Origin of the sequence: Pseudoalteromonas sp. SR45-6 (genome assembly GCF_014163545.1) — a bacterium.
GTDB classification, from domain to species: domain Bacteria; phylum Pseudomonadota; class Gammaproteobacteria; order Enterobacterales; family Alteromonadaceae; genus Pseudoalteromonas; species Pseudoalteromonas rhizosphaerae.
Genome location: NZ_JACJDM010000009.1, coordinates 1 through 57,671, shown reverse-complemented (window position 1 = coordinate 57,671; position 57,671 = coordinate 1). Strand labels below are relative to the sequence as shown.

54 protein-coding genes (1 of these 54 running past the window's edge) are annotated in these 57,671 nt (G+C 40.0%); 22 read left to right on the top strand and 32 right to left on the bottom strand.

Annotation, left to right across the window (positions count from 1 at the left end; all coding sequences use genetic code 11):
- The 4 genes from rlmB to H5158_RS06535 form a co-directional block, all read right to left on the bottom strand.
- Positions 1-289: the 5' portion of a 23S rRNA (guanosine(2251)-2'-O)-methyltransferase RlmB gene (gene rlmB, locus H5158_RS06550; RefSeq protein ID WP_064667888.1), read on the bottom strand. Its footprint begins 458 nt before the window's first position; the window shows 289 of its 747 coding nt (coding positions 1-289); the start codon lies at positions 287-289; the stop codon falls past the left edge of the window.
- On the bottom strand, positions 286-2,781 hold the full coding sequence (rnr, locus tag H5158_RS06545) for a ribonuclease R (protein ID WP_182739698.1): 2,496 nt from the start codon (positions 2,779-2,781) through the stop codon (positions 286-288). Before rnr ends, rlmB begins: the two co-directional genes overlap by 4 nt.
- Positions 2,782-2,901: 120 nt before the next feature.
- Positions 2,902-3,516 (bottom strand): DNA-binding response regulator, encoded by a 615-nt coding sequence (locus H5158_RS06540; protein ID WP_182718062.1) that lies wholly within the window; start codon positions 3,514-3,516, stop codon positions 2,902-2,904.
- The gene (locus tag H5158_RS06535; protein ID WP_182739697.1) at positions 3,516-4,616 is read right to left on the bottom strand and encodes a sensor histidine kinase; all 1,101 of its coding nucleotides are present in this window, start codon (positions 4,614-4,616) and stop codon (positions 3,516-3,518) included. Before H5158_RS06535 ends, H5158_RS06540 begins: the two co-directional genes overlap by 1 nt.
- Positions 4,617-4,926: 310 nt before the next feature.
- Between H5158_RS06535 and H5158_RS06530 the strand changes: the two genes are divergently transcribed.
- From H5158_RS06530 to queG, 4 genes are all read left to right on the top strand, one after another.
- On the top strand, positions 4,927-5,793 hold the full coding sequence (locus H5158_RS06530) for a DMT family transporter (RefSeq protein WP_149980630.1): 867 nt from the start codon (positions 4,927-4,929) through the stop codon (positions 5,791-5,793).
- Positions 5,790-6,488: a glycerophosphodiester phosphodiesterase family protein gene (locus tag H5158_RS06525; RefSeq protein ID WP_145236954.1), complete on the top strand. Its 699-nt coding sequence runs from the start codon at positions 5,790-5,792 to the stop codon at positions 6,486-6,488. Before H5158_RS06530 ends, H5158_RS06525 begins: the two co-directional genes overlap by 4 nt.
- A gap of 95 nt (positions 6,489-6,583) precedes the next feature.
- On the top strand, positions 6,584-7,801 hold the full coding sequence (locus H5158_RS06520) for a methyl-accepting chemotaxis protein (RefSeq protein ID WP_149980629.1): 1,218 nt from the start codon (positions 6,584-6,586) through the stop codon (positions 7,799-7,801).
- A 70-nt stretch (positions 7,802-7,871) separates the two neighbouring features.
- A complete protein-coding gene (gene queG / locus H5158_RS06515) occupies positions 7,872-9,005 on the top strand; it encodes a tRNA epoxyqueuosine(34) reductase QueG (protein ID WP_182718059.1) in 1,134 nt (377 codons plus the stop codon).
- 25 nt (positions 9,006-9,030) lie between these two features.
- Here the strand turns inward: queG and H5158_RS06510 are convergent, their stop codons facing one another.
- The 3 genes from H5158_RS06510 to H5158_RS06500 form a co-directional block, all read right to left on the bottom strand.
- A complete protein-coding gene (locus tag H5158_RS06510; RefSeq protein WP_145236944.1) occupies positions 9,031-10,161 on the bottom strand; it encodes a PleD family two-component system response regulator in 1,131 nt (376 codons plus the stop codon).
- 77 nt (positions 10,162-10,238) lie between these two features.
- Entirely contained in the window at positions 10,239-12,221 is a 1,983-nt protein-coding gene (locus H5158_RS06505; RefSeq protein ID WP_182739696.1) for an ATP-binding protein, read from the bottom strand.
- 75 nt (positions 12,222-12,296) lie between these two features.
- On the bottom strand, positions 12,297-12,785 hold the full coding sequence (locus H5158_RS06500; protein WP_149980625.1) for a GNAT family N-acetyltransferase: 489 nt from the start codon (positions 12,783-12,785) through the stop codon (positions 12,297-12,299).
- A 124-nt stretch (positions 12,786-12,909) separates the two neighbouring features.
- Between H5158_RS06500 and H5158_RS06495 the strand changes: the two genes are divergently transcribed.
- From H5158_RS06495 to H5158_RS06470, 6 genes are all read left to right on the top strand, one after another.
- On the top strand, positions 12,910-13,482 hold the full coding sequence (locus H5158_RS06495) for a glutathione peroxidase (protein ID WP_145236935.1): 573 nt from the start codon (positions 12,910-12,912) through the stop codon (positions 13,480-13,482).
- A gap of 85 nt (positions 13,483-13,567) precedes the next feature.
- The gene (locus tag H5158_RS06490; protein WP_145236931.1) at positions 13,568-13,849 is read left to right on the top strand and encodes a peptidylprolyl isomerase; all 282 of its coding nucleotides are present in this window, start codon (positions 13,568-13,570) and stop codon (positions 13,847-13,849) included.
- A gap of 68 nt (positions 13,850-13,917) precedes the next feature.
- Positions 13,918-14,496, top strand: coding sequence for a glutathione S-transferase family protein (locus H5158_RS06485; protein ID WP_182718058.1), 579 nt, complete (start codon positions 13,918-13,920; stop codon positions 14,494-14,496).
- Between the two features lie 17 nt (positions 14,497-14,513).
- Positions 14,514-14,864 (top strand): DUF2750 domain-containing protein, encoded by a 351-nt coding sequence (locus H5158_RS06480; RefSeq protein WP_145236925.1) that lies wholly within the window; start codon positions 14,514-14,516, stop codon positions 14,862-14,864.
- A 77-nt stretch (positions 14,865-14,941) separates the two neighbouring features.
- Entirely contained in the window at positions 14,942-15,622 is a 681-nt protein-coding gene (locus H5158_RS06475; protein ID WP_145236922.1) for a hypothetical protein, read from the top strand.
- Positions 15,623-15,716: 94 nt separating this feature from the next.
- Entirely contained in the window at positions 15,717-18,287 is a 2,571-nt protein-coding gene (locus H5158_RS06470; RefSeq protein WP_182739695.1) for a M1 family metallopeptidase, read from the top strand.
- A 47-nt stretch (positions 18,288-18,334) separates the two neighbouring features.
- On the opposite strand, the gene H5158_RS06465 is transcribed toward H5158_RS06470, so the two are convergent.
- Both H5158_RS06465 and H5158_RS06460 read right to left on the bottom strand, forming a co-directional pair.
- Complete coding sequence (locus H5158_RS06465; protein WP_182739694.1) at positions 18,335-18,700, bottom strand: hypothetical protein; 366 nt, start codon at positions 18,698-18,700, stop codon at positions 18,335-18,337.
- A 77-nt stretch (positions 18,701-18,777) separates the two neighbouring features.
- Positions 18,778-19,647: a hypothetical protein gene (locus H5158_RS06460; protein WP_182739693.1), complete on the bottom strand. Its 870-nt coding sequence runs from the start codon at positions 19,645-19,647 to the stop codon at positions 18,778-18,780.
- A 137-nt stretch (positions 19,648-19,784) separates the two neighbouring features.
- On the opposite strand from H5158_RS06460, the gene H5158_RS06455 reads away from it, so the two are divergent.
- The 3 genes from H5158_RS06455 to yjjG all read left to right on the top strand — a co-directional run bounded on the left by H5158_RS06455 (position 19,785) and on the right by yjjG (position 21,971).
- Positions 19,785-20,684 carry a phosphoribulokinase gene (locus H5158_RS06455; RefSeq protein WP_145236910.1) on the top strand — a complete coding sequence of 300 codons (900 nt, stop codon included), beginning with the start codon at positions 19,785-19,787 and terminating at the stop codon, positions 20,682-20,684.
- Positions 20,685-20,751: 67 nt separating this feature from the next.
- A complete protein-coding gene (gene yjjX / locus H5158_RS06450) occupies positions 20,752-21,297 on the top strand; it encodes an inosine/xanthosine triphosphatase (protein ID WP_145236907.1) in 546 nt (181 codons plus the stop codon).
- A complete protein-coding gene (gene yjjG / locus H5158_RS06445) occupies positions 21,297-21,971 on the top strand; it encodes a pyrimidine 5'-nucleotidase (protein WP_182739692.1) in 675 nt (224 codons plus the stop codon). Before yjjX ends, yjjG begins: the two co-directional genes overlap by 1 nt.
- Positions 21,972-22,228: 257 nt before the next feature.
- Here yjjG and lpxC read toward each other — a convergent pair whose 3' ends face one another.
- The 16 genes from lpxC to mraZ form a co-directional block, all read right to left on the bottom strand.
- Positions 22,229-23,140 (bottom strand): UDP-3-O-acyl-N-acetylglucosamine deacetylase, encoded by a 912-nt coding sequence (gene lpxC, locus H5158_RS06440; RefSeq protein WP_182718054.1) that lies wholly within the window; start codon positions 23,138-23,140, stop codon positions 22,229-22,231.
- Positions 23,141-23,243: 103 nt separating this feature from the next.
- Entirely contained in the window at positions 23,244-24,488 is a 1,245-nt protein-coding gene (gene ftsZ, locus H5158_RS06435; RefSeq protein WP_149980617.1) for a cell division protein FtsZ, read from the bottom strand.
- A gap of 21 nt (positions 24,489-24,509) precedes the next feature.
- Positions 24,510-25,742 carry a cell division protein FtsA gene (gene ftsA, locus H5158_RS06430; RefSeq protein WP_145236894.1) on the bottom strand — a complete coding sequence of 411 codons (1,233 nt, stop codon included), beginning with the start codon at positions 25,740-25,742 and terminating at the stop codon, positions 24,510-24,512.
- The gene (locus tag H5158_RS06425) at positions 25,739-26,518 is read right to left on the bottom strand and encodes a cell division protein FtsQ/DivIB (protein ID WP_182739691.1); all 780 of its coding nucleotides are present in this window, start codon (positions 26,516-26,518) and stop codon (positions 25,739-25,741) included. Before H5158_RS06425 ends, ftsA begins: the two co-directional genes overlap by 4 nt.
- A gap of 1 nt (position 26,519) precedes the next feature.
- Positions 26,520-27,440 carry a D-alanine--D-alanine ligase gene (locus H5158_RS06420; RefSeq protein ID WP_145236888.1) on the bottom strand — a complete coding sequence of 307 codons (921 nt, stop codon included), beginning with the start codon at positions 27,438-27,440 and terminating at the stop codon, positions 26,520-26,522.
- Complete coding sequence (murC, locus tag H5158_RS06415; RefSeq protein WP_259398481.1) at positions 27,437-28,876, bottom strand: UDP-N-acetylmuramate--L-alanine ligase; 1,440 nt, start codon at positions 28,874-28,876, stop codon at positions 27,437-27,439. The genes H5158_RS06420 and murC overlap by 4 nt, the downstream gene beginning before the upstream one ends.
- 9 nt (positions 28,877-28,885) lie before the next feature.
- Complete coding sequence (gene murG, locus H5158_RS06410) at positions 28,886-29,995, bottom strand: undecaprenyldiphospho-muramoylpentapeptide beta-N-acetylglucosaminyltransferase (protein WP_145236881.1); 1,110 nt, start codon at positions 29,993-29,995, stop codon at positions 28,886-28,888.
- Complete coding sequence (ftsW, locus tag H5158_RS06405; protein WP_145236878.1) at positions 29,992-31,167, bottom strand: cell division protein FtsW; 1,176 nt, start codon at positions 31,165-31,167, stop codon at positions 29,992-29,994. Before ftsW ends, murG begins: the two co-directional genes overlap by 4 nt.
- Positions 31,164-32,489, bottom strand: coding sequence for a UDP-N-acetylmuramoyl-L-alanine--D-glutamate ligase (gene murD, locus H5158_RS06400; protein ID WP_182739690.1), 1,326 nt, complete (start codon positions 32,487-32,489; stop codon positions 31,164-31,166). The genes ftsW and murD overlap by 4 nt, the downstream gene beginning before the upstream one ends.
- Positions 32,490-33,572, bottom strand: a complete 1,083-nt coding sequence (mraY, locus tag H5158_RS06395) for a phospho-N-acetylmuramoyl-pentapeptide-transferase (RefSeq protein ID WP_145236872.1) — start codon at positions 33,570-33,572, stop codon at positions 32,490-32,492.
- Positions 33,566-34,954 carry a UDP-N-acetylmuramoyl-tripeptide--D-alanyl-D-alanine ligase gene (gene murF, locus H5158_RS06390; RefSeq protein ID WP_182718048.1) on the bottom strand — a complete coding sequence of 463 codons (1,389 nt, stop codon included), beginning with the start codon at positions 34,952-34,954 and terminating at the stop codon, positions 33,566-33,568. The genes mraY and murF overlap by 7 nt, the downstream gene beginning before the upstream one ends.
- Complete coding sequence (murE, locus tag H5158_RS06385; protein WP_182718105.1) at positions 34,951-36,456, bottom strand: UDP-N-acetylmuramoyl-L-alanyl-D-glutamate--2,6-diaminopimelate ligase; 1,506 nt, start codon at positions 36,454-36,456, stop codon at positions 34,951-34,953. The genes murF and murE overlap by 4 nt, the downstream gene beginning before the upstream one ends.
- Positions 36,449-38,266, bottom strand: a complete 1,818-nt coding sequence (locus H5158_RS06380; RefSeq protein WP_149980613.1) for a penicillin-binding transpeptidase domain-containing protein — start codon at positions 38,264-38,266, stop codon at positions 36,449-36,451. Before H5158_RS06380 ends, murE begins: the two co-directional genes overlap by 8 nt.
- Complete coding sequence (gene ftsL / locus H5158_RS06375; protein WP_145236863.1) at positions 38,263-38,589, bottom strand: cell division protein FtsL; 327 nt, start codon at positions 38,587-38,589, stop codon at positions 38,263-38,265. Before ftsL ends, H5158_RS06380 begins: the two co-directional genes overlap by 4 nt.
- Positions 38,586-39,524 (bottom strand): 16S rRNA (cytosine(1402)-N(4))-methyltransferase RsmH, encoded by a 939-nt coding sequence (rsmH, locus tag H5158_RS06370; RefSeq protein WP_145236860.1) that lies wholly within the window; start codon positions 39,522-39,524, stop codon positions 38,586-38,588. Before rsmH ends, ftsL begins: the two co-directional genes overlap by 4 nt.
- A gap of 29 nt (positions 39,525-39,553) precedes the next feature.
- On the bottom strand, positions 39,554-40,012 hold the full coding sequence (gene mraZ, locus H5158_RS06365; protein WP_145236856.1) for a division/cell wall cluster transcriptional repressor MraZ: 459 nt from the start codon (positions 40,010-40,012) through the stop codon (positions 39,554-39,556).
- Between the two features lie 505 nt (positions 40,013-40,517).
- On the opposite strand from mraZ, the gene H5158_RS06360 reads away from it, so the two are divergent.
- The 7 genes from H5158_RS06360 to H5158_RS06330 all read left to right on the top strand — a co-directional run bounded on the left by H5158_RS06360 (position 40,518) and on the right by H5158_RS06330 (position 47,968).
- Positions 40,518-40,862, top strand: a complete 345-nt coding sequence (locus tag H5158_RS06360) for a DUF883 domain-containing protein (protein ID WP_182718047.1) — start codon at positions 40,518-40,520, stop codon at positions 40,860-40,862.
- A gap of 6 nt (positions 40,863-40,868) precedes the next feature.
- Positions 40,869-41,318 carry a hypothetical protein gene (locus H5158_RS06355; RefSeq protein ID WP_145236851.1) on the top strand — a complete coding sequence of 150 codons (450 nt, stop codon included), beginning with the start codon at positions 40,869-40,871 and terminating at the stop codon, positions 41,316-41,318.
- Complete coding sequence (locus H5158_RS06350) at positions 41,318-41,575, top strand: hypothetical protein (protein WP_182718046.1); 258 nt, start codon at positions 41,318-41,320, stop codon at positions 41,573-41,575. Before H5158_RS06355 ends, H5158_RS06350 begins: the two co-directional genes overlap by 1 nt.
- 131 nt (positions 41,576-41,706) lie before the next feature.
- Positions 41,707-44,820 (top strand): EAL domain-containing protein, encoded by a 3,114-nt coding sequence (locus H5158_RS06345; protein ID WP_259399426.1) that lies wholly within the window; start codon positions 41,707-41,709, stop codon positions 44,818-44,820.
- 120 nt (positions 44,821-44,940) lie between these two features.
- Positions 44,941-45,609 (top strand): YoaK family protein, encoded by a 669-nt coding sequence (locus H5158_RS06340; protein WP_149980611.1) that lies wholly within the window; start codon positions 44,941-44,943, stop codon positions 45,607-45,609.
- Positions 45,610-45,762: 153 nt separating this feature from the next.
- Positions 45,763-46,392, top strand: coding sequence for a response regulator transcription factor (locus H5158_RS06335; RefSeq protein ID WP_182739689.1), 630 nt, complete (start codon positions 45,763-45,765; stop codon positions 46,390-46,392).
- A complete protein-coding gene (locus tag H5158_RS06330) occupies positions 46,379-47,968 on the top strand; it encodes an MASE1 domain-containing protein (protein WP_182739688.1) in 1,590 nt (529 codons plus the stop codon). The genes H5158_RS06335 and H5158_RS06330 overlap by 14 nt, the downstream gene beginning before the upstream one ends.
- On the opposite strand, the gene H5158_RS06325 is transcribed toward H5158_RS06330, so the two are convergent.
- Both H5158_RS06325 and H5158_RS06320 read right to left on the bottom strand, forming a co-directional pair.
- Complete coding sequence (locus H5158_RS06325) at positions 47,965-48,507, bottom strand: hypothetical protein (RefSeq protein ID WP_259399425.1); 543 nt, start codon at positions 48,505-48,507, stop codon at positions 47,965-47,967. The two genes, H5158_RS06330 and H5158_RS06325, sit on opposite strands and share 4 nt — an antisense overlap.
- A 410-nt stretch (positions 48,508-48,917) precedes the next feature.
- Positions 48,918-49,154 carry a hypothetical protein gene (locus H5158_RS06320; protein WP_182739687.1) on the bottom strand — a complete coding sequence of 79 codons (237 nt, stop codon included), beginning with the start codon at positions 49,152-49,154 and terminating at the stop codon, positions 48,918-48,920.
- Between the two features lie 453 nt (positions 49,155-49,607).
- On the opposite strand from H5158_RS06320, the gene H5158_RS06315 reads away from it, so the two are divergent.
- A complete protein-coding gene (locus H5158_RS06315) occupies positions 49,608-50,141 on the top strand; it encodes a hypothetical protein (protein ID WP_182739686.1) in 534 nt (177 codons plus the stop codon).
- Positions 50,141-51,490, top strand: coding sequence for a hypothetical protein (locus H5158_RS06310; protein ID WP_182739685.1), 1,350 nt, complete (start codon positions 50,141-50,143; stop codon positions 51,488-51,490). The genes H5158_RS06315 and H5158_RS06310 overlap by 1 nt, the downstream gene beginning before the upstream one ends.
- Before the next feature lie 327 nt (positions 51,491-51,817).
- Here the strand turns inward: H5158_RS06310 and H5158_RS06305 are convergent, their stop codons facing one another.
- The 5 genes from H5158_RS06305 to H5158_RS06285 all read right to left on the bottom strand — a co-directional run bounded on the left by H5158_RS06305 (position 51,818) and on the right by H5158_RS06285 (position 57,003).
- The gene (locus tag H5158_RS06305) at positions 51,818-52,210 is read right to left on the bottom strand and encodes a hypothetical protein (RefSeq protein WP_182739684.1); all 393 of its coding nucleotides are present in this window, start codon (positions 52,208-52,210) and stop codon (positions 51,818-51,820) included.
- 488 nt (positions 52,211-52,698) lie between these two features.
- Positions 52,699-53,421, bottom strand: a complete 723-nt coding sequence (locus H5158_RS06300) for a hypothetical protein (RefSeq protein WP_182739683.1) — start codon at positions 53,419-53,421, stop codon at positions 52,699-52,701.
- Positions 53,422-53,760: 339 nt separating this feature from the next.
- On the bottom strand, positions 53,761-54,468 hold the full coding sequence (locus H5158_RS06295) for an HNH endonuclease (RefSeq protein WP_182739682.1): 708 nt from the start codon (positions 54,466-54,468) through the stop codon (positions 53,761-53,763).
- 239 nt (positions 54,469-54,707) lie between these two features.
- A complete protein-coding gene (locus H5158_RS06290) occupies positions 54,708-54,998 on the bottom strand; it encodes a hypothetical protein (RefSeq protein WP_182739681.1) in 291 nt (96 codons plus the stop codon).
- A complete protein-coding gene (locus H5158_RS06285) occupies positions 54,979-57,003 on the bottom strand; it encodes a phosphotransferase (RefSeq protein ID WP_182739680.1) in 2,025 nt (674 codons plus the stop codon). Before H5158_RS06285 ends, H5158_RS06290 begins: the two co-directional genes overlap by 20 nt.
- Positions 57,004-57,671 lie beyond the last annotated feature (668 nt).

The following is a 57,671-nucleotide window of genomic DNA, read 5'->3' as shown; positions in this document are numbered from 1 at the left end:
ATGGCGTTTCTTCACGCGCAATGATTGCATCCAAATCTTTTTCATTGAAAGTCGGCGCCGCTATAACGTTTGCAATAATACCTTGATGCTGCTCACCCTTTGATTTGTTATCAAGAGCTTTGCGCTGCATAAACTGCACTGATATACCAAATTTACGCGCTTCTTCAATAATTGGAGATAAGCGTTTATCATCACGTCCTTTTAGGGCATAAATCTCAATAAAACGCTCAGGCTCACTTGCGAAAATTGCTTCAACAGAGTGAAAGCCAAAAATCAATTCATTACTCACGTATCACTTGCTCCTGAACTCTTACTTTTACGGGCATTTTTGCCGGGTCTTTTCGGCTTTTTCACGGCCTTTCTCTTTGGTTTTTTTGCAGTAGTTGTAGTGCCAGCATCCGCTGATTTTCCTGCAGGCTTCTTTTTGCCTCTACTGGCACTGTTTTTTTTTGGCTTTGGTTTTCCCTGATCAGAACGACCGCTAAGTTCACCTGACTCTTTCGCGTCAGCTTTTTTACCTGGTATTTTGCCACGTTTTAGCTGCGAACGAACACTTGCCGGCTGATGCCCTTTTGCATCACCACGACGACGGGCGTATCTATCTTGTGCAACATCGCCACTGAGCGTTAAATTGATGCGACGCTCATCTAAGCTTACCGATGCAACCTGAACCGTGACTTTATCGCCTAAACGATGAACTTTACGAGAATGCTCACCAATCAAGCAATGTTTAGCGCCATCATATTGAAAATACTCATCGCCTAAATTAGTGACATGGATAAGGCCATCAATTTGTAAATCAGCTAAGCGAATAAACAAACCAAAGTTAGTAACCGATGAGATCACTCCTTCAAATTCGTCGCCCACATGATCTTGCATGTATTCACATTTCAGCCAATCAGCTACTTCACGGGTTGCGTCATCTGCACGACGCTCCGTATTTGAACACTGCTCGCCCAATTGCGCGACTTCTTCGTCACTATAAACATACGCACCCGACGTAACCATACCTTGGGCTTTCAAAATGCCTTTAATCGCACGATGTACGACTAAATCTGGGTAACGACGAATTGGCGAGGTGAAATGTGCATATTCACCTAATGACAAACCAAAGTGACCGATGTTTTCAGCTTGATATACTGCCTGCTTCATCGAACGCAGTAGCATAGTTTGGATAAGTTCAGCATCAGGGCGGTCGCCAAGCTTGGCTAACACATGGGTAATTTCTTTTGGTGTTGGCTCATCACTGAGTGTTGATTCAATACCCAACTCTGATAAAAACTGTCTAAAGTTAGCCAGTTTTTCTCCATCTGGTTCAGCATGAACACGATAAAGCGCGCTGGCTTCGTGTTTTTCAAGCATTTTAGCCGCAGACACATTGGCTAAAATCATACATTCTTCAATCAGCTTGTGGGCGTCATTACGCAGCACCGGCACTATTGATTCAATCTTACGCTGAGCGTTAAATACAAAGCGTGTTTCAAGGGTTTCAAACTCAATCGCTCCGCGCTCTTGGCGGGCGGCTTTTAATGCCATATACATTTGCTGTAAATCAGTTAAATGTGGCACGACCGGTGCGTATTCAGTACGTAACTTCTCATCACCTTGTAAGATAGCGTTTACTTTGGTGTAGGTTAAGCGCGCATGCGAATTCATCACCGCTTCGTAAAAGCGATAGCCTGATAATTTACCTTCAGCCGATACCAGCATTTCTGCGACCATACATAAACGGTCAACTTTTGGATTTAATGAACACAAGCCATTGGACAATACTTTTGGCAGCATAGGAATAACTTGTTCAGGGAAATACACTGAGTTACCACGTTCGATTGCCTCGGCATTAAGTGGGGTATTCATTGCGACATAATGGGATACATCAGCAATCGCTACCCATAACCGCCAACCACCCGATTCAACAGGCTCACAATACACCGCATCATCAAAATCGCGAGCATCTTCACCATCAATCGTAACCAATGGTAAATCACGTAAATCGACTCGATTTTGCTTGTCACCTTCTTCGACAAACTCACCTAAGTGTTCAACCTGCTTTTCAACCGCTTCTGGCCATACATGCGGGATATCGTGATTACGCAGTGCCACTTCAATTTCCATACCTGGGGCTAAATGCTCACCCAGTACATCAATGATTTTCCCTACCGCATTCATATTACGGTTAGGGTTTTGGGTAATTTGCACTTGCACCATTTGGTTGTGACGTGCGCCGTTTTCACTGCCCGGCAAAATAATAATATCTTGGGTGATACGTGGATCTTCCGCCACCACCACTGCTATGCCATGCTCAACAAAATAGCGACCAACAATCGGTGCTCGCTCGCCAGCCAGCACTTTAATAATACGCGCATCGCACTTGCCGCCGGAGCCTCGTTTGGTGCCTTTAGCCAGCACTATGTCGCCATGCAGTACCGAACTCATTTGATGCTTGGCAATAAACCAGTCTTTACTTTCGCCTTCGACTTCTAAAAAGCCAAACCCGTCACGGTGACCGATTACTTTGCCTTTAACAAGCCCAGCTTCATCAATTAAGGCGTAGCATTTAAATTTATTAAAGAACAGTTGACCATCACGCTCCATGGCACGTAAACGACGCTTAAAAGCAATTTGACGCTCATCATCGTTTACCGCTAACTCCTCACATAATTGATGAAAATTAGCAGGCTTGGCACGGTCTTTTATATGAGTAAGTATAAACTCACGACTTGGGACAGGGTTTTCGTACTTTTCTTGTTCTCGACTGAGATTAGGATCTTGGTTTGACATTCACTATCTTGTTAATTGGTTATGATGTTATTTTAACCCATAACCGATCAATGAGACAGGCAAAAGCTATGAAACTTTTAAGAAAGCGCTTTTACTTGCTTTAAACAGCTTATTACGGCGTTATAACCAACCTTTTTGTTTGGCTATACGCGCTGCATCTACTCGGTTTATGGCATTTAATTTAGCAATAGCGTCTGATAAGTAATTACGTACCGTGCCCTCGCTTAAGTATAACCTTGCGGCAATATCGGCTGTTTTCAACCCTTCACTTGCGAGTTGTAATGCTTTTCGTTCTTTATCTGTCAGCGGATCAGTATCATCTAATGCGTTAATAGCAAGCTCAGGATCAATAACCTTTTGCCCGTGCATTACTTTTTTAAGCGCGCTAATTAATTCATCGCTCGGGGCTTCTTTTAAAATAAAGCCCTTAACGCCAGCACTTAAAGAACGCCTAATGTAACCCGCTCGCGAAAAGGTGGTCATAATAACTATTTTTATAGCAGGGTATTTTGATGCAATTTGCTCACTGAGTTCGATGCCGTTCATGCTAGGCATTTCGATATCGGTTAAAATAATATCAGGAAGAGAGTTACTGTCTAGCATGTTTATGGCTGTTAATGCATCTTGCCCGTTACTTGCTTGACCAATTACCTCAATATTAAAATCTAGACTTAATAATGCTGCGATTGCGTCGCGCACAAGCCCCTGATCTTCTACTAAATACACCTTGATCATTAGAACCCCTTCGCTGTTAAAGGCAGCATTACATTTAAACTAAAGTTATCCTCACAGGTAAATGTAGCCTTACCATCTAGCTGCTCTGCTCGTTCTTTAATGCCATTTAAGCCATTTCCAGGTTTTATTGAGCTACATGGTGCATGATCAATCACATTGATTATTAACTGCTGCTGATTTTGCGCTATGCTAACGATGCATTTCTTGGTGCTGCTATGGCGTAGTAAGTTAGTAACAGCTTCCTTAATAATAAGACTTGCGATACCTTCTACTTTTGCAGGTAACACATTTAACTTGACGTTAAAATCCGCCTCAAAACCTTGTTCGGTTAGCCTTTGTTTCAATTGGGAAATTTGACTCGCAAGATTGAGCTGTTTTAAATCACTGACAGCACTTCTCACATCACTCAATAGCTGCCTTGCAAGCTCTGCAACTTGGGCAATTTCAGTATTTGCTTGTGTGTAACGCTCACCTTGATTTAATTTATTAGCAAGCTCTGCTTTTAAAGCAATTGATGAAAGAGAGTGACCTAAAATATCATGTAAATCGCGAGCAATACGCTCGCGTTCAGCAATTGCTGCTAATTGCTCTAATTGCGTGGCGTTTTCTTGCTCGCGGATTTTATATTGCTGCTCTCTTTTTGCAGCTATACCGTAGCTAAATAAGGCCGCACATAAAATTAAAGATATAGCGAGAAAGTATTCTACTTTTGCAATATCGCCAATATATGCACTTAATAGAACAGTTAAAATGACCACTAACGCTGAAAAAATTCGTTGCAGTTTACTATATGCATAACCGACAATATAGGCAACGAAACCAAATAATGTCGGTGTGCCTGAGGTATAAAAAGTAGCACTAAAACAAACTAACAACATAGCAATAACTAACTTAGTAGTATCGGTATCTTGGCAATTTATTGCTTTTACATAGAGCATAATAAAAGCAATATATAAAGCTAAGGACATAAAAATGTTGTTTGCGGTTAAATTTGCAAAGTTAATCATAATTGGCAACAAATAAAAGCCAGTAAAAATTAAATGTCCATACTTCCAAAACCCTTTATCGATTTGCTCAGCAACCGTGTCAAGTGAACTCATACTAATACCCCAAGTGTATCGTTTTATTTATAATTATGTTTTTACTAAATAACACAAAAACACATAACAGCATAAAGTAACCGGCGTAAGTAATACTAAAACTATATATTTCAAAAAAATCGCTGATATATAAACTGATTAAAATTAAAGCATTCATAATTACCTCCAGTTGAATGTGATAACTATGCCAGCCGCTAAAAAAAATAAGAGTGTAAAATGTCATCAACTTTGCTGACATTTGTCATGTTTTAAAAATTTCACCTTATTATGAGCAGTGATAAGATAGTAAAAAATAGCAGAGCGAATTTACATGCAACCCCAACAACAAAGTTTAATTTATTTACATATTGCGGTATTACTTTTTGGTGGCACAGCACTATTTGCCAAATTAATAAATCTCAACGCATTAGATATCACAGTGTACCGCGCAGCCATCGCGGGTCTGGCTATTATGATATTGCTGTTATGGCAAAAAAAAGCAATTAAACTCAGCGGTGCTAAAGATTACTTAATTGCTTTGTTGTTAGGGGCTGCTGTAGGTATACATTGGGTCACCTACTTTGCTGGTATGCAAATGGCTGGGATTGCGGTTGGCATGATTGCATTTTTTACTTACCCTGTGATCACCGTATTTATTGAACCATTCTTTAATGGTAGTAAGCCCAAAGTAAACGATTTGCTCAGCGCAAGTGTAGTAATAACAGGGATCTATTTACTGACACCAAATGCAGATATGGGTAATGATGTCACCTTAGGCGTGGTAACCGGTGTTATTTCAGCATTTTTTTTCGCGTTTAGAAATATTGTTCATAAGCGATACTTTAGCCACTACGGTGGGCCACAAACTATGTTTTATCAAACATTAGTGGCTAGCTTGTTATTATGTGCTTTTATTGAAGTACCAGTGATTAATATATCGAACCAAGATCTAGGGTTATTGCTCGTCGCTGGCGTAATTTTTACTGCAACTCCGCACTCTTTATTTGCGGCAAGTTTACAGTATTTATCAGCATCAACAGCGGGACTTATTTCTTGTTTACAGCCTTTATATGGCACATTTTTAGCTTTTTTGCTGTTGCATGAACAACCTTCACTACAGACCCTGCTTGGCGGTGCTTTAGTGATTAGTGCAGCATTTTACGAAACATGGTCAGTTACTCGGAAACACACATTATGATAAAAGTTTTTGCTCATCGGGGCGCCAGTGGCACTTATCCAGAAAATACCCAGAGTGCGATAACCGCAGCAGTCGAAATTGAAGTCGATGGTATTGAAGTCGATGTACAAAGCTGTTTGGATGATTACATGATCATCCATGATACTTGGCTAGATCGCACCACCAGCGGCCGCGGCAAAATAAATAAACTTACCCGAGAGCAAATTCAATGTTTTGATGCCGGCAATGGCGAATTTGTCCCAACCCTACAGCAAACTATTGATTGGACAGCCAATAAAGTGCTCTTAAACCTTGAGTTAAAACACACTTTCTCGTTGGATAAATTTGTTGAGCTGATTGAGTTAAATATCGTTAATAACAAACTATCTCAGGATATGCTGTTAGTCTCTTCATTTGATCATCATCAATTAATGTGGCTTAAACAGAAACTACCTTGGCTAAAAATTGGCGCGTTAACGGGCTCCATTCCTATCAACTATGCCGAATTTGCCCAGCGCTTACAGGCGTTTAGTATTCATGTTGATAAAAACTTTATTAACCATGAGTTTGTCGCGGATGCCAAACAACGCGGCTTACAAGTTTATGCGTACACGGTTGATAAACAAGAAGATATTGAGTTAATGCTGAGTTTTGGTGTCGACGGAATTTTTACTAATTATCCATGCAACACGAAAATGATTTTAAACTCACTGTAGTTATCAAAAATAGCTGCCGTTCATCCTATATTCTTGAATTAAAGTGAATTTGAACGATACTGAGTAAAACAATACTACAGCCGAGCGGGCAATTGATGAGTGGGTATATGCGTATTTATAATTTTATAGAACAAAGCTTCTTTTTTACTTTAACCCGAAAGATTGTTGGCAACCTTAGCTTTGTATTTATTTTCCAAGCTATTACTTTGATTTGGTTATATAAAAGTCTAACTACGCAAGACGCAGACACTAGCCTATTTTGGTTACTCACGGTGATTATTATTGCCGGCTTTGCCTTTACACTCTTTTACATGCGCTTTCTGATCGTGCGCCCAGTTACGGCAATGCGCGATACATTAATAAAAATTAACCGCCAAGATGCAAACTTAGCAGCTAAACTCCCCCACTTTACCTATGATGAATTTCGTGAGATCAGCCAACAGTACAATACCTTTACTGATCATCTAAGCCAATTGCTCGCTACCACTTACCAAAGTTCGCAGGCCAGCGCACAAAGTAATAATCAAGTGACTGAGTCAATGCAACATACGGCGCAGCTAAGCGAACAACAAATTGATTTTAGCCAAACAATAACCGCAGCCAGTAATCAAATAACTGATAGTCTGCAAAGTATCGTTACCAATACCGATGATGTTCATCAAGTAAACGCAGAGCATTTAAACTTTGTTACACACTCTGCACAAGAACTCACAAAACTAGTCACTCAAGTTAAATCGATTAGTCATGTATTGAGCAGTTTTTCAGAAACGATTTCTGGCTTAAAACAAAACAGCGAGAATATTCGTAGCATCCTGAAAATGGTTGAAGAGTTTTCAGATCAAACTAATTTGTTGGCGCTCAATGCTGCAATAGAAGCCGCTCGTGCGGGTGAAGCAGGTCGTGGTTTTGCGGTTGTAGCAGATGAAGTAAGAACTTTATCGGTTAAAGTAAGTGATGCAACTCGCCAGATCAGCGATTTCATCAACCAAATGGATTCTTTAGTAAATCAAACAAATAAAGAATCTGAGCAACTTGTCAGTTATTCACATAATGCAGAAACAACCATTAGTAATACATCCCATGGATTTACCGATCGGCTTGTTGAATTTGAACACAATCAACAACAATTACAGCAAATTGTAAGCGCTGTGCACTTACTCGAACAGACACAAAATCAAACTCATCAATCAGTTGAACAAATCGTTGCGTTAGGCAGCCAAGCAAAAGCACAAATTGATGTAGCGCTAGGTGATTGTCAATTATCACAACAACTAAGTGAGCAAACTCTGCAGCAGTTAAAGCGTTTTGTCTAAGCGCAAGCGTTTTAACTGTGCTGTAAATATGTTAAATTGCGTCGTTATTTTTTCTTAATGATGTACCCATGTGAGTAGCTCAATATCCGATCACACGCAGTTAGCCCTTGATATAAAACAGTGGGGTAAAGAACTTGGCTTTGCTGAAGTTGGCATCACTGACATTGATCTAAGCAAACACGAAGCACAATTACAGCGCTGGCTTGATTTAGGCTATCACGGCGATATGGAATATATGGCCGCTCATGGTATGAAACGCGCTCGCCCTGCGGAGCTAGTCCCAGGTACTGTGCGGGTTATATCTGTAAAAATGAATTACCTGCCCCCTGATGCAAGCTTTGCTAAAACCCTCAAAAATACCGATAAAGCGTATATTAGTCGTTATGCGTTAGGGCGTGATTATCATAAACTGATGCGTAATCGATTAAAAAAATTAGGTCAAAAAATTGAGCTGCAAATCGCTCAATTAGGTTATCGGCCATTTGTTGATTCAGCACCAGTATTAGAACGTCAACTTGCTGAAAAAGCAGGTTTAGGCTGGCGTGGAAAACACAGCTTGCTAATCAATAAAGAAGCCGGTTCTTGGTTCTTTTTGGGTGAGTTATTTGTTGATATCCCTTTACCAATTGATAAGCCCAATGAGTTTGAGGGATGTGGAAAGTGCGTTGCCTGCATTACTTTATGCCCTACCGGCGCAATTGTAGAGCCTTACGTGGTGGATGCACGCAAGTGTATTTCTTATCTTACTATTGAGCTGCAAGGACCAATCCCTGAGCAATATCGCTCACTATTAGGTAATCGCGTTTACGGCTGTGATGATTGCCAATTAGTTTGCCCATGGAACCGCTACGGGCAAATTACCGATGAAGCCGACTTTCACCCACGAACACAACTAAAAGATAAAGATTTACTTGATTTATTTAGTTGGGATGAAGCCACCTTTTTAAAAAATACCGAAGGCAGTCCGATCCGTCGAATTGGTCATCAGCGCTGGCTACGAAATATTGCTGTAGGTTTAGGTAATGCGCAATTTAGCCAATCGATCGTTGACGCACTCAGTGCCAGCTATGATCAATCAACCGAGTTGGTAAAAGAACATATAGAGTGGGCGCTTAAGCAACAACACTCAAAACAAGATAAGTTGCTAAGAAAAACCGCCCGTTTGATACGTATCGTAGAAAAGGGCTTACCAAGAGATGCGTAGCTTCACACCCCTTGATTATTTACTGTTACTTTTTCAATAAGATAGACAGGTCTTGCTCAATTTCATGAAAAGCTGCTTTCACCCCCTGTACAGACTCTTCACGGGCAACTGATTTTTGAATTGCTTGATCTACCTTCTGATAAATAAACACTTCTTGATCTTCGTCTAGCCCCATTGATGGGATCCGCTCTTCTAACTCTTCTTGTAAACGCTTGAACACCGCTTCATTACTCTGACGGTTTTCATTTAACAGCTCAATTAAGCCATGAAACTTGCTATTAACCATAGTAATTGCATCATTTAGCTTTGTTTGCTGCGACTGTAAAGCTTCACGGGTCATGATTGCGCGTAGCTGTTGCTCCGTGACACTGACAATAAAGCACACATGATCTCGGATCCGGCCATGCTTATCAGGATCGTGATCTGGCATATTTAAAATCAATAAACTAATTAATTCATAATTAACTAAGATACGATGGGAAAATTCATGTAGCCGCCCCTTATTTTTGAGCATATCAAACAATTCAATTACAATCGGCGAACACGTTCCATTTAGGGCAAAGTGGTCAGGAGCATCAATATTAGCTCTAAACTCAACATTACTTTGTAAATCAAACGATCTTAAACAATGAACTAAGGCTTCACCCAGCGCTTTAGTATTGTTAATCATACCAATGCTCTCAATATAATTAACTATTTGCCCCATTTCACTACTGTTAGCCATGGCATTAAATGCAGTGGATGTGGCTTCTTCAACTTGCTGTTCTAACGATTCTTTTTCAATCAGTACTTGGTTAAGAATTTTCAGTTTCGATTTAAGTTCGTCCTGTCCAAATGGCTTAACAATATAATCTTCTGCACCGACTGCATACCCTTCCATCCGCTCTTCGACAGTGCCTCTGGCTGATACGAACATCACGATAATATTTGCAGTTCTGGGATTGGCCTTTAGTTTTCTACATACTTCATAACCATTCATTTGTGGCATACTCACGTCGAGTAAGATTACTTGCGGCGCAAACTCTTCCACTGTGCTGAGGCACTCAGGACCACTGCTAACCATCTTTAATTCAAAATCAAGATCCAACAATATCTCTTCTATAATTTCTAAATTAAAAGGCTCGTCATCAACAGCTAATATTCTCGTTAAAGGCATAATTATCATCCATTTCATAATTCATATTAATAGTTTAGTCATAAAAAAAACTCTTACCAGTCAAGCTAAGTAATTTCTTATTGAGTAGCAGAAATTTTTATTTCTAATGGCAGAGCTATACGAATCGTCGTGCCTCCTGAGCTGTTGTTATGAGCAGAAATAACACCTTTATGTAATGATACAAATTCACGACACAGAGCTAAGCCAAGCCCCGTTCCGCCAGCACCATTATTGGTTTTACTACTTTGTACAAATTTTGAGAACACATGTTCAAGCTCATCATCGGGGATCCCTATACCACTATCAATCACTTCAATAATTGCCTGCTCTTGCTGCTTAATTAAAACGACTTCAATACAGCTATGCGGATCACTAAACTTCAACGCATTGCCGAGGATATTGCGTAATAATTGATTTACTTGCTCTTCATCACAGTCAATTATAAGAGGCGGTTTTTGTGGTAAGTACTTCACTTCAATATCTTTTTCCATAGCAGTACCTGACACATCATCAATACTGGTTTTAATAATATTATTAAGATTGTGTGGGTGAGGATTAAAAGGGAATTTACCAACATCGAGTTTAGATAAGTCGAGTAAATTATTAAGTAATGAGAGCAGCCGCTCGCCACTACACTCAATACGAGATAAATATTTCTGTAGCTTTTCAACTGAAATATCATCTCTGCCGAGTTTATCTAAACCAAAGCGGGCAAAACTTAATATTGAATGCATTGGAGTGCGTAATTCATGGGACATGTTAGCAAGAAACTCTGATTTACTGTGATTTGCTGCCTCAGCGATATTTTTAGCGTCTTCAAGCTGTGATGTTCGGGCACGTACTTGCTCTTCAAGCATATCTTTTGCTTCGAGTAATAGCTCCTCTTTGAGCTTAAGGTGAGTAACGTTTTTAAAAATAACCGCAAGTGCAATATCACCATGATGATCTATCTCATTGAATGAACCAACTAATGGAATGGCATCTTCGCCTTCCATTGGCAGATACACGTCACAACTAAATTGACGATTTTTATTTAACGTCGCTATTTTTTCTTTGATTTGCTCAACAGACGTTGCATCCAATAAAGTAAATACTGAGCTGCTTTTCAGTGCTTTTGCCGATAACCGAAATAGTTTAGAGCAAGCATCGTTTGCTTCAATCACTTCACCATTGCGCTCAAATAACATAATCGCATCAGGTGTGTGCTTATAAATGACACGTAACAAGCTATCTTTTTCAATAAGTGCATCAACGGTATCTTGTAGGCGTTCAACTAATTCAGTGTTATGACGTTTTAATAACTCCGTTTGCCAAAGTTTATGCACCGATTGCAGTAACATATTTTCATTAATTGGTTTAACTAGTACGTCTTCCACCCCTTGGCGAATAGCTTCAATCATCGACACTTGATTTGGTTTTGAGGTAAATAGTAAACAACGACATTGCGGATATAATACTTTGAGGGCGGCAAATACTTCTAAACCAGATCCATCAGGCAAGCTAAAATCGCTCAATAGCAGATCAATTTCATGTCCTTGTGTTTGGCTAATCGCAGAGCTAATGCTATTAGCTGTAATCGTTTTAATATGAGCACCTAATAGACTATTTGCTATTTTTTCAAGCCGCTGCGGAATATGGTCAACCAACAATACCGTTGGTAATACTAAAACACTATCGGAGCCAAGCTCTAACACACTCTCTAATAAGGTGCTGATCTCTTTATTCGCGAAGAAGGGATAAATCACCAGAGCATTTGGCGCCAGTCGATTAAGCTCACTAAATAAAGATAGTTGTTCGCTGTTTTCAACTTTAGGTGCAAGCAGTAAAAAGCGCTCTTGACTGACCTGTGTTACTAAAAAACTTGCGGTAGCCACTGGAACACCATGTGCAATAGTCACTAAATCATAAGAACTAAACGCAGTACATTCCTGTAGCATTGAAAAGTGGATCAATTCAACTTCACAGCCAATCAATTCAAGCAATACTTTTATCCGCATCGCTAAAATACTATTGCTATCAACGATCAATATTTTCCGCACAGCTTTGACTCCGCTTTTCATCAACTTAACATGATAAAAGCGTAGTCTAAGTTTTCTGCATTAACACCATCTAAAGGATTATTTTTAGTCGTATATCTACCCTAAATGCTTACCTAAGATAGTTAAGCTGTAGTGATTGTCGTCCATAATAGCCACATTAGGTAACTTTCCCCATTGTTGATAACCAAAGCGCTCGAACAATTTAATACTCGGTATATTATGACTAAATATAAATGCTAGTAGCACTTTAATATTTAATGGCTTAGCTTGCTCTTGGGCAAAAGTAAGTAAGCGTTTGCCAAGCCCTTGGCCTTGTGCAAATGCGGTAATATAGATACTGATTTCTACCGTTCCATCATAGGCTGGACGACCATAAAAAGATTTATAACTAAGCCAAGCTATCACCTTCGAGTCTTGCTCATAAACGTAAATAGGCCGCTGCTCGGTATGGCTATTAAACCAACTTTGCTTGTCTGCTATGCTTACTTGTTCAGTGTCGGCTGTAACCATTCTACTTGCTATTGTTTCATTATAAATTGCAACTATGGCGGCTAAATCATTACTATTTGCTAATCGTATTGTCATTTTGTTTTTAGCGGTTGTTGATCACTTCATTGCATAGTAACGTATGAGTTAAAGTCACACTACTGCAAAATAAACGGTAGACTACCATCCAGGGTGATCAGCCACAACAAGTTAAGGAATCGGTATGTTTAAAAAATTATTATTATGCTGCGCAATACTCAGTTGTAGTGTTTATGCACAGCCAGAGCAAACAAGCCAACAGCAGGTTGAGGATACGTCATGTGATGATTTCACTAATGTTACTATGCGCAAACTTCGCTCAAAAGAGAGTATTAATTTATGTCAATTCAAGAATAAACCCTTATTGATCGTCAACACGGCAAGCAACTGCGGTTTTACGCCACAGTTTGAAGGTCTTGAAGCGCTATATCAAAAATACCAAGATCAAGGTTTAGTGATACTGGGATTTCCTTCTGATGATTTTTTCCAAGAAGAAGATGACGAAAAAGCCACAGCTAAAGTCTGTTTTGTAAATTACGGTGTGACCTTCCCGATGTTTGCCACCAGCGAAGTCAGAGGTAGTGATGCCAATGCTATATTCAAGCATTTAAATGCCCAAACGAGTTCGCCAAATTGGAACTTTTATAAATACCTTGTATCTGCAGATCGCAAACAGGTTGAACGTTTTAATAGCAAAACCAAGCCAGATTCAGACAAGTTAGTTAAAGCAATAGAACAAGCAATTTCAGATATTTAATTTTATACTGGTACAAGTAGTTATTATTGAACTAGAATAACGTAAGATTTGATTGAAAAAACACCACCTTGAAACGGGAGATTTTATGACAGTGGCAAGTGCAAGACACATATTAGTAGACAGCGAAGCGCAGTGCTTAGATTTAAAAACCAAGATTGAACAAGGCGAAGATTTTGCTGAGTTAGCTAAGGCACATTCAAACTGCCCTTCAGGTCAGGATGGCGGTGCATTAGGTGAGTTTGGTCCTGGTATGATGGTTCCTGAATTTGATAAAGTGGTTTTTTCAGCACCGATTAATCAAGTACAAGGTCCTGTGCAAACTCAGTTTGGCTACCACTTACTTGAAGTGACTAGTCGTACAGAATAACGTTGGTTTTATTACTAACCTAAAAGAAAGCCGCCTCTGCGGCTTTCTTTTTATCCTAAGGAAAGCACATGCAACTATTAGGCTCAACAACTTCGCCATTTGTACGCCGCATTCGTATTTGGGCACTGTTAAATCAATGCAGTCTTGAGTTTATCAACTTAGATATTTTTTCAGACACTGATCGTCAGCTAATGATACAAAATAATCCAGCCCGAAAAATTCCAGTACTAATCACTAAGCAGCAAACCTTGGCTGATTCAAATAACATCATCCGCTTTTTGCTCGAACAACACAGTCAAACTCGTCTGAATTGGCAACAAGAGCACCTACTAACAATCATTAATGCATGCAATGATTCGCTGGTTGAGCTATTACTTTGTCAGCGTTCAGGATTCGATACGCAAGATGATAAATTATTTTTTAATCTACAAAATGAACGCATTGCTGAAACATTAAGCTATTTAAATAACCATTTTGCAGATGCAGGATTTAAAAGCTGTGAATACCTGTGCATCAGTTTATACTGCTTACTTGATTGGATTTGCTTCCGCGAGTTAACGGATCTAACGGCACATACCGAGTTAATGAAGTTCTATTATTCATTTGCTCAGCAACAGGCAGTGCAGCAAACCGATCCACGTAATTAACATTTAAGGGTAAACACATGAGTGATATCGAAATTGAATCAGAACTAGTTAGTTTTGTTGAAAAAGTACGTCAAAGTGAACAAATCTGGGCGCTAGGTGCTGAAGATGGCGGTTTTGTGGTTTGTGACTCTAACCAATTTGAAAACACCGATGTACTACTATTGTGGGAAAGTGAAGCAACAGCAAAAGCCCAGTGTAAAGAAGAATGGGCCGATTACAGCCCACTGCAAATCACCTTGGATGAATTTTTAGATGACTGGGTTGAAGATCTAAAAGAAGATGACGCACTGGTTGGCCTAAACTGGAATGACGACCAAGTATGTGTTGAAATCGAGCCGGTTGGATTAGCACGCGCACTAAGCGAATAAGCATTATTTAACATTGCTTTACTGCGCTGGTTTATTTGCTATAAACTAGCGCAAATCTTTACTTTCAGGGTATTACGTTGAAGTCCCATCTTGGTCGCCGCCCTTTTTCCGCTATGGAATTACATACGCTTTACCATGGCTATATATATGGTGATCAACGCTTACCTCGCGAACAGCCGAAACACTGGCATTTTTGGCTCCCTTTAATCGCTTATTACAGTGGAGCTTACAGTGATGAAATTGGCCACTTACAACTGTGCGATATTGTTGAACATCAACAGATCCTTTGTTTTCATTTCCATACCCACGGCAAGATAAAAGCCCGTATTGTGCCTATCCATCAAGCACTTTTTGATGCTGGCTTAAACGAGTATATCGCAGCAGTTAAACAACAAGGACACAATCGCCTATTGTTTGACTTACCAGCTAAATCAGGTCGCTATAGCGAGAAAGTTCGCATTTGGTTCTCTGGTGAAGGAGAGCGTGCCGGCTACTTACAAAAGTGTGATATTCCCAATATCGATCAACTTGGTATGAAAACCGCTGTCAGCAGTCTCAGGCTCAATTTTGAGCAGCAAATCCGCATTTATGCAATTCAAGCAGGCAATAAAGATGCTTTTAATTATCTGCTGGGTTTTAATGAATATGAATTGACTGAATTTAGCGATGTAATCACCCTTAATCAGATCTGCCAACAAATACGCGTGATCAACCAGCACATTGATTGGCACCGCTTTAATCAGCGCCACACCATTTGACAAACTTTGTTACCAACTAGCTCATTACTCACTGCTTAAAAACTGTTAGGATAACTGTGCACAAAACTCTAACAAGAAAATATCAGGGATATCTATGTTTATTAAAAGCCTACTCACACTCAGTGTGGCCATTGCAGTAAGTTCAGCTCATGCTAATGAGTTTGTCCTAGAAAAGCTCGCAAAACCAAGTTCTCAACACGTATCTTTAACGCTTGATCCAGCTCAAGAAACCTTTAGCGGCATGACCGAAATCGCCCTTGAAGTACTTAAGCCAACTAACTATATCGAGCTTAATGGTGTTGCTTACGCAACCCAAATGGCCAAACTGCTTGGGGCAGAAAACTGTGACTTAAGTGCTGAAATGCTAAAAACAGGTAAAGTAAAATTTAGCTGCGATGAGCAAATTCAACCAGGTAAATACACGCTTAAAGTCGACTTCACTGCCCCCTATAATCGCCAAAGTGTTGGCCTGTATAAAACCTTAGATCAGGGTGTGCCGTATTTATTTACCCAATTTGAAATGAGCGATGCCCGCCGCGCATTCCCTGTATTTGATGAACCAAGTTATAAAATTCCATTCCAATTAACGATTACAGCACCTAGCTCTCAAAAAGTGTATGCCAATACACCTGAGTTAAAAACGACCGTTAATGGCGATATGACCACTCACTTTTTTGATAAAACACCGCCAATTCCTTCATACTTAGTGGCTATGGCTGTCGGTCCATTTGAGGAGCGTGAAGTCAAAGGCATGCCAATTCCAGGCCGTGTGATCACGCCACAAGGTAAAATTCACTTAGGTGAATATGCCGAGCAAGCAATGCCAAAAGTATTGGTCGCGCTTGAAGGCTACTTTGGTATTCCTTATGTTTATAAAAAACTAGATTCAGTCGCTGTTCCTGAGTTTCCATTCGGTGCCATGGAAAACGCAGGCTTAGTTACCTACCGTGAAGATATTTTGCTGCTTGATTTGGCTACAGCGACTCGCAATAAAAAACAACGCAATGTATCTATCATCGCTCATGAACTTGCTCACCAGTGGTACGGTAACTTAGTAACCATGAAATGGTGGAATGACTTATGGCTAAATGAAGCGTTTGCAAGCTGGATGGCTGCTAAAATCACAGCCCAGCTTAACCCTGAATTTGAATCACATTTAGACCTGCCGCAAAATAACGTTATGGCGTTAGATGCTCGTTTAAGTACTAAGCCAATTCGTAAACCAATCAAAACCGAAGCCGATATTATGGACGGCCTAGGCTTAGCTTATAGCAAAGGCAGCTCGGTATTAGCTATGGTTGAAAACTGGATTGGCGAAGAGGCTTTCCAGCAGGGTATTCGCGCTTATTTAAAAGAGTTCTCGTATAAAAACGCCGAAGCAGCCGACTTATGGCAAGCCCTTGGTAAAGCATCAAATAAAGATGTGGCAGCGGTTTTAAAATCGTTTATCGAACAATCTTCATTCCCACTGATCAAAGTAACTCAGCAAGGTAAAAAGATTACCATTAATCAAAGCCGCTTTACTAACGCGGGCGTTGATGCTCCTGCACAGCTTTGGAATGTGCCAGTTGCAATAAAATACGGTGCTGGCGATAAAGTTAAAACTGCCAATGTATTACTAACTAAAGCCAATCAAACTGTTGAACTTGAATTTGAACCTGAGTGGATTTATCCTGATCAAGGCGCTTTAGGTTATTACCGCTGGGTGATGGATGACAAACAATTTGCTGCATTGATTGATAACGCCGCGCAGTCATTGACAGTACGAGAACGTTTAGCGTTATTGTCTGCCGCTGATGCATTACTAGATGCTGGTGTTATTTCTGCTGCACATTTAATGCAAACACTAGAAGTTTTTGTAAGCGACAAACACCCACGCGTTGCTAATACCGCTTTGGGTTATTTAGCCGCACAAAAGCGTACCTTTGAAGATGAAAGCAACCAAGACCTGTGGCCTGAATTTATTCGTAAAAGCATCATGCCTGCAGCTAAACAGTATGGTTTAACTGCAAAAGTAAATGAAGATGCTGCAATCTCGCAATTACGTACTCAAGTAGTTGCACGTTTAGGTTTTGATGGTGAAGATCAAAGTGTGATCAATACCGCCAAGGCACAAGCCCGTGTTTACTTAAATAACCCAGAAAAAGTTGATCCGTACCTTGCGTCAATCTACTTAAACTTAGCCGCATTCCATGGTGATAAAAACCTACTCGATGCGTATATAAATACCTTTAAAACTACCAAAGATCCGCAAGTGCGTACAAAAATGCTAGCGGCTATGAGTTACTTTGGCACGCCAGAGCTACAAACTAAGGTATTAAATTACAGCTTAACTGACGATGTCACTGCATCTGACATGCGTACGATTATGTCAGGACAGGCTTACACGAAAGCCCGTGAAGCTTTGTTTATTGAATGGATATACGCGAATTACGATAAGGTAGTTGCAAACTTGCCACCTTTCTTCGTACCTAACCTGCCTAACTTTACCACCTCAGGTTGTAGCGCCAGCAGCTTAGCAAAAACGCAAACTTTCTTTATGAGCAAAATTGCTGATGAGCCAGGTTATGCCCGTACCTTAAGCAAGCTTGAAGAAAGCGTAAATAATTGTATTGCACTCAAAGAACGTGAACTAGCTTCAGTTAATAGTTTCTTAAAACGTTAATTTGTACGGCAAGCCATTGGCTTGCCGTTTTTTATCAACAGCGTTATTTATCCATTGATAATTTTTACTAGCTGAGAAATAAACTCTTTTGCTCCTTCAACGCTGGTCATTTTAAAACCAATTCCATAATGGATTGGATTCGTGCTTTTAAAAATACGCGTTGGAAACCGTGTCATTTCACTACTATGAAAAAAACCGCTAATGCGGTTAACGCCTGCTATTTTATTAAAATCATCACTAAAGACTTCCAGTGCAGGACGAAGCACAAGCTTAGCTTGGCCACTTTCTATATGCAGATAAATTGCTTCTTTGGACTTAGGTAACATATATTCAGTGATATTCTTAATTCTAAAATTACTACGGCACTCTAATGCAATAAGTTGCTCGTTGATTTGCTCTGGACTAGCTGACATGGATATCCTTGATTTTCATTAAGCTCTTAGCTGTAAACTACAGCACAGCCAAGAACCTGCAAAGTTTTATATTATAGTTATTTAACGCATACAAAAGCGAGTTGATCATTTAAGTAGCTAATACGGGTAATATTGGTGTCACAGAAAGGCGTTAAATCAAGCCATAGAGAGACCTGTTCAGGGCTATTTAGCTGGCGCTGGTAAACACGATTATCGACCGCATAAATGACCGTATTAGCGTCTTTAAATGCGTAATCTTGTACCGTCTGCGGTAAACGAAAGAGGTCAGTGACGGTATTTTCTTGCGGATCATAACTTGCTAACCAGTGCTGCTGCGCTTTGCTATAACTAAATGTATAGGCAGCTAATGCATGATTAAATGTCAACGTACGGCCAATATGCTCAGCAACCACTTTTGGCTTCGCTGCAGCAACCTGAGTATATTGTAAAGTATGTGGTTCGCCTAAAATAAACATCACCATATCATCTTTGGCGCCCCAGGCATGATAACCAACTGGCTCTATCCACTCAAAAATACGACTTGGTTTAACATTATCGTCAAACGGATATTGCCATAACTTTTGCTTACCATCCGCCTCGACTACGATAGCTGACAGTGCCTTACCATTAGGTGTTAAAGTCGGCGAGTATTCACTCACAGCAGTATTTGTTAAATTAGTTACTTGCTTATTGGTAAAATCATAAAAAGCTAGATCTGTTTGACTTTGCCCTTCACTTTGCACTTCTTGGGTAAAATAAATACCACCTTTGGTAAGTAAAGGCTGATTATTATAAACATCATTATTAGTGATACGGCTTACTTGTAACCCATATTCTGTGTTAAGTTTAGCAAGTAAAATTTCGCTTTTTGGCATCGCAGCTAAAACGCTATTAGGGGTAACTGCAAGGGTGGCAACAAAACTTAGCCAAGGTAAAGTCAATTTCATATCATTCTCTAATTATTTTTATCGCCCTTATAATAGCGCTATTTTATAGTTATTCCCAAGTCTGTTATTGATATGTCACTTGACCTACCCCCTTACTACGCCTTATAACTACAGAGCTACTTAAAACGAGAAAAATTATGTCAGCTAAACATCCTATTATTGCGATCACTGGTTCATCTGGTGCGGGTACTACCACCACGACAAGTGCTATTAAGCATATATTTCGTAGTCTTAATATTGAGGCCGCATTTATAGAGGGCGACAGTTTTCATCGCTATACTCGTCCTGAGATGGATAAAAAAGTTCGCGAAGCGCAGCAAGAAGGTAAACACATTAGTTACTTTGGTCGTGAAGCTAATGACTTTGCAGCCCTAGAAGGTTTGTTCAGCACCTATGGCGATACTGGAGCAGGTAAATTACGTCGTTATTTGCATACCTTTGACGAAGCCGTGCCATACAATCAACTACCAGGTACCTTTACTCCGTGGCAAGAACTGGAAAGTAGCACCGATATTTTATTCTACGAAGGACTGCATGGCGGTGTTGTCGATGAAGATCATGATGTAGCTAAGCATGTTGATTTACTAATTGGTATGGTGCCTATCATTAACCTTGAGTGGATCCAAAAGTTAATCCGCGACACCTCTGAACGTGGTCACTCTCGCGAAGCTGTTATGGGCTCAATTGTCCGCAGTATGGATGATTACATTAATCACATTACGCCACAGTTCTCACGAACTCACATAAACTTTCAGCGCGTGCCAACCGTTGACACCTCAAACCCATTTAGCGCAAAAGATATTCCGTCCCTTGATGAAAGCTTTGTAGTTATTCGTTTTAGAGGAATTGATGATGTTGATTTTCCGTATTACCTACGTATGATCGAAGGTAGCTTTATGTCGAGGATCAACACCTTAGTGGTCCCTGGTGGAAAAATGGGACTCGCTATGGAGTTAGTATTAACCCCACTTATCAAAGATATTATCCTTAAAAAGCGTGCGCTTGCCGAATTAGCCCCCGTTGATTTGCCTATTTAAGAAATACGCTTGCTGAAATATATAGCTTATGTAAACTGCTGACTTCATCATAAAAGGAGATGTCAGCATGACAGAGCCATTACGCATTCTCGTCGGTTCCAAAAATCCGGTAAAAATAAATGCTGCCCGCAGTATTTTCTCTCTCTATTACCCTAATATGACGATTGATTGTCAAGGAGTTGATGCACCTTCACAAGTACCTGATCAGCCAATAGGTGAAGATGAAACACGAATAGGCGCACAAAATCGTGTCTTGTATTGCCAACAGCATTACCAAGCTGATTTTTATGTTGCAATGGAAGGTGGTGCTGAGCAATTTAGCTACGGCCCCGCTACCTTTGCATTTGTAGTCGTTGCTGATAACCAACAACGTGCTATCGGTCGTAGTAGTAACCTTCCTTTACCCCCAAGCCTGTATAATGCGTTATTGCAAGGCAAAGAACTTGGCGATGTAATGGATAACGCATTTAATACTACCAATATCAAACAGCAAGGCGGTGCTATTGGTTTATTAACTAATCATCATGCCACCCGCGAAAGTACCTATACGCAAGCGCTGACACTCGCTATGGCGCCTTTTCTTCATCCCGCGCTTTACTCTAAGGAAGTTTAATGAAGTACACCCATGTTTTATTTGATGCCGACGAAACCTTATTTAGCTTTAATGCCTATGCAGGCTTAAAAAGAATGTTTGCAGTTTATGGCGTAGATTTTAATGACGCTGATCACAGTCATTATCAAGCAACAAATAAACCGTTGTGGCTTGAGTATCAAAACAATACTATTTCCGCTACTCACCTACAAGTCACTCGATTTAGTGAGTGGGCTAATAAGCTCAATGTTCCAGCTCAACAGCTTAATGATGATTTTTTAACTGCCATGGCTGAGATCTGCGAACCATTACCTGGCGCTATTGAACTGCTAAATAAACTAAAACCGCATGCTAAATTAGGCATTATCACTAATGGTTTTACCCAGCTGCAAGCACGTCGCTTAGAGCATACCGGATTAAAAGAGATGTTTGATTGTTTAGTTATCTCTGAGCAAGTGGGAATTGCAAAACCAGCCGCAGAAATTTTTTATCACACTTTTGAACTGTTAGGTAATCCACCAAAAGAACAGATCTTAATGGTCGGTGATACCGCAAGCAGTGATATCTTAGGTGGCCAAAATGCCGGGATTGATACCTGCTGGCTACAGCATCCCAACACAGTTCTGCCAGAAGGCATTGAACCAACATACCAAGTGACTGAGCTGGTACAGTTACAACAGTTGTTAGGATTGTAAAAAGGCTTAATACCAATCGACTTAAATATTTAACCATTCTAGCGAGCTAAATAAAGCGCTAACTGCGTTATAATTTTTTTAAGTAGAACAACTACATGTCAAAATTTACGCCTTGTTATCACTCCATTTATCTGTCGCTATAAATGGTCAGTAACTTAACACGATTGGTATAACATTAAAAAACTAAACCGCAATATTTAAACAAAAAAATGACGCTAGATAGCGTCATTTTTTATAACTGTTTTAAGCGTTTGCGATTAAGCTGTGGCTACTTCTAAACCAGGTGCTGGCATGTATACTGGGGTATCAAATGTTGCCCATTCCCATGCTGACTCAGTCGCCATAATTTTACGAAGTAACTTATTGTTAAGGTCATGGCCTGATTTATAAGCTGTAATTTTTCCTAAAATGTTGTGGCCTGTCATAAACATGTCACCAACACAGTCTAGAATCTTATGCTTAACAAACTCATCGCTATAACGCAGACCGTTAGGATTAAGTACTTTAAACTCATCCAATACCACGGCGTTATCCATGCTGCCACCTAAAGCTAGGTTATTAGCATGCATATATTCAATGTCTTTCATAAAGCCAAAAGTACGTGCACGGCTGATTTCTTCTGTAAAGCTTTGTGCCGTAATATCTAAACCGATACGTTGGCGGCTTTCATTGATTGCCGGATGATCGAAAGCAATTTCAAAGTCGATATGAAAACCATCATATGGTTCAATCTCGGCCCATTTATCACCTTCTTCAATACGTACTTTTTCTTTAATCCGAATAAAGCGCTTAGCCGCATTCTGCTCTGCAATGCCGCCTTTTTGTAACAAATAAATGAATGGTAATGCACTACCATCCATTATTGGTACTTCTGAGCTATCTAATTCAACGATCAAATTATCGATACCCATTGCCGCTACCGCAGCAATAAGGTGCTCAGTCGTAGATAAGCGAACGCCATCTTTGTTAGTTAAACAGGTACATAATTGCGTATCGCCAACGGCTTCAGGTGTTGTTTCAAAATCAACAACCGGATCAAGGTCGACACGACGAAATACTATCCCAGTATTTGCGCTCGCAGGTCGGAGAGTAATAGTGACCTTCTCACCTTTGTGAAGTCCAATTCCTATGGCTTTGACTATCTCTGCAATGGTACGCTGTTTAATCATAGCTTCGCTCACTTATAGTTACAGTTAGACCGCCGATTATATCACATATACGACCAGCTGCCAAATTCGTTCACTTTTTAAACAAAAACAATTACCTTTTTGCTTAATCTGCTTGTTTTCTTAAAAATGCAGGGATGTCGAAATAATCGCCACCTTCTGATTTATCAGACTTTTTACCGCTATCATTAGTTTTAGATAAACCACTATTGCTTTGCGTTGTCTTGCTCGATTCATGCTTTTCAATCGCTGGAGCAGCAGTCATTTCATCGCCACTACCTTGGCTTGCAAAGCTTGGTACATACATACTGCTAGTTTGGTTTGTTGAACTGCTAACATCAGAACCTGACGCTTTTTTAAAGCCGTTATCGACAATACCAAACTGTGGACGACGATCGCCGCCTAAACCTGTAGCGACTACAGTTACACGTAGTTCATCAGTCATTTCAGGGTCAATAACCGCACCAACCACCACAGTCGCATTTTCAGATGCTAATGCTTTAACGTGATTACCAACAATTTCAAACTCTTCAATTGCGATATCCATACCTGCAGTGATGTTAACTAGGATGCCTTTCGCGCCAGTTAAATCAACGTCTTCAAGTAGTGGGCTTGAGATTGCAGCCTCTGCAGCTTCTTGCGCACGATCAGGACCCGATGCAGACGCTGTGCCCATCATCGCAGTACCCATGGCTGACATTACTGTACGTACGTCGGCGAAATCCACGTTAATCAAACCAGAACGAGTAATTAGTTCCGCAATACCTTGCACGGCACCAAATAATACATCATTTGCTTTAGCGAATGCGTCTAACAGTGTAGTCCCTTTACCTAAAACTTTAAGCAATTTATTGTTAGGAATTGTAATAAGTGAATCTACAATTTCTGACAATTCGTTAATACCTTGTTCAGCCGCTGCTGCGCGCTTTTTGCCTTCAAAGTCAAACGGACGTGTCACTACAGCAACCGTTAAAATACCTAACTCTTTAGCAATTTTGGCAACCACAGGCGCAGCCCCTGTGCCAGTACCACCGCCCATACCCGCTGCGATAAATACCATATCAGCACCTTCAAGGCTGGCACGAATAGTATCGGCGTCTTCTTCTGCTGATTTACGACCTACATCAGGGTTTGCACCCGCACCTAGCCCAGACGTGATCTGAGTACCTAGTTGCACTGTAATATCTGCTGATGAGTTACGTAATGCCTGAGCATCCGTATTAGCGGCAATAAAACGCACGCCTTCAATTTGTTGCTTAACCATGTGCTCAACAGCGTTACCGCCGCCGCCGCCCACGCCTATTACTTTTATAACAGCTTCTTCGCTGTGTTGTTCCATTATATCAAACATGTTTACTCTCCGACTTGAGTATTAAAACTCGCCTTGAAACCACTTCGTTATGCGGTTCCACCAATTATTATCGCCTTCAGGTTTCGATTTTTGTGCATTCATCGATTGCATTGTGCGGCCATATTGTAATAAGCCAACCGCCGTTGCATATGAAGGGTCATCTACATAATCTGTCAAACCAACTATCCCTATAGGTTTGCCTATTCTCACTGGCATCTGGAAAATGTCTTCAGCCACTTCCATCGCGCCAGCCATTTTAGCACTACCGCCAGTAATGACGAGTCCTGCTGCAATTTGGTCTGCTAATCCTGAACGATGTATTTCTTCCATCGCTAATTCAAATAATTCTCTAAAACGTGGCTCAACCACCTCAGATAAGGTATGACGCGACATTAACCGCGCTGGTCGCCCGCCGACACTAGGCACTTCAATAGTTTCTTCGCTGCTGGCCATTTGGCTACTTGCACAGGCATATTGTACCTTGAGTGATTCAGCATGGGATATCGGTGTACGAAATATTTTTGCAATATCGCCAGTAACTTGGTTGCCCGCTACAGGAATAACTGCAGAGTGGCGCAACGCACCATTGATATAAATAGTGATATCCATCGTACCGCCACCGATATCAAGTACCGCAACACCGAGCTCTTTTTCGTCATCGGTTAATACCGAATAACACGACGCTAATGCGGTGAAAATCAGTTGGTCAACTTCAAGACCACAACGCTCAACACATTTTTCAATATTTTTCGCCATATCGTTTGAGCAAGTTATGATGTGAGCACGGGCTTCCATTCGTACACCACTCATACCACGCGGGTTTTTAATCCCTTCTTGCATATCGATACTATATTCTTGCGGCAGTGCATGCAGCATTTTACGTTCGGCTGAAATAGGCACAGAGCGCGCAATATGAATAACATTTTCAATGTCTTCATCAGTCACTTCAGTATTATTAATTGCCACAACACCACTTTCGTTTTGGCACTGAATATGTTTACCTGAGATCCCCAAATACACGGAGCTAATACGGCAATCAGCCATAAGTTCAGCTTCATCGATTGCACGACGAATAGACTCCGACACCAAGTTAAGGTCGTTTACGCCGCCTTTATCCATACCATGGGACACTTGGCTGCCAACCCCAACAATGCTGAGTTTGTTATCTGCGGTGATTTCACCAACCGTGGCCACCACTTTTGAGGTGCCAACGTCTAATCCAATCACTAGGTTTCTTTCTGCTGACTTAGTCATGCCTTACTCTTATTTTGTAATTGCGCTTCTTCCAGGAGCTTCCAGCTCACTGCAAGGCCGGTATCATACCGTAAATCCACTACATCTACTTGTGCATCTGCACGTTTTTCCATCCGCGGGTAAACATCTATAAACCGCTGTACCCGTTTAGCTTTTTCTTTACGCCCTAATTTAAGGCGAATACCGTTATCGAGCCATAACTGCCATGAAAATCGCTCTGACAATGCTAGGCTGGTTAACTTTAAATTATTAACCTTAAGCATTTCATCAAGCTGCTTGAAAGCTCCCCATGCTTCAAACTCACTGCCCTCAGGGCCATAAAGTTGTGGCAGCTCGTCACTGAGCTTCGCACTGCTAGCTTGAAACACTTCACCGCTTTGGTTAAGTAATAAATCACTGTTCCACACTGCGACAGCCTGATGCTCTACCACATACACTTGTAATGTATCTGGCCACTGCTTACGTACCGATGCAGTAGCCACCCAAGGTAAGTCTTGCACTAGACGTTGTATGTTTTTCACGTCTAAATCAAAAAAACTCGATAAGTCGGCTTTTTTAATCGCGCTAATAATCGCTTTTTCATCTGTGTATTGAGGTTTCCCCAACACAGCTAAATGCTTTATTTGCGCATCTTTATTTTCTACCAACCACTGTCTAACGCCGCTGGTGATTTGCACCAAACTGAAAACCACGATTAAAAAAAAGCTCACACCTAAAATTAGCGACCAATTTAGTTGCTGTTTTAATTGTTGCGCTTTTTCCAAAAAGGGATGCATATTAAAGCGTTTGCTCCAAAATGCGAACAACTAATTGCTCAAAGCTTGCACCATTTGCTTTAGCAGCCATTGGCACTAACGATTTTTCAGTCATTCCTGGTACTGTGTTTACTTCTAACAAATAAAAGTTACCGTCTGCATCTTGCATTGCATCAACACGGCCCCAACCACTGGCACCCACTAGCTCAAATGCCGCTAAAGCCATTGCTTGTAAATGCGTGGTATCGCTAGCTGATAAGTCTGCTGGGCAATGATATTGCGTGGTATTTGACTGATACTTTGCTTGGTAATCATAAAAACCATTTGGGGTGGTCATTTCAATTACTGGCTGTACCTCATCGCCTAGTACAGTGATTGTAAATTCGCGCCCTGTTATCCACTGCTCAACCAGTACTTGGCTGTCAAACTTAAACGCTTCGGCTAAAGCAGCTTCAAGCTCTTGCGCATTATTTGCTTGCGCCATACCAATGCTAGAACCTTCGTGCGACGGTTTTACCATCACTTTTTTCAGTTCATTCATTATCGCTGTCGCATCAAAACCACGTTTGCTATCCACCACCGCATAAGGCGCAGTGCTCAAGCCCGCAGATTTAAATAAATGCTTACAACGTATTTTATCCATCGCCAATGCTGAGCCTAATACGTTACTGCCAGTGTATGGCAACCCCATAAACTCAAGTGCACCTTGAATAGTACCGTCTTCACCACCGCGACCATGCAGGGCGATAAATACTCGTTCAATGCCGAGTTCTTTTAATTGCCATAACGGTTGCTCTTTTGGATCAAAGCCAATGGCATCAACGCCCGCATTTTGTAATGCGTTCAATACCGCTTGGCCTGATTTTAGTGATACTTCGCGCTCAGCTGAGTGTCCACCAAACAACACTGCCACTTTGCCAAACTGTGTGTTTAATTGCGTCATACCTTTACCTGCTTAAGTTGCTCAATCGACAGCGATGTCGCCGCGAGTGTTTTTACTAATTGACCAATATTACCAGCACCTTGGGTTATAACTAAATCATTATCTTGTAACGTATCAGCTAATACTCCAGCTAGTTCAGAGCTACTTGCAACATGCAGTGGTTCTTTACCGCGTTGACGTAAGCTACGACATAAACTTTTACTGTCTGCGCCAATAATTGGCTCTTCACCAGCGCCGTATACATCAAGCAATAATAACTGATCAACATCGGCTAACACTTTTACAAAGTCTTCATATAAATCACGAGTACGAGTAAAGCGATGTGGTTGATAAATCATTACTAAGCGTTTATCAGGCCAGCCTTGGCGAATTGCCGCTATAGTCGCTGCAACTTCTGAAGGGTGATGACCATAATCATCCACCAGCATTACTTTGCCACGTTCGTTTTCAAAATCGCCATAATGCTGAAAACGACGTCCGATACCTTCAAACTGTTGCAATGCTTCTAAAATCGCGTGATCAGCTATTTGTTGATCTTTTGCAACAGCAATCGCTGCAGTGGCGTTCAATGCATTATGTTTACCTGGCATATTTAAATGCACAGTTAATTCATCACCTTGCTTAGTGCGCACTTTAAACTGACTGGTATTTGCCGTTTGGCTAAAATCAGTCATGCGGTAATCGGCGTCGCTTGATTCACCATAAGTGATCACAGGACGGCCAAATCGCGGAATAAGCTCAGCTGCCACTTCTGAATCGATACACACCACAGCAAGGCCATAAAAAGGCAGGTTATGAATGAAGTCCACATAAGTATCTTTCATTTTTTCTAAGCTACCGCCGTAGGTATCCATGTGATCTTCTTCAATATTAGTGATCACCGATACCATAGGTTGCAAATGCAAGAATGACGCATCACTCTCATCAGCTTCAGCAATTAAAAAATCACTTTTACCGACTTTTGCGTTACTACCCGCACTATTAAGTAAACCACCAATAATAAAGGTTGGATCCAGCCCAGCTTGAGCATAAATACTCGCGATCAAACTAGTGGTGGTGGTTTTACCATGAGTACCAGCGATAGCAATACCGTGGCGAAAGCGCATTAGCTCGGCCAACATTTCTGCACGGCGCACAACCGGAATACGTGCCGCCTTAGCAGCAATAATCTCAGGATTAGCTTCATCAATTGCACTTGAAACCACCACTACATTGGCATCTTTAACATTACTTTGATGATGGCCAATAAACACTTCAGCGCCAGCTTGGATCAAACGTTCGGTCATTGCACTATGGGCAATATCAGAGCCAGTAATACGATATCCTTCAAATGCGAGTACTTCGGCAATACCGCCCATTCCTGCGCCACCAATACCAATAAAGTGGATAGTGCTAATTCGGCGCATTGCCGGGCGAGTGCTCTTGTGTGTTGACATTTGTTTCACTTAATTATCTCTTTTTTCTGTTACTTGCAGCGCTGACAAGGGGACACCTGCGGCATCCATACAATGCCATGCGACATTGGCAGTAGCTTCTAGTGTCGCCAATTGCTTAGCATTGCTTGCAAGTTCACTGATTAATGCTGGTTTGGCTAAATACGGGCGTAATAGTTCAACAATACTGTGTTGATTGAACTGCCCCTGTGGCATTAATAATGCCGCATTGCCATCAACTAAAAATTTTGCATTCGCAGTTTGATGATCGTCAACCGCATGCGGAAACGGCACAAACACGGCCATTTTTCCTGCAGCAGCAATCTCACTTACGGTTAACGCCCCCGCGCGGCAAATTACAATATCTGCCCAGCCATAAGCGGTATCCATATCATCAATAAACTCAGCCACCTTAGCTTGTTCAGCACTAAAACCTTGCTGCTGATATGCCTGTGTTACTGAGCCTAAATGACCTTTACCGGTTTGATGCCATGTATTGATCTGAAACTCTTCACTGAGCTGTTTAAATGCTGCTGGCAAAGTTTGGTTTAGCACCTGCGCACCTAACGAGCCACCAACGACCAACACGTTAACCGGACTTGATACTTCCCGCATTGCCACATTTGCTACGCTGGCTCGTACCGGATTACCAACCACGTCACTGTATCCAGAGGCAAATGCTTGCGGAAATGCAGCCAACACTTTATTGGCAAACTTGGCTAAGTACTTATTACTCATACCGGCAACCGCATTTTGCTCATGGATCACCAGTGGTATACCTAAGCTTTTTGCGGCAATGCCAGTCGGCCCAGTAACATAGCCGCCCATTGCTAACACAACATCAGGTTGTTGTTTTTTCAATACTTTGCGTGCTTGTAATATGGCATTAATCACCATAAAAGGGGCTTTTACTAAACGTGCAAGGCCATTGCCACGTACACCTTTAACATTAATAAAATCAATCTCAATATTATGCTTTGGTACAACCTGCGCTTCCATTCGATCAGCAGTGCCAATCCAACTCACTTGCCAACCTTGTTGCCTTAAGTGATCAGCCACAGCTATGCCGGGAAAAATATGCCCGCCAGTACCACCAGCAACAACGACTAATTTTTTATTCATCGCTTGCCTCCACCGGATGTTGCTTGTTTAGTGGCCATTTTGGTTTCAAAATCCACGCGTAATAAAATACCTGCCGCAATAGTCATGATAAGTAAACTTGAGCCACCATAAGATACAAACGGCAAGGTTAAACCTTTGGTTGGCAAAATACCGGCACTCGCCCCCACATTAACCATGGTTTGAAATGCAAACCAAATACCTATTGCGAATGCAAAGTAACCTTCATATTCTTTGCCACATTTAAGTGCTTGCTGACCAATTAACAGTGCTCTAAACACCAAAGTACCAAACACCATTAAAATACTGACGATACCGATAAAACCTAACTCTTCGCCAATCACCGCAAAAATAAAGTCATTATGGGCTTCAGGTAAATATTGCAATTTTTGCACACTATTACCTAAACCTTGGCCAAACCAACCACCTTGGCTATATGCCATCAGCGATTGTACTAACTGGTAGCCTTTACCAAATGGGTCATCCCATGGCTCTAGAAAACCGACCACCCGCGCCATCCGATATGGCTCAACAATAATGAGCAATACGACTAAGCCTACGCCTGTTAATATCAAGGCAAAAAACTGCCATAACTTAGCCCCAGCTAAGAACAATAAGCCTACGGTAGTTACAAACATCACCACCACAGTGCCTAAATCGGGCTGTAATAAAATCAACAATGCGTAAACTGCAAACACTGCGATTGGCTTAGCAAAGCCTTTGATGTTTTCTTGAACTTCCTCGCGTTTACGCACTAAGTAACCGGCGATATAACTGAAAAAGAATAATTTAGCCGCTTCAGCAACCTGAAAGCCCACTGGACCTACTGGGATCCAACGTTTTGCGCCATTCACTTCACGTCCAACGATTAACACCACTATCAGTAGCGCCATGCCAAACAGTAATAAGTAAGGATTCGAGCGTTTCCACCAGGTCATTGGTACACAGCAGGTGATCCAAAACAGCACAAAGCCCATCGCCAAAAACATGCTGTGGCGAATAATAATATGATAGGGATTGTTAAATAAGCGATCAGCGGTCGGCATCGACGCACTCGTCACCATCACAAACCCCAAGCCAATTAGCATGATCACACAATATAACAGTGGCACATCGTATAACTGCGCCGATGGCTTAGGAGTTAAAGAGTCGCGGATATCAGCAAATGCGATCATACTGCCTCCGCTAAAACACATTGGCTAAAGTGATCGCCACGTTGCATATAATTGTTATACATATCGATACTGGCACATGCAGGTGCAAGCAACACAATATCGCCCGCAGTGGCAAGTTGCTTGGCAAGCATCACCGCTTGCTGCATATTTTCTGTTAAGTGGCCTTTGTCAGTCAACGCAACCAGTGCTTTGCCATCTTTACCAAAACAAATAAGCGCTTTAACTTGCTGTTGTAAATACGGCTTTAAGCTATCGAGATCAGCGCCTTTGGCATCGCCTCCGGCAATCACCACTAGTTGCTTGGCCTGATCGGCTAAACTTTCTATCGCCGCAATGGTGGCCCCGACATTCGTAGCTTTAGAGTCATTAAAATATTTAACCCCCGCTTGCTCGGCAACAAACTGACAACGATGCGCCAAGCCAGTAAATTGGCTAAAAGCTTGTGCAAACTGACTAGCACTGATATCAAATGGGCTCAATAATGCCATAACCGCTAACGCATTTAGCTGATTATGACGACCAACTACGGCCAAGCTACTAACAGGCAATAGAGCTTTGCCTTGATAACTAAAGTAACTGTCACCTTGATACGTCATTAAACAATAATCCGCATTTTCTAAGCCAAAGCTTAATTGCGGCATTGTTTGTGTATACGTTGCTGGGTCAGTCTTATTTACTACAGCCAGCGCGGCATTAGCATAAATCGTTTGTTTTGAATCAATATAGGCTTGGTAGCTCGGGTAACGATCTAAATGATCTTCCGACACATTAAGTACCGTAGCGCTAACCGGCTTTAAGCTGTGCATCGTATCGAGCTGAAAACTCGATAGCTCTAATACGTAAACATCAAAATCATCAGCTAATAAATCCAGTGCGGCAGTACCAATATTTCCGCCAAGTCCGACCTTATAACCAGCCATTTTCAATACTTCATAAGCCAACGTAACGACAGTCGATTTACCGTTAGAGCCTGTTACAGCCACCACCGGCTTGTCTGTTAAACGGGCAAATAACTCAATATCACCAATCACTTCAACACCCGCTTGCATTGCTTGTGCAACTGCTGGAAGTGTTAAACTTAAACCAGGGCTGATGATGATCATATCGGCGCTTTCAAGCTGTGCAGTTGCTAAATCACCAAACTGCGTCGTTAAATTTGGCGCATGTTGTTGCAACCAATCACAACCGGGCGGTGATTGGCGACTATCAACTACATTAGGCGTTAAACCTTGAGATAATAAAAAACGCACAATGCCCAGACCGGTTACACCGAGTCCGAGCACTGTAATATGTTTGTTTTTCATCTCGTTTAAATACGTCATTTACCTGATCTTTAATGTTACTAGGCCAGCTAACACTAGCACGATAGAAATTATCCAAAAACGCACGATAACTCGTGGCTCAGGCCAGCCTTTTAACTCGTAATGATGGTGGATTGGTGCCATTCTAAAAATCCGTTGGCCACGTAATTTATAAGAGCCAACTTGCAAGATAACCGACAGTGCTTCCATCACAAATACACCGCCCATAATGATTAAAATTAACTCTTGGCGAACTAATACAGCAATAATACCCAATGCTCCACCAAGCGCTAATGAACCAACATCACCCATAAATACTTGTGCTGGGTAAGTGTTAAACCATAAAAAGCCTAATCCGGCACCAACAATGGCGGTACATACTACAACCAACTCACTGGCCAATGGTAAATGTGGAATATGCAAGTAAGCAGAGAAATTCACGTTACCTGTTAAGTAAGCAATAATAGCCAGTGCTGCTGCCACTAAAATAGTCGGTACAATGGCCAAACCATCCAAGCCATCGGTCAGATTCACAGCATTTGACGTCCCCACCACGACAAAGTAAGTCATAACTATGTAAAACAAACCTAGCTGCGGTAATACATCTTTAAAAAACGGCACTACTAATGATGTTTCGTTGGCATGATTAGCAGTAAAAAATAATGCGCAGGCAACCACTAAGGCAATCACTGACTGCCAAAAATACTTCCATTTCGCAATCAACCCTTTTGGATCTTTGCGGATCACTTTACGGTAATCATCAACAAAGCCCACAATTCCCAATGAGCCGATCACAAACAAGGTAGCCCATACATATTTATTCGCTAAATCAGCCCACAGCAAAGTACTGGTAAAAATAGACGCTAAAATTAACAAGCCTCCCATGGTTGGGGTGCCTTTTTTCGATAAATGCGACTCCGGGCCATCGTTACGAACCACTTGACCAATTTGCATTCTTTGCAATGCTCGGATCAACTTAGGGCCAAAATATAAAGAAATTAATAGTGCCGTTAAAATACCAAATACAGCGCGAACGGTTAAATACGAGAACACATTAAATGCACTGTAATATTGTGTTAAATACTCGGCCAGCCAAACTAACATTGAGATACTCCATTGCGGCCAGTTTGCTGGCTGTTAACTAAATCTTGTACTAATAATTCCATGCGAGAACTGCGCGATCCCTTCACGACTATGGTGGTTTTTTGTGCTGAGTCAGTTAACTGTGCTTGTAATTGTTGCAACAGTTCCTCGCGGCTTGAAAAATGCCGCTGTGGTTTAGCAAATTCATCACTGGCGTATTGACTCAGTACACCTAAGCTATACAACTCATCAATACCTTGTTGTTTGGCATAGGCGCCAACTTGTTGGTGATAAAGCGCGGCTTCTTCACCAAGTTCTCCCATATCACCTAACGCTAAAATACGCTGACCTTGGAGGTCGCGTAATAAATCAATTGCAGCCTTAACCGATTGCACATTGGCATTATAAGTGTCATCAATCACGGTTAGTGTTTCATTGACTTGAATAATGTTTACTCGGCCTTTTACTTCAGCCATGGTTGCGAGTGCCGTTGCCACAGCCTCAAGACTAACGCCAAATTCACAGGTTAATGCAGCTGCTATAAGGGCGTTTGTAACATTGTGACGACCTGGCAATGCAAGCTTAACGGGTACTCGATGCTGCTTGGTACAAATATAAAAAGACGCCTGAGCTTGCTCATCGAGGCTGACTTCTTCTGCCCAAATATCTAGTTTTTCAGTGCTTGAAAAACGTTTTACATTGCGCCCTTGTAACTTAGTAAGCCAACCATCACTAAATTCGCTGTCACAGTTAACTAGCGCAATGCCATGCTCTTTCAAACCATCGTAAATTTCACTTTTAGCCGTTGCCACACCCGCAAGAGAGCCAAAACCCTCAATATGCGCAGCTGCCACATTACAAACAACGGCAACATCTGGCTTAGTCATCGCCGTGGTATAGGCAATTTCACCAATATGGTTAGCGCCAAGCTCAATCACCGCATATTTGTGCTGCGGTTCTAGGCGTAACAAGGTTAATGGCACGCCAATGTCATTATTAAAATTACCTTTAGTCGACAGTACTTCACCGTGAGGAGCTAAAATAGCTGCGCACATTTCTTTTACTGTGGTTTTACCGACACTGCCTGTAATTGCGATAGTTTTTGGTGCCACACTGGCCATTACCGCAGCACCAATTTCGCCTAGCGCAATACGCGTATCCGTAACTAAAAACTGTGGAATATCAACGGCAACTTTTTGACTAACAATAGCGGCTATTGCGCCTTTGTCTTTCGCTTGTTGTAAAAACTGATGGCCATCAAAATTAGGGCCTTGTAGCGCTAAAAATACTTCTCCTTCGCATACGGTGCGAGTATCTGTATTAATATTTTTTACTGTTTGATTATCACCTTGATAATCAGTTGCTAGCACATTTGCTAGCCAATCAAAATCCATTGGGATCATAACTGCGATCCTCTTATTTGTTGTTCTTGTGGGTCTAGCTTTTGCTTTTGTTGTAAGTGCTGCTGGACAAATTTACGATCGCAAAAATCTATCCGTTGCGTACCAATTATTTGATAATCTTCATGGCCTTTACCTGCAATAAGCACTACGTCATTGGCATTTGCGTTATCTATTGCAAAGGCAATAGCATGAGCACGGTCAGCTTCTAAGTGCGCACGGTCAGGCTGGCTTAAACCAGCAGCAACATCTTTAATGATCTGCCATGGATCTTCGCTACGCGGGTTATCACTGGTAATAATTACTTTATCAGCATTTTGCTCAGCCGCTTGGGCCATCATTGGTCGCTTGCCTTTATCACGGTCTCCACCGCAACCAAATACACAACTTACGCCACCGGGCACATGTTGTTGCAATGCTTGCAATGCTAAAGCTAACGCATCTGGCGTGTGAGCATAATCAACAATACAGGTTGGTTGGTTTGGCGCGCTAAATGCTTGCATGCGTCCAGCAACTGGTTGCAAGCTTGCACAACCCGCTGCCAGTTGATCTAATGGGTAACCTAAACCAAGTAAAGTTGCGATTGCAGCCGCTAAATTATATAAATTAAATTCGCCAAACAGCGGACAGGTAATAGCAATATCACCCCAACTTGTCGTCAACTGTGCCGATATACCGGTTTTATGGTAAGAAACATCAGTGAAGTATACAAACTTAGCACCTTTTGGCTGCAAGTTTTTATGGCCATAACACACTAAGTTATTAAAATCGTATTGTTCTAACCATTGCTCTACTTGGTTATCATCTTGATTTAGTACCACCAGCTGCGCGTCAAAATCTCGCATTAGCATTAACTTTGCATCGGCATAACTGGCCATATCACCGTGGTAATCTAAATGATCACGCGATAAATTGGTAAACACAGCAGCTTTAAAGTGCGTTTTCGCAACACGCTGCTGTACCAAACCATGTGATGACACTTCCATCGCCACCAGTTTGTTATTGTCAGTGGCAAGTTGCGCTAATATTCTTTGTAAATCAACACAAGACGGTGTGGTATTAATTAACTCAGTTAAACTTTCTGGTTGCCCATACCCAAGCGTACCGATAATCGCTGATTGGGTGTCGCAAAACTTAGCTAAATGAGCAATCATCGCAGTGGTAGTTGATTTACCATTGGTGCCAGTAACACCCACCACATCTAATTGTTTACTTGGTTGCTGATAAAAATGACTCGCTAATGCGGGCAATTTCTTATTCAAATCGGAAATTAAATAAAGCGGTTCAAAATCACATTCAAACTCACATAAACGATCAGCAATTACTGCAACTGCACCATTTGCAATCGCTTTATCAATAAATTGTCCGCCATCTAATTGATGACCTTTAATTGCTACAAAGACATCCCCAGGGGTGACATCTCGACTATCCAAACGCAAGTGCTTTACTAGTAAGCTTGTTGCTGCTACTTCTATTTGTTGTAAAATTATTTTTAAATCACGCATCATCATCTATGCCCTTCACGTAGGCAACCGAGCCTTTGTCTGGTGCCACGTTTAAAATTCTTAACGCATTGGAGATTATTTCTGCAAACACTGGTCCTGCAGTTGCACCGCCATAATAAACATCTCCACCGGGCTCATTGATCATTACAACAACAGCTAAACGTGGATTACTCGCAGGTGCTATACCAGTAAAGTAACCAACATACTCATCACCATAACCACCTGCAGCGGCTTTTTTAGAGGTACCCGTTTTACCCGCAGCACGATAACCATCAACTTTTATGCGGCTCGCTGTTCCACCTTCTTCAAAAACGCTTTCCATCATATGCACAACCGCTTCAACATCTTTTTGTTGAAAAATACGCTCGCCTTCAGGGATTGAATCTTGCTTGAGGATGGTCAACGGTCTATTGATCCCGCCGGCACCTAACATGGCATAAAAACGCGCCATTTGTGCGGTGCTTACAGCAACGTTATAACCAAAAGAAAGTGCTGCAATTTCATGGTCAGACCAACGTCGATTCGGATAAAACAAGCCACTACTTTCACCAACCATGCCGGTGCCTGTATCAGAACCAAAGCCAACTTTTTGGAACAAGCCAACAAAGTAATCCTTCGGTACATCTTGCGTTATTTTTGTCACACCCATGTTACTGGAGTACTTTAAAATCTCACGTAAGGTCATTTCACCATGGTTACGCGAGTCTGTAACTAACGTACCACCGATGCGCATCCAGCCTGGGTAAGTATCAATTTTATCATCCGGTTGGATTGAGCCGTAGTCTAACCCAGCTAATATGGCTAGAGGCTTAACGGTTGAACCTGGTTCGAACAAATCCGTGATCGCTCGGTTACGGCGTTTATGCGGCGCTGCATCATTTAAATTATTTGGATTAAAAGACGGGCTGTTAACCATCGCTAACACTTCACCAGTTCTCACATCGACCACCATCGCAGAGCCAGACGTTGCTTTGTAGGTCAGCACGGCTGATTTAACCGCTTTATAGGCTATCGCTTGAATACGCTGATCAATACTAAGCTGGATGTTTTCGGGTTCAATCCGTTCACGTTCATCAAGCACTTCAACTTCACGCCCCTGTGCATCTTTACGAATTGTGCGACGACCTTCAACGCCAGTTAATGCGTTTTCGTAAAGCTTCTCTATGCCTTCGATACCTTTACCATCAATATTGGTAAAACCAAGCACATGTGCGGTGACTTCTCCGGCAGGGTAATAGCGTTTTGATTCATCTAATAAATGAATACCAGGCAGACGTAAATCGCCAATATAATTGGCAACGGCAGGGGTTACTTGGCGTTTTAGATAAACAAAGCGGCGACTGGCATCATCCCGCAAGCGACCATTAATTTTTTTCGGTTCAATACGCAGTACATCGGCAAGCTCACGCCAACGTAAATCATTTTTGTAGTACAGCGCAATACGTTGTTCAAGTAGCGCGGTATTTTCTGCAAGGGCATTCTCATCTTCGCCATTTTTGCGCGCCTGTTTGAGCACTTTAGCACGCAGTGATTTATGTAATGCTTTAGGATCCGCATATACACTTACAACGGGCACACTAACAGCAAGTTCTTTGCCATTACGGTCAAAAATCATCCCGCGTTGCACATGCAACTTTTCCACGCGCACGGTACGTTTATTACTTTCTGAACGAGCTTTATCAGGCTCGATAACTTGCAAATAAGCAGCACGAGATACTAAAGTCACAAAAACCAGCAGCACCACAGAGCACACCAGCATAAAACGCCATGTGATCAAACTATTTACTGGTTTTTTTCCTCTACTTCTCATGGCAGTACTATCACCTGTTCGTCTTGGCTTGTGGACCGTTTCATTTGCAGTTGCTCAATAGCAATTTCTTCAATGCGCGCATGTTGCGAATAAAACTCTTCTTCAACTAATAGATAACGCCATTCTAAATCGAGTTCATCTCGCTGTTGTAACAGCTGATCTTGTTCAATCAGCTCTTGGCGAGCAAAGTGAGTGACCTGCACCACACTCAAACTAGATGCGAATATCACAACCAGTAAGGCCGAGGTTAACTTGTTTGCTCCTAGGCCTTTGATTATTTCTAAAAATAAATTGGGTTGTCGATGATTCGCTTTTGGCTTCATCCCAATCTCTGTGCCACCCTAAGTACTGAACTGCGTGAACGTGGGTTACGGTCAACTTCAGCTTGGCTTGGCTTAATAGCTTTACCCACTGCTTTTAACGTCAGATTTTGATTTATTTGTGCATCAGTTAAAGGCAGACCTCTGGGTAACGCCGCTCCCTTACTCTGTTTTTTAATAAACTGTTTAACAATACGGTCTTCTAGTGAATGAAACGAAATCACCACTAATCGGCCACCGGGCTTTAATACACCCAACGCAGCTTGTAATGCCGTTTGAATCTCTTCCAATTCGCTGTTGATATAAATACGAATAGCTTGGAAAGTACGCGTCGCAGGGTGTTTGAACTTATCCTTTACTGGCACTGCTTCGTCAACTAAATCAGCAAGTTGCTTAGTTGTTGTAATCGGCGTATGAGCGCGCACTTCAAGTACTTTATGTGCAATACGACGACCAAACTTTTCTTCACCATAAGTTTTGATCACATGAACAATGTCTTCCAGCTCAGCTTCGGCTAACCACTGCGCAGCACTGCGGCCGCTAGTAGGATCCATACGCATATCAAGCGGGCCATCTTTCATAAAACTAAAACCACGTTCAGCATCGTCTAGTTGTGGTGATGACACACCGATATCTAATAAAATACCATCTACTTTTCCTAATAGATCGTTTTGCTCTGCTACTTCGTATAGGTTAGAAAAGCGAGTATGGGCAATGGCAAAACGGCTATCGTCGGCAAACTTTTCGGCAGACTTGATCGCTTGTGGATCTTGATCAATGGCCTGTAATCGGCCATGTTCACCAAGGCGCGCCAAGATTTGTCCAGAATGTCCGCCACGGCCAAATGTACCATCCATATAAATACCGTCTGGCTTAATTGCTAGACCTTCGATGGTTTCGTCCATTAGTACGGAAATATGTTCAAATTGCGCTGTCATTAGCTATTGTTTGCCTTTTTATTGTGTGATCAGAGCGAAAAATTATCTAAGTCTGGGGTTGATTCAAACTCACCGAGTCGTTCAATTTCGGTATCTTGGCGCATTTGTTCATGCCAACGTTCTTCATCCCAGATCTCAAATTTATTCATCAAACCGACCAACATGATTTTTTTGCCTAAATCAGCATGAGACCGTAACGACGGTGCCAGCAATATTCGGCCATTTTTATCTAATTGGTATTCTGTTGCATTACCTAACAACATCCGTTGCATGCGTCGAGCGCGTGGATTCATATTGGAAATTTTAGCTAAGCGATCTTCTATATCCTGCCATTGCGCCAGTGGATACAACCACAAGCAAGGCTCGTTCAGTGCGACAGTACAGATCACCGTCCCCTGATCTTCAGACAACAGCGAGTCTCGGTACTTAGTCGGTACCGCAAATCGTCCTTTGTCATCCAAACTCAGTGAACTCGCACCACGGAACATAAAAAGCCTACTTTAAAAGTTTGTAATTAATCTGTTTTGATTAATTTGATCCAATTTGATCCACTAAATACCACTTTTTACCACAGTGCTCCAGTTTAGGGCTTGACAAGCTATTTTGTCAAGTCAGCAGAAACCTATAATGGTGTGTTAAAGCCAGAAAAAATAAGGCCTAGCGCGAAGCTACTGAATTACGTGGGAAAAAGTGGATAACATCAAAAAAAATATTTTATTCTGAGATAAAACAAAATAAATAGACTTAAATGATTAATGAATAATCAATGAACAGTTACAAAATATTAGTAGCGAATTGCTGCTTAATAGATCTTGTAAAATTTACGCGATCTTTTTGCAATAGTTACTTTAAACGCTGTTATTTCAAACAAAGCGATTCACAAGATAAAAAACAAACCATTGATTTTTAAGAATTTAAATAAGATCGTAGAAGTGGTACGAAGGCTGCAACAAGTATTACACAATCTAGTTTTATATTTAAGGAACGATTACTATGACTACTTCAACATCAAGTTCAAATTCAGCTGCAAAAACCAGTAAAAAAGTTGATGATATTGCTGCTCACACTGAATCACCATTAACAGACAAAGCAACCTCAGCGGCTCATCTTGCTGTTGATTCGCTGTCTTCAAAGGCTGCAACAGCAGAACAAAGTATTCGTCATGGTGCTTCAAGTTCAGCTGAAACACTCACTGAAAAGCAAAAAATTGCGCGTGAAAAACTGTCTGAATACAGTGGTAAAACTCGTCAATTAGCCTCTGAAAACCCGCTTGCTACAGCTGGTCTTGCGTTTGCTGCTGGTATGCTAGTGACAGCACTATTTCGCCGTAGCAAGTAAGCAATTATGCAACCACATACCGATCCTAAAGATAAACAGCATCAAGCCGCTGATCCTGCACCGCAAAGTGCTGATCAGTGGCAAGATCATCTTGCTAAATTATCTCAATATGGTGAGCAACTTTATCAAGACTATCGCCAACAGGCTGGTATTTGCAAAGAATTAGCGAGTGCCGAGTGGCGACTATCAACTCGCTCTTTGGCATTGACTATTATTTTGCTGGTAAGTTTTGCCGGTGGTTTAGTATTGTTGTGGGCCGGTTTGCTGATCACACTTGGCTTTGCGGTTTTTGCCTTTAGTCAATCAATATGGCTCAGTGCTGTATGTCTAATTGGCTTACAATTGCTTTGTTTAATGTGGCTGTGGAAAAATATTGGTTATATCAGCAGCAAAATTGGCTTTGATAAAACTGCGCACAGCATTAAACAATTACTCAATATAAATAGGGGTGAATAATGCTAATTGATTATTTTATTAAGAAACCAAATCATAAAGTTCGTCACTTAAGTCAAAAAATGAATAGCATCAATGCGTTAAAACAGCAACATCATCAAGCTTTCAACTACCGACTTAAACGCTTTGCAGTATCGAATGTCGGTATTGCCAGTGCCTTTACGGCAGGTGCAGGCTATCAAGCGCTAAATGGTCATAGCCAAAATTCAGCCAATAAAATAAAACTAAGTCAATTTAGCTGGTTGTTACGTTTGCTATAAATCCTCATAGATACTGAGCTTTGCTCAGCACAATCTTACTCTTCAGAGCTATTACTTTGGTCTTTATTAGATAAACCGCAATTAACCTTATATTATATATGGTTATTTTCAACTTAATTGGCTACAATTTTATGCCAAAGCCCAGTATGAAGAGTATTGTTATTTTTTCCTCATCGTTACAACATCGACTTTATCGGTTATTTATATTACTGAGCTTACCCGGCATTTTGGTGATCTTATTTAGCCTTTGGCATGCCAAAGAAACCGCACGCCAAGAAAGTCGGCTGCAGGCATTAACGGTTGCCGAACAGCTTGTTGAGCAGCAGACTGAGCTACTCAAAAAAATTAAGACATTTACCACTCAACTTGCTGACTTAAAAGATTTTGCCGCGCCACTACAAACCGGCTGCCCTTATTACTTAGCTAAAATACAAAAACTTCAACCTGAAATTGCAAATATTGGTATCGTCAACATGCAAGGCGATGCGGTGTGTTTATCGCAAGGACGCAAAGAAAATATTAATATTGCCGATCGTGAATACTTTAAAAATGCTGTGGCAACTAAAAGCTTTGCCATTGGCTATTTTCAAAAAGATCGCAGTATCAATTCCCTCAGTTTCAATTTTGCTTATCCACTTATTGATCAGCAGCAACAAGTATATGGGGCAGTAGTAACGGTTGTCACATTAGATTGGTGGAGCCAGATACTTGCCAACTCTCACTTACCCGAAGATGCCATTGCTGTTATAACCGACAACAACGGTCGCATTATTGCAAATTACCCTAACGATCCATCGCTGTTTGGCGAAAATATTAACGCCTATGGATTTAGCTCTGAACTACCTATGCTCAATAGCACAATTGAATTGCAAGGTATTAATCACATTTTACACAGTAAAACCATGTATACCGATGAAACTAAAAATAGCCTAAATGTCTATGTTGTCATGCCATTTAATAACGCAATTCAAGCTGCCAACCAACTATTTTTTATCACATTAGCTGCATTTACATTGATGATTATTGGCCTGTCTATATTTGCTCATAACCAATTAAAGCGCAACGTATTAACGCCCATAGCACAACTCACTCTGACGATTAAAGAGCTTGCGCAAGGGTTATTACCAAAACAGTTTTCTTTAAATAGCCCAGAGCTGAATACTCTCTATCAACATTTTAAAGCGATGGCGCAAACACGTCTGACGGCAGAAGCGAGTGTCAAACGCCAACATGACGAATTAAGTAGTTTATTAAACGCTTTGCCTGATACCTACATTCGGATCAATGTTCACGGTGATGTACTGAACTTAGGTGGGCAAATTTCACAGTTAAATTTACCTGTGTATACACGTTCAAAGTTACACCTTCGCGAGCTACTTGGTGAAGAAAAAAGTAAACAGTTACTTCAGCATTTGCCCTGCAAAAATAAAACTAGCCAATTTGAATTAACAATCAATAACAGCGAAGTCGAGCAAGTATTTGAAGCGCGGATCAGTGCCAAGCATAATAGCAACGAGTACACTATTGTATTGCAAGATATCAGCCAGCGAAAAAACGCTGAAAAAGCGTCTCATCTGGCCTCATTGGTCTACTCAAATAGCAGTGAAGGAATGGCCATTACCGATCCAAACGGCATTATCTTAGATGTTAACCCGGCTTTTTGTGAAGTAACCCAATACAGTAAAAATGAAATCCTGGGCAATACCACCGCTATCTTAGCTTCAGGCAAGCACAGTAAGGTGTTCTATCAAGAAATGTGGCTGCAATTACAAGAGACTGGCCGTTGGCAAGGTGAAATAATTAACCGTCGTAAAGATGGCGAGTTATTCACAGAGTGGCTTACTATCGATACTGTATACAATGAGCATTCTGAAGCGCAGCGCAGAGTCGCGATTTTTACCGATATTACCGCTAAGAAAGCAGCCGAAGATCTGATATGGCATCAAACTCACTTTGATCATTTAACCAATCTACCTAATCGAATTGAGCTTAAAGAGCGCTTAAATCAGCGCCTCAACAACGCCTTAAATCCTAATGAGCCACTGGTGATCATGCTACTTGATCTTGATCATTTCAAAGACATAAATGACACCTTAGGCCATTTTTATGGTGACGAATTACTTAAGTTGATCGCAATTCGTTTGCAACAAGAAATTGTTGATATTGAGTTTATTGCACGTATTGGTGGCGACGAATTTGTCATTGTGCATGCCAAGCTAGTCACTGAAGAACACATTAAAAAAGTAGCCAACGATATCCTCAATGCCATGACAAAAGCATTTATACTCGAAGGCGAAGAACTACACATAGCAACCAGCATCGGCATCGCTATTGCACCAATCGATGGCGATAGCTCAGAGCTGTTATTAAAAGCCGCAGACCAAGCCATGTATAAAGCTAAACAAAGTGGTCGTAACTGTTTTGAGTTTTTCAATCACAACTTACGCGAGCAAGCACAAGCGCGTATGGATTTACTCAAAAATATGCGCTATGGCATTGAACAAAAACAATTTGATCTTTATTACCAAGCAATCGTTAACCTAGATTCTGGGCACATTCATAAAGCAGAAGCACTATTGCGCTGGCGCCACCCGACACGCGGCGTAATTAGTCCCGCAGAGTTTATACCTTTAGCCGAAGAGTCTAGATATATCAACCCATTAGGACAATTTGTATTTACTCGCGCATTACAAACGCTAACAGTTTTACGAGCCCAGGTTGATGCCAACTTTCAACTTAGTATTAATGTCTCGCCAGTGCAATTTAGTTGCCTTGATAGCGGTATTGATCAGTGGCCAGCCTTGCTAAAAGCCGCCAATTTACCACCGAGTGCAATTGTTAGCGAGATCACCGAAGGGTTAATGATCGCACCAGAGCAACTCACTCAACAACGCCTGAAAGCGCTGGTAAAATCCGGTATGGAACTCGCTTTAGATGACTTTGGCACCGGCTATTCATCGCTTGCCTACTTGCAACAAATGGACGCAGATTATTTAAAAATTGATAAATGTTTTGTTGATAACATTCAAGCCGACAATCAAGATCTGGCGTTATGCAAAGCAATTATCACTATGGCACATCAATTTGGTTTAAAAGTGATTGCCGAAGGCATTGAAACACCAGAGCAGCAGCAATTATTACTTGGTATAGGGTGTGATTATGGCCAAGGCTATTTGTTTGCAAAGCCATTACCCGAACAGGAATTTTTAGCGCTAGTAAGCAATCAATCCACAACAACGACCTAAATACGAAAGACTAAATACAGATCCAGCACAAACTATGCACTGAAAACTTAGCTAACTATTGTTTAATAAATAACGAACTGATAGGTTACCAAACAGATTTTATTAAATTAACTGTTAGCCGTGATTTCAAAATTGCCTCGTTGGGTAGAATATGGATCGTTTTTACTTGCGCTTGTTGCTGGGCTTGTTAATTCGATAGGGTTACTAGGGTTCAAACATCAATCAATTTCACATCTATCAGGCACTGCAACACTCCTTGGCACAAGCCTTGTTACCTCCCCCGTTACTGATGTATTACACTTAGCTCTTATCCTACTGAGTTTTTTAGTTGGTGCAGCGATCTCCGGCGCTTTTTTGCAAAGTGGTGCATTAAAACTCGGCCATAACTACAGCAGCTTGCTGTTATTTGAAGCCATGCTGTTAGCAAGCTCAGTGTATTTTTTATCGAATGACTCTGTAAACGGGCACTATTTAGCATCTGCAGCCTGCGGCTTACAAAACGCGTTAGCCACCACTTACAGCGGCGCAGTTATTCGCACCACCCATGTTACCGGTATCTTTACTGATCTAGGGCTAATGCTTGGCGCTAAATTAAGAGGCGAACCCTTTGATAAACGCAAAGCACTGTTGTTTTTACTGATAATCTCAGGATTCATTTGCGGTGGCACATTAGGTGCTTATGCATTCCAGTTTTATAAATTTAATGCCCTCTTTATCCCCGCCACCATCTGCCTAGTATTAGCCGTTAGCTACTCAGTGTTTAAAGCTATCAATAGTAACAAGACTTAGCCCTTTGCACGGTTAACACCACTTTTGCAGTACATCATTGCTACAAACCTACATTAACGTTCATCTTAAGAATCGATAGGTAATTTCACTAGGAATAATTCTTAGACATAATAAATTGATTTAGATGTATAATTCCTGAAAATGGAGGGATTTATGCGGATTGGTATCATTGAAGATCATCAGTTAGTTCGAGATAGTTTTAAAAAACTACTTGAGCTCGAGTTAAACTGGCAAGTAATAATTGAAGCTTGCTCAGTGAACGAAGCAAAGTTAGCAGTAAATATTGACCAGCCAGATGTCTTTATCGTTGATATTTCAATGCACGAAGGTGAGACTGGCCTGACTTTTCTATCATACTTAAATGAGCATTACCCAGAAATAAAAACCATTGTAGCTTCTATGCATGACCATGAACCGTACGTCAGTAATGCAATACAACTCGGGGCGCTTGGTTATGTGTCAAAGCGCTCAGCTTCAGACGCTATGATTGATGCGGTAAAAACAGTAATGCGCGGCCATCGCTACATCAGTGAAGACGTTAACTTCAACTACACCTGTGTTTCTGATAAAAAAGACCTTTTAACAAATAGAGAAATTGAGGCTCTACCACTTTTTGCCAAAGGCTTAAATGCCAAACAGGTTGCTCAACAGCTCGGCATGATGCCGAAAACCGCTCACGTACATAAAACAAATATTTGTAATAAACTAAACGCAACAACTTCATTTGAACTATTAAAAGTTGCCATTGATATCGGGGTTATTCAACTTAATGAGTTGGCCTAGGCTTATCACTGCCACACCTTCCACTACAAACATATTACTAGGGGCAGCTAAGCAATGCGCGGTTTGCGTTGCTTACTTAATCGCGCTGTGTGCCTCTACATGGGTTAGTAACCATCTAGAAACCGTCCCACAAAGTAGTGCTATATTTCTCCCTGCAGGTATTAAACTGGCTTTTGTTATTATGTTCCCAACACGCTATTGGCCAATAATATGGTTAGCATCACGACTCTATGCAGCGTATTTAGGTTCTTTTTATACCCAGCAATGGCATTTAAATTTATTGCATGGTGCGTGGCAAGAGGCTATCTATTTAGCCATTGTCTTCGCTTTTAAGCATAGCCGTTGGCCACCAACGATAAAAGATAGTAAAGGTGTGCTTTCGCTTATTTTACTAGCAAGCTTAGCGGCAGCATCAAAATGGTTTTTGTTTGCCAGCTCTTTTGAGTTCACAACTTGGTTAGAAGGTAAACAACTACTGCAATATCAGTTAAATATGACTTTAGGTGATTTGACTGGCAGCTTGTTTATCGCACCTTTTATTATTTTGTGTGCTAACAGTTATCGCCGAGCCTTTAGCCTAGAGGGCGGAGTTAAACTAATTATCACAGTCACTGTCTTTACCCTATTAATGCTGTCGATTTATCTGCTGCGCCCTGATATCTACTCACTATTACGCTTGGCTTCCCTACTACCAATTATTTGGTTTTCATATCACTTTGGTATTACAGGCGCTATATTTGGCGCAGCAGCAGCAAATGGCTTAATAATATTAGAAGCAAGCATCACACAAGATGCAACTAATACTTATATTAGCCAATTGTTTATTCTGACCAATGCCGCAACGAGTTTATTACTCGGTGCGGCAGCTGCAGAGCTGCGACAAAAAAATAATATGCTAACACTGACAAACATTGAACTTAGAACGCAATTAGAAAAAAACCAACAACTGGCTATCAAAATGGTGAATGTACAAGAAAGTGAGAGAAAGCATTTATCACAAGAGCTTCATGATGAATTAGGGCAAAACCTGACTGCATTTAAAACCGATCTTGCCGTTTTAACCAGTATGACGGATCAAAGCGTCAGCGCGATTGTGACTACGTTAAAACAAAATGCTAATTCAATGTATGATTCAGTCTATCACCTGATGCATTATCTGCGTCCGCGTGAGCTTGATGAATTAGGCTTGGTAAAAGCACTTTCACAAGGGAAGTTTAAAAGCTTGATGCATAAAGAAAAAGTTAGATATATAACACATTTATGCTTAAACGAAGCAATTAGAGATGAACATCAAATTGCGATCTATCGAATTTGCCAAGAAGCAATCACCAATTGCATCAAGCACAGCTGCGCATCTGAGTTGGTAATTAGTTTAGATTCCAACTCGGATCTGATCACGTTAATTATTCAGGATAATGGCAATGTCGCGACAACCGCATCACACTCTGGTGGTTATGGTCTCGCTTTCATTGATGAACGCGTGACTGCTCTTGGCGGCCAATGCTCATTCTCAAACGAGCAAGGCTTCACCATTAATGCAACATTCCCCATATCAGCTGATGAACAAGTCCGCTAGCGAATATAAACTTGCTTGGAATAAAACTTTTTCCTTACCTGTATCGCCTCATTATAGTTAGCAGGTACTTGCACTTCAGCTTGATTACCGACTAACTGTAATAGCAATCCTTGAGCAATTTCCTTATCCCCGACTTTTGATTTTATAACCACTTTTTTGCCAATAGCACCTTGCAGCCGAGGCTTAGGAAAAGTGACTTTATTGATTGGCTTTAAGCCTTCATAATTAGTGAAAAGATTAACGCAGTGCTGTTTTGCCGCAAGTATCAAATCGTCTTTAGACTTCACAATATCGACATTATTCAAAAAGTGAATAAGTGCACTATTACGCCGATCAAACTCACTGGACACATCCTGTATATTAAGCGCTGATGCCCATTTACGGAGCACTAAATATTTTCCTAGTTTGAGCCGCGTCAAGCTGGTTGATGCCCCCGTCATCTTGCTATACCACTCGATGCGGTAGCATGATGAACCTAAACTATGTAATAGCACCGTTGTATTGCCAAACTCCCTTGTACTGCCCTGGATCACGCTCATTCTAATTCCCTAAACTAGCAATAAAGCAATAGGTTAGGCGCTAATGAAAGAGGTTAATATCATCGTTTTTCTTATTACGACTAAGAAAATGGCTTATAGCATTTGTGAAATGCTTTGAACGCTTTTTAATAGTGAAATAACAACTGTTCCTACCAAATTGCTTAATCAAATTCAGTGTTCTAGTACGACTACCTTTCTCTTTGCATAACCACTAACTTATCAGCCATTAAAGCAGATAGTACTGCATTACGAATATTGATAATTGAAGCTGGTATAGTAAATTGACCTAATGTAACTTTTCAGTTCTAAGTGACTTACCTTTTAAGCTTGGTTCTATATGCGGGAGCTTGAGTACATTAAACTTTTCGAGTTCATGCTGCTCAATTAAATTCATTAAAAAATGGTCTTAGCTATGGCTCTAATGACTGAAAGGTAAGTTGAATGATTATGGCTGATTTATTATTGAGTACTAAGCTTTGTTTAAGCGTTGAAAGCTGCTCAAAGCTGAGTTTATAGAGGAGTAAAACGGCTAATTTCTCATTCAACAATAAAGTGCCTTTAACACTTTTTAGCAATGAGATAACAGCTTTTCTACCTGTTGGGGCTAAGTTATTTAAGTAGCATTCTGTAGGTGTGTAATTAGACATAATAGATACTTTTTATATGTAAAAATATAATCGATATACATGACTAACTACTTAACAGCAGCGCTGTTTTTGACAGTTTATGACGAAATAGATTATCCATAAACGTGAATACTTAATTAAATCATATAAAATTATGAGTGAAAATTTGGGGGTTATTAGCCCCCATGAAGACCTCCGTGAAAGCAACCAAAAAACAATACTAAAGAATTACTATAAAAACAAAGAACAGTTATTTTTCAAAAAAATTAAACAATTTTTTAAAAGTGTAATACTATTATCTTAAGATAGATCTTCGATTTCAAGCTATGAATATAGAACAATTGCATAAATTTTTATTGTTATCCTCCTCACTATATTATCTTACTAGAACATCGGTAGCTCAAAGTTCGATTTATTGATGATTGAAATTAAACTCACTTCACTTTTTTTATAACAAATATTGGAATGTCATACATGAGCAAGAAATTAATTTACGGTAGTTTTGATTCATTAGTCCCTGTGGAAAAAGTATTAAACGAAGCAAGCCAAGCAATCGAAAATAAAACTAGAACTACTTCGGATAAATCAGATATTAAAGAGGCATTAGCTGCCGCCGGTGGAATAGGAACCGGTGCAGGTATAGGGTTTGCTGGGTTATATTTTGGTGGGACAGCTGGCCTTTCAGCTGCTGGGATTACTTCTGGTTTAGCTGCTGCAGGTAGTATTATCGGAGGTGGTATGGTGGCAGGTATTGCAGTCTTAGCCGCGCCAGCAGCTCTATTAGGAGTAGGCACTTATGCATTCGTCTCAAAAAGAAACCAACGAAAGCTATATGAGAGAAAAGAGCTTCTACTTCAAGAAGCTATGAGAAAGCAAAATTCAATTATCTCAGAGCTTAAACAAAAAAGCCAAGAGACTGATGGAAGAATTAGCTATCTAGAGAAGTTAAACATTCTATTACAAGAAATAATTAATGATTTAGAGATGGATATTAAGGTAGCTGCCTAATGAGTAAAGCATACTTAGATAAGGGCATACTAGTTGCTAATTTTCATAAAAAAAAATCTGATGAAATCTCCAGTACCCTAAAAAAGAACAAAGCCACTCTGGATGCATCAATTCTAAGTAGCGAAGATATTATACTTAAATATAAAAAAAGGCTCCCCTCAAGTAAAGAAGATATAACCTCTACCACTAAAACCGAGCTCAATACTAAGAGCTGGGAGGAGATTGTGGAGGATGCTAATTTGGATTCACCAGAAAATTTAACTATCGAAAATTTACTATCCGACAAAGAAATTGAACTAATATCAGCCAAACATGAAAAGATAGGAGCTGATCTTTCTTGGTTTAATTCAATTGATAAATATGATGCTTCTATATCAGTCGTTGCTGGCTTATTATCAGGTTTAATTGATGTCTTTTTGGTACAAGTACCTGCACACGCGGGATTTTTAGGTAGCGAAGCTTCAGAGGGTGGTTGGTTATCTAATAAAGTAAAAGAAAAATTCGGTGAGATACTACCCGAAGATAAAATTAAAGAGCTTGAGAAACTATATACTGTCTCATATGATCCATCAACAAGCGCTAAATTAGACATTAAAGTTGACGGATTAGGGCCTAGAACTCACAGATATCAATCTATTGGACATGATCCTATCCTTGGGTTTATATTTGGCATCAAAGATCTACTGAGGGGAGAATTTACAGCAATCGATAAATTTGGCAAAGTTATAATCCAATCTACGACTGCACCTATACTTGAAGGTGAAAATTTAATCATTCGACTTATTGAATCGTTAAAAACTGTGGCCGGTCACTTAGCTTCTGACGTAGCTACTACATCTGGATTACCAGCGCCATTAATGCCTCTACTATCTTTCCTACAATTCGGCTCTATTGGTGATAAGAATTACACAATAGCTGAAATTGCCAGACTAATGTACAGAAGCGGTTATGACTTCAGACACTTCATAGCATCATCTTTACCATTAGCAATAAGCGAGTTTATTGTAAGGCTTGGTTTTACTATCAAAAGATTACATCGAGGCTACTCACTTAAAGACTCAATTCCAAATGCTTCAAATACAACATTAAGACGCCAGCTTCTTATTTGCCATGCAACATCAGGATTAATCAATGCTGGAAAAGTTTACATTACCAAAAATCCTTTAAGTATTAGCTGGCCTTTAATTCTCTTGTTACTCAGGTATTCATATCCTGAATTAAAGTATTTATTTTTTGGGGAGGAGGCAATCAGATCCTCATTAGTCGAGAAAGACATTCTTGATGGTTATAAATCTCTAAATTCAGAATTAGATCAATACTTCACAAGTGATTCACGAATAAAAATTTAATTAAAGTAAGTAGACTTAATTAAAAAGTGCATAAATCAAAATTAAGCCTTAATATTTATACGAGTTTAAAATTGATCAACTAACGTTAATATGTATTAACGTTAGTTGGTTAATACGAAAAAGGAGGTAGTAAGATGTACCAGTTCAAGATTTTTATTTACTGAGTTGATTAAGTCTTAACTTTATCTGCCAAATTTGACAATGAATAACCGGTTTTGCCATGATCAGACATTAATAACGCTTTGCTGAGCTACAAAAATTTTTGTGGAAAGTGGACTTTAGAGCTTGCTCCCCATCTCAGTCTGGGTTGTTATATAACTTGAAGTCTTAGCCTAGATTACCCTTTACACAGTTATCGAATTGTAAACTCCAAATTTTTTCACTTGTATTTCCTTGTAAGCTTATTGCTTTGCTAACCGAGTCTATTTGAAGCCCTTTAACGAGCTTTAAAGTAGTTTTCTCCGCAACATCTTTAGTGACTTTTTGATGGTTTTTAATGGCAATAACCATAGGTGAAAAATCTTTAGAAGTTACTTTATTTAGTTCCTCTATTGATGCTGCAACAGCTATCGATTTCTTAAGGAGTGTTAGCTCATTTAAAGGTAATTCAGATAACTTCCGAATAGAATCTATTTGGGCTTGGCACCATTGGTATTCATCAACATCGGCTATTGAACTAAAACTTAAAAAAACTTGGATTAATACAAATAAAGATTTCAATTAATTCCTCCTTGATAAAATCAATGTACCACTACACACATAATAATTTATCGATTACGATTCGGTAGTCTATAGCTGACCAAAATAACGTATATTAAATACTCTGATGATTTCACCAATAATTACCTTTGTAAACGAGTAATTAAAATAGCTAAAATTAAGCTTGTTGTTTCGCATCAAAACAAGAGCAAATTTAACTTAAATCAGTCTGTACCTTTCGTTTTTTGTCGAGCTCGCAAATGTGCCGGTGAAGGTCTGATAAGCGAAGCGCTATCCGTCACAGTAAAATACCTTGCCAACTATTATCAACATTTTATGTGTCGGGTGGCTGGAGGCCTCAATAAGTGGGCGGTGATGCCTCAGCTTTAAGCCATGAGCAACGCTTGCACTAATATTAAACTATTGTGCTATAAACAATCAAACTCGACGACTTAAACTAAGAATGCCGAACGTTGCAGAATCCGTCTTAGATTATTTTTTTTAGGTAATTACACACTTTTTAAGATTCTTTCACCATCCAATGAGAATAGGATAAATAATAAGAACGCTATAGCTTTAAAACTATTCACTCTATTTACATAGCCCGTATGAATCCCATGTAAAACCCCGTGGCGATTAGGCAAATGCAAGTTGTTTTCATCTATCTTATTGGTATCTTTAACTAAATCACCGTCAGTTTTTGATAAAATCTCATTATAAGTTTCATTGAACATGCGTCTAAGTATACTTCCATCTTTATAATGCTGAGCCAAAAGCTCTAATGAATCACTACTAATAAACTCATTTATTTCGACGCCAAATTTACTTTTAGCTACAGAAAACCTACTTCCGTAAAGGCCTGTACCAAATTTATCAAAAAACAAACCGTCAGCCTGACTAAAACAAAGGTGGATTGAAGCACCATACAAACCTAGCATATGTGCTTTTTTAATTTCCTCAAACAAATGCGCTCTAGCTGGTTGATATTCTGCCAAAGCTTTCCAATAGAAATCCCAGTCTTCTTCGATTAACACAATAACTGCATCATCGAATTGTTCGTATTCAGTAATTGAATGATGAAGCCCAAAAATAAAAACTTCATTCAAATACCAACCTTTTTCATATGCATAGTTAGTCAAAAATTTCATGTCCTCAGATTTTTCTGAAGGCCAAGTTTTAGCTAGCTCTGAAGCTTTAATGATAATACTTTGTAATTGTTCTTTTAGACTCATTCTTCCCTCTTGCATATAACAACTTTACCAAAGAACACTCTACCTGTTTTAGCGTGAAAACATCGCTATTTCATGAGGTTATAGTGTTACTAAACAATATGACTTACTGCTAGCTATATATTATTTACTATAGGTTATTTTATCGTATAAAAAGAGAGAGATTTCTCTTACTATGACTTAACCAATAACTAATTTCGTAAATGACCGCTTTTCGCTCATAGTTACCTGTCAGATGAAGTCCAAACTTATTCATCGAAACTGAGACTATATGAGCTGAGCTACTACAACTGAGTGTTTGATAAAACCAATCTATGAGCAACCTCACTTTACTCGTAATTATCACGCGCCTTTAAAAACATTTTTCCTATGAAAGTCCATATATGGTTGATGCTGAGAAGAAAGTTTTATAATCATTAAAGAACTAACCCCTAAATTAATTTCATTTTCAAACTGGGTTGAAATAATGATTTCTCCAGCTAAATTAAAAGTTATATATCCCTTATCAAATGCACGATCTAAATTTGGAGTGAGTAATAAACCATTATAGTGATCAAGACGTTCTATATTGTTACTTTTAGACCACGGTTTTATGTGTGATGCAACCAACATGTCTGTATTAGAAATACCAGTTATGCAACAAGACTTATCCCAAAATTTTAATAACGCCTTTCTAAACTTTCCTTGACCAACTCGTGCTGTAATTAACTGCGATTTTTCTGTCGCACCTATCGTTCCATCAGAAATAATATCATCTATATCTTCTTCAACGCTTTGAATTGCAGCTTTCTCTAAGAACTCAGAATACTTATTCAAAGCACTGCTATACATATTGTGACCAGTATTATTACGTTCTTTAAAAATGTTTAGTTGGACTACTCTTTCAACTAATGCATCAAATTTAGATTTACTAGTTATTTGTAAAATACTACCTTCGATAAGCCCCGAATCAACAGCCCACTCTGAAAGTACACCATCAACTGCACCATTGTACTTATGTACAGAGGACTCTGATAAACCAGTTGAAAACATCCATTTGCTAAAATTCATTGAAATTCCCTAAGTTATTTTAAGCGATACAAAGTAGAACATCTAAGCTCACTGTTAGTATAATTGATACTATTTAGAAAAATAAAAAATGTCTTAGTACAAAAACAGCGCGTTAATGAACTCACTTTTGTATCATGAGAGGACAAATTAACTATGCCACTACAATACGTTTTTGTTTATCAAGTCAGTGTCAATGACACAGGGCCAAAGTATATTTAGGCTCTTATATAAATTGGTTTCTATACCTTATATTTCTCATATTCATCTAGATATAAATTTTCAGATTCATCGCAAAACTGTTGTCGTCTTTCATGTAGGTCAACTAATTTTTCACTAATACTTTTATATATAATTTGATGGGCTTGATTCTTTAGCAGTGAATCATCGTATGTATCTATCTCAAAATCATCCCCTAATGCTGAGTTAACTAATCTGAGTAAAACACTTTTATCTAGCTTATCTATTGGTTCGTAGGTTGATTCTTTTGTCAAAAAAAAGCCTTGGTTTTGTTCAATTTTTAATACTTTCATATCCACTTTTCCTTTCAAAATATGCTTCTTCGCCAGCTTCTAATGAATCTATTGTTGCTCTAAAGTTATCTATTTTCTTACCATCTAATGACTGAAGCTCTTTGGCTGATGGGTATCCAGAATACCTGCGATAAACAATCTCTTGCCCCTCAACCTCTTTTGATGTGTATACAATGTAGTCCGCATTAATTGATGCTCCTACGGTGCTATTATGAGTGACAACTACGACCGGCATCGTTCTCGAAATTTCTTTTAATATTTCGTTTACTTCACCTTTTAGAAATATATTGTCAAATGAAGACTCTGGCTCGTCTATTAACAGGTAGTCGTAATTTTGGGCATCTTTTATTTCTTGAAGAAGCCTAAATTCTGATCTTTCTCCACCTGAAACTTTAAATCCATCCTTGTTTAAGATTTGATACTCAATGCAGGCAAAATATTTATAAAACTCTGACGGTGTTAATGCTTCAATGTTTTTTAATCCAACAAGATATTTATATGGTGAGTCGTAATCGTTAAAAACGTCCGAAAATGCAACTTTTTTTCCGCTTATAGCTTTTACCTCACCAGCTCCACTAAAAGCACGTTGCTTGCAGATTACTTTAAAACCCTGCACATTTTCTTCATAAATATTTCTCTCAGATTGTAATTCTTTAGCAATCAAATTGAACTTTAAGATTTTTCTGTGATCTATCAATATGCTATATAAATCGATATCTTTAATTTGAGTGGCAGCAGATCTTAACTTCAGCTTACTTTTAATATCTTTTACGATATCATTGACTACTGATTTTTTATTTCTTAATAATGTCTTAGCCCATAGTAATTCAATTAACTCACAAGCTAGCGACTCCAATGCTTCGTTTGCTATGTGTTTACTAATTATTTCTTCAAACTCTATATTTTCTATTAGTAAACGAACGGCGTTTATAAGTTCATTTAATCCTTTTCCATCACTCTTCTCGAATAGTGTTTCATTAAATAACGTAGCTTTTGAAAAAGCATCACGCTTATTTGCTTCATCTGCTAACTTTAGTAGTGTTTCTAAGTATTCTTCAACTTTACGGCTATTTGCTATGAGGTCAATATTTACAACATCATCTATTATGGATTTAAAAGAGCTTAAGTGTTTATCAGCAAAGTTACTTTTTTTCCGGGCCACACCGTCATTAAATTCTTTTTCATAGCTAACGTCATCTCTTTGTACAAGAGAGAATTGAGGTATATATTTTACATTTTCACACTCTTCATTAATCCGATTTAATGTAATAGTCTTACCTGATGACCTTGCACCAAGAACAATATTCAAGCCAGTAGACAGCAGCTGTCCATCTTCAAAAACCTGAAACAAACTGTTTCCATCAGATTCAGATAAAGTAACTTTGCTCTTATCTCTAAGGCTGTGTTTAATAGCATTTAAAGTAAGCTCACCACAATCAATGTAAGTTTGTCTCGATGGAAATTGGCGTAAACCTTCTTTGATTCTTACATCACTGAATATTACAGGTGTGATTTCCGATTCATCTTTGATCATTCTTACAAACTTTTTAGGGCTATCAACTTCACCTGCAGAAATGAATTTACTAAGTCTAAGAATAGCCTCTTTGGAGATTGAAGGCTTTTTTTGATAGTGCGGGATAATAAGATAATCACTCAAGTCCTCAAAAATTTCTTCTAACTGCTCTACAGTTATCGAGTCCCCCCTTTTAGTGATTTTAGTAGAAACTTGCTCAGTCTTAAGTTGAAAATCTTCCAGATGATCATTTTCTGATATAACTAATATATGGCCATATTCTAAGTTTATTTCTATACCAGGAAATACAACACAATCTAGCGCGTTATTTATTTCGTTAAATTGATTAAGGTCGAATTTATCATGATTAGTTACGGCTATAGCATCAAGATTAGCTAAGCTAACGTACTCTATCATCTTATCTAATGAAAATGAAAATGGTGCATCGCTAACTGTAGCTATTGTATGTATATGAAGGTCTATTTTCTTCAATTTTCATTCCTTGAATTATTTGTAGAAAAAAACCACAGTATCAAGTTCTAGTTGATCATAAAACAATTATTCAAATCCAATGACATCAAAGTACTAATAAACGTTTAAGACCAAACTGTAATTTGCTGTAACGCACTTAGTATAACCACTTGAAAAAGCGCCTGTAATCCATACCCGGTGTCAGTTACTACAAGCAGCTATTTATATTTTAAAAGCTCCTATTACATCTGATAATCTATCCAAACTAGCTCCACCATGAGTATATTTATCTGTAATCCCACCTTTAGAAATTTCATGACCAACCACTTGTTGTATTAGTGAAAGATCAAAAGAGTGGTTATTTCGTATGTTACTTATGAACGTATGCCTAAAGCTGTGATAGCTACGAAGTTCGTCTAGCTCATTAACACTAGGTATTTCAAGTTCTACAACCAAACGACCGAACCAACTAGTGATACTCTCTGCTGATGTTATTTCATATAGAATGCGTTCTTGCGCTTGCTCTACATACTCTAAAAACCCAAGCTCAATTAAGCGTTTATGGATAGGAATTTTACTATTTGCGTTGTTCGTTTTAAGACGTTGGGTTTGATTTTAAGTGCGGGGATGAAGTGCTGATCTACTTAATTAGAAACTCACTTTATCTGTTCTGACGGCTGACGGCTGAC

Excerpts from the sequence above, each read along its gene's own strand:
- rnr (WP_182739698.1), bottom strand. The coding sequence starts at position 2,781 with ATGTCAAACCAAGATCCTAATCTCAGTCGAGAACAAGAAAAGTACGAA.
- H5158_RS06540 (WP_182718062.1), bottom strand. The coding sequence starts at position 3,516 with ATGATCAAGGTGTATTTAGTAGAAGATCAGGGGCTTGTGCGCGACGCA.
- H5158_RS06535 (WP_182739697.1), bottom strand. The coding sequence starts at position 4,616 with ATGAGTTCACTTGACACGGTTGCTGAGCAAATCGATAAAGGGTTTTGG.
- H5158_RS06530 (WP_149980630.1), top strand. The coding sequence starts at position 4,927 with ATGCAACCCCAACAACAAAGTTTAATTTATTTACATATTGCGGTATTA.
- H5158_RS06525 (WP_145236954.1), top strand. The coding sequence starts at position 5,790 with ATGATAAAAGTTTTTGCTCATCGGGGCGCCAGTGGCACTTATCCAGAA.
- H5158_RS06520 (WP_149980629.1), top strand. The coding sequence starts at position 6,584 with ATGAGTGGGTATATGCGTATTTATAATTTTATAGAACAAAGCTTCTTT.
- H5158_RS06510 (WP_145236944.1), bottom strand. The coding sequence starts at position 10,161 with ATGCCTTTAACGAGAATATTAGCTGTTGATGACGAGCCTTTTAATTTA.
- H5158_RS06505 (WP_182739696.1), bottom strand. The coding sequence starts at position 12,221 with ATGAAAAGCGGAGTCAAAGCTGTGCGGAAAATATTGATCGTTGATAGC.
- H5158_RS06500 (WP_149980625.1), bottom strand. The coding sequence starts at position 12,785 with ATGACAATACGATTAGCAAATAGTAATGATTTAGCCGCCATAGTTGCA.
- H5158_RS06495 (WP_145236935.1), top strand. The coding sequence starts at position 12,910 with ATGTTTAAAAAATTATTATTATGCTGCGCAATACTCAGTTGTAGTGTT.
- H5158_RS06490 (WP_145236931.1), top strand. The coding sequence starts at position 13,568 with ATGACAGTGGCAAGTGCAAGACACATATTAGTAGACAGCGAAGCGCAG.
- H5158_RS06485 (WP_182718058.1), top strand. The coding sequence starts at position 13,918 with ATGCAACTATTAGGCTCAACAACTTCGCCATTTGTACGCCGCATTCGT.
- H5158_RS06480 (WP_145236925.1), top strand. The coding sequence starts at position 14,514 with ATGAGTGATATCGAAATTGAATCAGAACTAGTTAGTTTTGTTGAAAAA.
- H5158_RS06470 (WP_182739695.1), top strand. The coding sequence starts at position 15,717 with ATGTTTATTAAAAGCCTACTCACACTCAGTGTGGCCATTGCAGTAAGT.
- H5158_RS06465 (WP_182739694.1), bottom strand. The coding sequence starts at position 18,700 with ATGTCAGCTAGTCCAGAGCAAATCAACGAGCAACTTATTGCATTAGAG.
- H5158_RS06460 (WP_182739693.1), bottom strand. The coding sequence starts at position 19,647 with ATGAAATTGACTTTACCTTGGCTAAGTTTTGTTGCCACCCTTGCAGTT.
- H5158_RS06455 (WP_145236910.1), top strand. The coding sequence starts at position 19,785 with ATGTCAGCTAAACATCCTATTATTGCGATCACTGGTTCATCTGGTGCG.
- yjjX (WP_145236907.1), top strand. The coding sequence starts at position 20,752 with ATGACAGAGCCATTACGCATTCTCGTCGGTTCCAAAAATCCGGTAAAA.
- yjjG (WP_182739692.1), top strand. The coding sequence starts at position 21,297 with ATGAAGTACACCCATGTTTTATTTGATGCCGACGAAACCTTATTTAGC.
- lpxC (WP_182718054.1), bottom strand. The coding sequence starts at position 23,140 with ATGATTAAACAGCGTACCATTGCAGAGATAGTCAAAGCCATAGGAATT.
- ftsZ (WP_149980617.1), bottom strand. The coding sequence starts at position 24,488 with ATGTTTGATATAATGGAACAACACAGCGAAGAAGCTGTTATAAAAGTA.
- ftsA (WP_145236894.1), bottom strand. The coding sequence starts at position 25,742 with ATGACTAAGTCAGCAGAAAGAAACCTAGTGATTGGATTAGACGTTGGC.
- H5158_RS06425 (WP_182739691.1), bottom strand. The coding sequence starts at position 26,518 with ATGCATCCCTTTTTGGAAAAAGCGCAACAATTAAAACAGCAACTAAAT.
- H5158_RS06420 (WP_145236888.1), bottom strand. The coding sequence starts at position 27,440 with ATGACGCAATTAAACACACAGTTTGGCAAAGTGGCAGTGTTGTTTGGT.
- murC (WP_259398481.1), bottom strand. The coding sequence starts at position 28,876 with ATGTCAACACACAAGAGCACTCGCCCGGCAATGCGCCGAATTAGCACT.
- murG (WP_145236881.1), bottom strand. The coding sequence starts at position 29,995 with ATGAATAAAAAATTAGTCGTTGTTGCTGGTGGTACTGGCGGGCATATT.
- ftsW (WP_145236878.1), bottom strand. The coding sequence starts at position 31,167 with ATGATCGCATTTGCTGATATCCGCGACTCTTTAACTCCTAAGCCATCG.
- murD (WP_182739690.1), bottom strand. The coding sequence starts at position 32,489 with ATGACGTATTTAAACGAGATGAAAAACAAACATATTACAGTGCTCGGA.
- mraY (WP_145236872.1), bottom strand. The coding sequence starts at position 33,572 with ATGTTAGTTTGGCTGGCCGAGTATTTAACACAATATTACAGTGCATTT.
- murF (WP_182718048.1), bottom strand. The coding sequence starts at position 34,954 with ATGATCCCAATGGATTTTGATTGGCTAGCAAATGTGCTAGCAACTGAT.
- murE (WP_182718105.1), bottom strand. The coding sequence starts at position 36,456 with ATGCGTGATTTAAAAATAATTTTACAACAAATAGAAGTAGCAGCAACA.
- H5158_RS06380 (WP_149980613.1), bottom strand. The coding sequence starts at position 38,266 with ATGAGAAGTAGAGGAAAAAAACCAGTAAATAGTTTGATCACATGGCGT.
- ftsL (WP_145236863.1), bottom strand. The coding sequence starts at position 38,589 with ATGAAGCCAAAAGCGAATCATCGACAACCCAATTTATTTTTAGAAATA.
- rsmH (WP_145236860.1), bottom strand. The coding sequence starts at position 39,524 with ATGACAGCGCAATTTGAACATATTTCCGTACTAATGGACGAAACCATC.
- mraZ (WP_145236856.1), bottom strand. The coding sequence starts at position 40,012 with ATGTTCCGTGGTGCGAGTTCACTGAGTTTGGATGACAAAGGACGATTT.
- H5158_RS06360 (WP_182718047.1), top strand. The coding sequence starts at position 40,518 with ATGACTACTTCAACATCAAGTTCAAATTCAGCTGCAAAAACCAGTAAA.
- H5158_RS06355 (WP_145236851.1), top strand. The coding sequence starts at position 40,869 with ATGCAACCACATACCGATCCTAAAGATAAACAGCATCAAGCCGCTGAT.
- H5158_RS06350 (WP_182718046.1), top strand. The coding sequence starts at position 41,318 with ATGCTAATTGATTATTTTATTAAGAAACCAAATCATAAAGTTCGTCAC.
- H5158_RS06345 (WP_259399426.1), top strand. The coding sequence starts at position 41,707 with ATGCCAAAGCCCAGTATGAAGAGTATTGTTATTTTTTCCTCATCGTTA.
- H5158_RS06335 (WP_182739689.1), top strand. The coding sequence starts at position 45,763 with ATGCGGATTGGTATCATTGAAGATCATCAGTTAGTTCGAGATAGTTTT.
- H5158_RS06330 (WP_182739688.1), top strand. The coding sequence starts at position 46,379 with ATGAGTTGGCCTAGGCTTATCACTGCCACACCTTCCACTACAAACATA.
- H5158_RS06325 (WP_259399425.1), bottom strand. The coding sequence starts at position 48,507 with ATGAGCGTGATCCAGGGCAGTACAAGGGAGTTTGGCAATACAACGGTG.
- H5158_RS06320 (WP_182739687.1), bottom strand. The coding sequence starts at position 49,154 with ATGTCTAATTACACACCTACAGAATGCTACTTAAATAACTTAGCCCCA.
- H5158_RS06315 (WP_182739686.1), top strand. The coding sequence starts at position 49,608 with ATGAGCAAGAAATTAATTTACGGTAGTTTTGATTCATTAGTCCCTGTG.
- H5158_RS06310 (WP_182739685.1), top strand. The coding sequence starts at position 50,141 with ATGAGTAAAGCATACTTAGATAAGGGCATACTAGTTGCTAATTTTCAT.
- H5158_RS06300 (WP_182739683.1), bottom strand. The coding sequence starts at position 53,421 with ATGAGTCTAAAAGAACAATTACAAAGTATTATCATTAAAGCTTCAGAG.
- H5158_RS06295 (WP_182739682.1), bottom strand. The coding sequence starts at position 54,468 with ATGAATTTTAGCAAATGGATGTTTTCAACTGGTTTATCAGAGTCCTCT.
- H5158_RS06290 (WP_182739681.1), bottom strand. The coding sequence starts at position 54,998 with ATGAAAGTATTAAAAATTGAACAAAACCAAGGCTTTTTTTTGACAAAA.